The following is a 57671-nucleotide window of genomic DNA, read 5'->3' on the forward strand; positions in this document are numbered from 1 at the left end:
CAACGCAGTGGAATAGGGCGTTTGAGCAAGAATTGTTTCGCCATGATAGCGTTAATGGCTTTTCGATTAATTTTCAATATGATGAGCGTCAGCAGAACATGCTGCAACAAGCGTTGCTGGAACGAAACCTGGCGCGATACGACACTAACATTGAGCAGCGTGCTTCGACGCTGAACCAACAAAGCGAACAATTGCGGCTGCAACAGCGTGAATTTGAGCAGCAAAATCAAAAGCTGGCGGCAGATATTGCTGTATTTCAGCAGCAGGCCACGAATGCCAGGGAGCGGGACGTAGCCGGTTTGCAGCAGCAACAGCAGCGGTTACAACAGCGCCAGCAACAACTGCAGCAACAAGCAGAGCGTTTAAATGAGCAACAAGCTCAGCTGCAGCGTGAAAACCATTATCTGAATGAAACGGTGGCCGATCGCAATGCATTATTGGCAGATCAGCAGCCGCTTCGGGTATCTGAGGTTGGCTTAATGGAGGTAACGAACACGCAGCGGCGAATGACTATTTTCGCCTATAGCACCATGGCAGCGCTGCAGCTGACTATTACACACGAATTTGGCCATGCCCTGGGGCTTGGACACACCGACAGCGTTAATTCGGTAATGCATTTTGCCCTGAATCCGCAGCAACAAAACCTGACAGCGGAAGATATTGCTGCATTACAACAGCAATGTGGGTTTTAATAGCAATACCATCTGCTTGTTACCGTAGTCAGATATAAAAAAATAAGTACGTATCGGGTACAACAATCATTCTGGATGTGTGGTTAAAATATAAAAAAGAGGTGTAGCGGTCATGTTAGCGGGTAACCTTAAACAACTAGCCAGTCAACTTTTTGAGCAGGCAAGCAGCACGATTTCCCAGACGGATACTTATGTACAACTGGCTATGATTATAGCCATTTACGCCTTTGCATTTGGTCTTGCCAGCGTTGTCAGAAAACTCAGTCCGTGGGATGCTGGCGGTGCGTCAGGCGAGAGCAGTAAGCCTATTGCTTTAAAAAGGATGGCAGCCAGATTAACTGAGTTGGCGTTTCCGGTGTTCGCCATTATTATGCTGCGATTTGTGCTGGAAGTCAGTGAAGGTGTGCTAAAACAAGCCTGGCTGTTGCACACCGCACTCATTATTGCAATTTTGCTGCTGTGTCATTCTTTAATCCGTAATTTTATTGCCAATGAAGTTACCGCCCGGCTGTTCAGATGGGTGGGGTTACCGTTACTTTTCCTGCATTTAATGGGGCTGTTAAGTGGTTTAACCGCCATTTTACAATCAATATCGTTAAACCTTGGCCTGTTTGAAGTATCACTATACGCTGTTATCAGAGTGGTATTTTTAGGCTCTTTTTTATTCTGGCTGGGCCGGGTCAGCAGTAGAACAGGGCGTGAATATATTACTCATCAGGAAAACCTTGATGTTCGCACCCGTGAAGTGGTCGCGAAACTGTTTGAAATTGCAGTTTTCTTCGTTATCGCGCTGTTATTGTTGCAGATTATGGGCGTTAATCTTACCGCGCTGGCCGTTTTTGGTGGTGCTTTAGGTGTCGGGATCGGTCTGGGCTTGCAGGCTATTGCCTCCAATTTCATCTCGGGTATTATTATTTTGCTGGATAGATCAGTATCTATTGGCGACTATGTAGAACTTGAAGATGGCCGCACCGGTGTGGTCCGCGAACTTAATATGCGTTCAACCACCCTGGAGACATTTAACGGCACAGATATTGTGGTGCCAAACGAAAAATTTATTGCTGAAACCTTTACTAACTGGACTCACAAAGACAAGCGGCAACGTTACCGGGTCGACTTTTCAGTGGCCTACCACTCCGATGTCAGACAACTTGTTGAAATTATTAAAAAGGTTGTGGCTAGTCATCCGCAGGTTTTCAGTGGCGATGACATTCCGCGTGAAGAGCGACCCGACTGTGAAATAGACAGTTTTGGTGACTCTGGCATTAATATGTTTGTCGAGTTCTGGATGGAAGGCATTGATGACGGTAAAAACCGGGTTGGCGGAGATTTGCTGTTGATGATCCTCGAAGCCCTGCAGGAACATGGCTTCGAAATACCGTTTCCACAGCGCGAAGTGCGTATTTTAGATGGCAGCACGTTACGTAGTAACAACCTTAAAAAATAACAGCTTGCCAGCAGTGATCCGGGATGGAATTGTGTAATCTAAAGGTGTGAGAAAAGGTCAGTTTTGTCGCTGAAACGCAAATTTCTTTGCGTGCTAGTCTATGCCGTAAGGCGCTAAATAACGTTTAATTTCGCCAGTTTGATACAGGTTGATGACAAAGGGATCAATAATATCCATTAAATATCTCGCGATTTCCGGGTGCCTGGGGCTGTAAGCAACAACATGTTGTCCTCCTAATGACAACGTACCGGCGCTCATTACAGAAAAAGCATTATCTCCATCGTTTTGCTGGTTAAAACGGGCCAGTTCATATTGAATAAAGGCGTTGTCATCCAGTATGGCGTCAATTCTTTTGCTTAACAGTAACTTAATTAATCGCTTGTATGCCTGTTCACCGCCAATAAACACCACTTTACTGTTTTCGATGTTTTTCTGTTGTTTTAAGTAGTCATCAAACGCTTTATCTGCATAGGTGTAGCCATCAATAACGCCAATTACGATGTCGTTCCAGCTGGCGGGCGAGCTGTATCTCCAGTCAGAATCGTGTCTGACAAAAAACTGATTATTGCCAAGTCGGAGTATTGAGTTGCCGGTAATAAGATCAGGGGCGTCTGCTTTATAAATATCCGGCAACGCATGCGCTTCGCCGCTGCGCACCATACTTAATGCTCTTTTATAGGGCACGATAGTAAAATTCATCGTATGATTTCTGGTTGCTAGCGCATCCCGCAAGATGTCAATGACAAAGCCTTCTTTGCCTTCGACTGCTGGGTCACATATAAACGGGCAAAACGTGGAGTCAACAAACACAAATTCTTCAGAAAAAGTAAACTCGCTAAAAAATAATAGAAAATAAGTAATTAGCGCCGACGTTCTAAACATGCAGTGTCTCTCTCTATATTATAAAGTTAATGTTAGTTGGCGAATAAAATCTGGCAAGCTTCTGGGTAAACTGTTTGCATTTTGCGAGAGTGACTTTATTATCTTTTGATAGAAATGTCGCCTAAACACCGGATAGTGGCAATTCAAAATAAGGTAATCAGCAAAGTGTGGTTAAGAAGCAGAGTGTGGTAAAGAAGTATAATGATGTGTTTTCTTGCAAACGGTGCACCGGGTCATAGATTAAAAAAGCTATCCGCAAACGGATAGCTTTAACACGAGCGGTAAGATTACTTGGTTGCTTTGAATTTCCGGCGGCCAAAGGCTGCGCCAGCTAATACCAAACCAAAAAGTGCCAGGGTGGAAGGCTCTGGTACTGAAGTAATGCTGATACTTGCGTCAGAGATTAGTAACCGATGGCCACCGCCACCACCTACTGTGTAGTACAGGCGTAGTACGCTTCCAGCCGGAGCCGTAATATCCTGAATTGAAAAGGTTTCACTCGTCAAGTTGTGTTCTGCAAGGTCCAGATATACCGGGTCAAAATCATTTATTTGATAAAATACACGCCCTTTACGGTTTCCCCAACCCTGATCTCTCCAGGTCATCATTAACTCAAAAGCAACCATACGGCCCTGAAATTCATCAAGCATGTTCCACAGGATCAATCCGTCTGACGGTGTAGCGTCATTGATATTCGGCAGCTCAAAACTATTGATAATGCCTGCTTTAGCGTTAAACATTGTCAAACCAATCAATATTACTAGTACATTTATTATTTTTTTCATGTTCTTCCTTAACTACATGTCTAAATTAAAGCCCTTATTTAGGGCGCGCACTATTAAGCAAATATTGCACCATATTTATATGTTGTTGATGTGGCGTTGTTTTATTCCCTAAAAAGCAGACAGCTTTCGCAATGTGTAAAATAAAACAACAGTCAAAACAATTATTTATCAAATTTTATGGTTTTTTATTACAAACTTTGGGTGATACTCGAGATCCTCTATTAAACAGGTTTAACTTTCGTTGAGCATAATCGCTGACGTCAGGTCAATTAAGTGTTCATTTTATTATCCACTCGTTGCCTGGCAGAACAAATACGGGCTTACCATCAACATTTGATCGTAACAGCTGGCTATATACTTAAAGGGCGGTGCAACAACGCATTCTAACGACGCATTGTTGCAACCTCAGCTTTTATTGCTGCTTTCAGTTATAGGCACCGCTGGCGTAATGTAACTCATAGCTGTGGCTGTAAATCTCCAGAATATTACCGAACGGGTCTTCCATATAAATCATCCGGTACGGCTTTTCGCCAGGGTAATAATAGCGGGGCGCTTTCATCCGTTTTTTACCACCAGCAGCAACAATGCGCTCAGCTAGCCCTTCCACATCAGGGTCTTGCACGCAAAAGTGGAACACACCGGTTTTCCAGTATTCAAAGTTGTCTTCAGGATTCTGCTGATTTTTAAACTGAAATAACTCAACACCTATTCTGTCACCGGTAGACATATGGGCAATGCGAAAACGCTCCCACCCGGCTCCAAATACGTCAGTACACATTTCTCCAATCGGTGAGCTGTCTTCAACGACATCTGTTGGCGGCATAATTAAATACCAACCCAGCACTTCGGTATAAAATTTTACAGCGGCTTCTAAATCAGGTACCGAAATACCAATATGCGAAAAGGTTCTTGGGTAGGTCTTAGCATTATCTGTCATGGTTCAACTCCTGCGTGGGTAATAGGTTGCTATGGTAGCTGGACAGATCTTTAATAAAAAATTATGATTATTTATTAAATTGATAATATGAATTTATTGATGCTGAATCCATTGTGGTTGCAAACCTTTGTGAGTCTAGTTGAAACCGGTAGTTTTACCCGTACTGCACAATTACGTTTTATGACGCAGCCAGGGGTAAGCCAGCACTTAAAAAAGCTGGAACAAAGCTGCGATAGCACATTAGTGGTACGATTAGGCAAGGGCATTGAGCTCACTGAGCAAGGGCGTCAGGTATATCAATACGCACTGGCGCAGCAGCAACGGGAAGAGCAGCTGTTCGATAGCCTTAAATTTGATGCGCCTTTTGCAGGGCGATGCGTTATTGCCTGCTCGGGGGCATTGGCACAGCGCATTTATCCGGCGCTATTACTGCTGCAAAGCCAGCATCCGGCGTTGATTATTCAGCTTGAAGTGACGCCGCAGCGCAGTATTTTTCAGGGCATTAGCCAATCAACAATTGACCTTGGCATCAGCACGCAGCATCTAGATGAGGATAATTTTAGCTATCAGCAAGCCGGTTCCGAGCCATTGGCGTTAATGTTACCGGCAGGTATTAAGGATAATGGCGATATTATTACGACGCTGATGTCGCTGGGGCTGATCCAGCACCCTGATGCCAGCCATTATCTGAATTTGTATTTCAGTCATTGCGGCGATAACGCCTTAGTCGACTGCGATCCGGCCGTATTTCGTCAGTCAGGCCGGATTAACCAGCTATCACAAATTTTACTGCCGGTTAGCAAAGGCCTGGGCTTTACCGTATTGCCCAGCAGCACCCTGAAGCACTTTGCTGATGCTGCCAGGGTAAAGCAATACAAAGCACCCAATAGCGTGAGCGAACCACTTTACTTTGTTACCTCGCGCCATCGTCAGCTGGCGGCCCGCTATAACACGGTAAAAACGGCGCTGTTAGATATACTAAAAGCTTGACCAAGCTTGGCTTTTCGGCAAATGTAATCAGCAATTTAAGCATTAAAAGGAATAGTAATGAAATTTACGGTGTTAATCGTACTGGCAACCGCTTTACTACTGACAGGTTGTGCCCCGGAAGTAGGCTCGAAAAAATGGTGTGAGCAGTTAGAAAACAAACCGAAAGGCGACTGGAGCGCCAATGAAGCGAAAGACTTTGCCAAACATTGCATATTTCGTGCTGACGAGTAGTTATGGCATTGCTAACATAGCCCCCGGTAACAATTGGATCTGACCCCAATGGTTAACAATTGGATCTGACCCCAATGGTTAACCCCAATGGTTAAAGATTATTGTTGGTGCAATTGCTTAAATCACTATACGAGCTTATCATGTAACTACGTTTGTAATTACGGCGAGGTTGATGTAATGGGCACTATAAACATCCGAATTGACGACGAGTTAAAGCAACGCTCTTATGCTGTATTAGAGCAGTTAGGTGTTACACCCTCTGAGCTGTTACGTCAAACACTTGAGTATGTTGCAGAACAGCAAAAATTACCTTTTAAACCAGTTTTGCTAACTGATGAAGATCAAGAGCTGATTGAATTAGCTAAAGCCCGGTTGGCAAATCCTCAGCCTGGTATTAAAGTTACATTGGATTCGCTGTAATTAATGTCTTACCAGCTGGAGTTCGATCCAAGAGCTTATAAAGAGTGGCAAAAGCTTGGTGATACGCTGCGGCTGCAGTTTAAAAAGAAGCTGGCAGAAATACTAATCCAGCCGCATATCGAGGCTAATCGTTTAAGAGATTTGCCTGCTTGCTACAAGATAAAGTTGCGCAGCTCAGGCTATAGGCTTATCTATCAGGTAAAAGACGATATCGTTACCGTGTTTGTAGTAGCTATTGGTAAGCGAGAAGATGAAAAAGCCTATAAAACGGCTGATAAGCGAGTTGGCAAACCTAAAACATAGGGCGCATCTTTGCGCCCTTTGCTTTTGCAGCAAATAACCGGCTGGCCAAGTTCAGTTTTCGGTAAATACACACGGCAAACTTATATTGGTTCGTGTGTTTACTCCGCAGATATAAATAACTTCTTAATAACATTTCATATTCCTGTATTTTCAATATATAAACATATATGTTGCAATATTCGGCATTCTTCTTAAAATGCTCGCCATGGCTTGTGCCAGATTTTTAAAAATTGGAGCTCAAATGAAAACTGAAGCCAAACAAAAAGGCAGAAAAAGTCCTAATTTTATACCGCATGAGATCGCTATAGAGCGCGTAAAAAAAAGCTTCGAGCGCTCAAAGGCCGACACCAGCAAAAAGCCAATTGAGTTTGTAGAAGTTAAGTAAGGAGACGTCTGTTGAATAAGGATGTTAAGGTTTATGTTACACAAGCGCTAAGTCGGGAGCGGATGCATAATAAAGATCTCGACTTGCTTATCTCTGATTTTAAACGGCACAAACAAGGCGAACGAATTCCCTATTTCGGCAAAGAAGTGCCCTATCACAGGCCAGCACCAGCAGCAGAAAATGCTGGATTAATGCACGTCCATATTTTGGGTAAAGTAAAGTCAATCAAATTGGGCCATGGCACGACTAGTGATAGTGTTTTAATCTATACAGAAGGCGCTACCAGCTTAAATACCTACTATATAATTGATTTTTTAGTTGATAATGCGCACGAGCAAGCACGAAAGCCTGAGTATATGAGTTGGTTAATAGATAAGGCTGAAGCATTTAGGGATCAGAAATAATGGCTAAGCACAAAATAAATGTTAAGTGGAATGATGGCACTCCAACCGATACTGGCGTTTACCTCGTGGCCGTCCGACATATTACCGGCTTTGGCTCTTATGATTATTTGTACTGGGACGGCAGCCAGTGGCTGGACGATACTACTCCCAACGTAACAGGTTGGGCTGTTGCGACGGAAATACTTAATCAAATTGATGCAGATTGGCCAGAGAACGATAAAAAGGCCGATTTGGCGTTTGAAGAATACCGCAAAAAGCACAGTGGTAAAGCTAGCGAAGACGATTTTGTCGAGGCTGATTAGTCGAATTGACGTTTCTATCAGCCCAGCATAGTACTTTCTCAATGCTACTTCCGAATCAGTAAGGGCGCATTATTGCGCCCTTAGCTTTTACAGCCAATAAGGCCTTGACCTGGATTGGTTTTTCGGTGAATGTAAATCCTCAATCTCACCATTCGCCTTTCCCCGTTACTCCTTGTATAATACGCGCCCTTGCTTCACTCAGGTGCTTAATTTATGTCCACTGTTGCTACTCCCGTTTCCCGCAAATCTGCTCCTGTAGCGCGGATGGCACCTGAGCGTGATTTATTCTCTTATCCAAAATACTGGGCTGAGTGCTATGGCACGGCGCCGTTTTTACCGATGTCGCGTAAGGAAATGGATGTACTTGGCTGGGACAGCTGTGATGTGATTCTGGTCGTCGGCGATGCCTATGTTGATCACCCCAGCTTTGGCATGGCGGTAGTAGGGCGGATGTTAGAAGCGCAGGGTTACCGGGTTGGCTTGATTTGCCAGCCTGACTGGCACAGCAAAGATGACTTTATGCGTCTGGGTAAGCCGAACCTGTTTTATGGCGTGTCGGCCGGCAATATGGACTCGATGATTAACCGCTACACCGCCGATAAAAAGCTGCGCCATGACGATGCCTATACCGCCGGTGATATTGGCGGCAAGCGGCCGGACCGCGCCGTTACGGTATATACCCAGCGCTGCAAAGAAGCCTATAAAGATGTGCCGGTTATTATTGGTGGTATTGAGGCCAGTTTGCGCCGCATTGCCCACTATGATTACTGGTCGGAAAAAATTCGCCGCTCAGTCATATTTGACGCCAAGGCCGATATTTTAATTTATGGTAATGCCGAACGGCCGTTAATTGAAGTGGCGTACCGGATTGCCAGCGGCATACCAGTCAGTGAAATTCAGGATGTGCGCGGCACCGCGGTTATTCGTAAAGAGCCGTTACCGGGCTGGCGCGGGGTGGATTCCACCGCCATTGATAAAATTGGCAAAATTGATCCGATTTCTAACCCTTACGGCGCCGATGATGTTGGCTGTAGCAGCTATTCTGAATTTGCCAAAGCCGGCATTGATTTAAGCAAACCTGCTGAAGTAGAGGCTAAGCCGATAATGGTGCAGCCAGCGCGGCAAAAACCGTGGGAGCAAACCTACGTTAAGCTGCCGGCGTTTGAGCAGGTAAGCGTTAATAAGCCGTTATATGCCCATGCCTCACGTATTTTACACCAGGAAACCAATCCGGGTTGTGCCCGCGCCATTATGCAGCGCCATGGCGACCGCCATTTGTGGGTAAACCCACCGGCATTTCCGCTTAGCACCGAAGAGATGGACTTAGTGTTTGGCCTGCCTTATCAGCGGGTGCCACACCCGGTTTATGGCAAAGAAAAGATCCCGGCTTACGAGATGATTAAAACCTCGGTCAATATTATGCGCGGCTGCTTTGGTGGCTGCTCGTTCTGCTCGATTACCGAACACGAAGGCCGCGTTATTCAAAGCCGCTCGAAAGAGTCGATAATGCAGGAGATCAAGGATATTCGCGACAAAGTACCCGGTTTTACTGGCGTTATCTCCGATTTAGGAGGCCCAACCGCCAATATGTATCGCTTAAACTGTAAAAACCCAAAAGCCGAGCAAACCTGTCGCCGCCCTAGTTGTGTGTACCCGACTATATGCGAGCATATGGACACCGATCAAAGTCCGACGGTTGAGCTTTACCGTGAGGCCCGTAATTTACCCGGCATTAAAAAAGTACTGATTGCCTCAGGTGTGCGCTATGACTTAGCGGTAGAAGACCCGAACTACGTGCGGGAGCTGGTGCAGCATCATGTTGGTGGCTATTTAAAAATAGCGCCGGAGCATACCGAAGAAGGCCCGTTATCGAAGATGATGAAACCGGGCATGGGTGCTTATGACAAGTTTAAAGAAATGTTCGATCGCTTCAGTAAAGAAGCCGGCAAAGAGCAGTATTTAATTCCGTATTTTATTGCCGCCCATCCGGGTACCACCGATCTGGATATGGTGAATTTAGCGCTGTGGTTAAAAGAGCGTGATTTTAAACTGGATCAGGTGCAAAACTTTTACCCAAGCCCCATGGCCAATGCGACTACCATTTACCACACTGAAATGAACTCGCTGAAAAACATTAACAAAGCCAATGACGAAGTGGTTGCGGTGCCTAAGGGCGAGCGGCAGCGCCGGTTGCATAAGGCAATACTGCGCTATCATGACCCCAAAGGCTGGCCGCAAATTCGCGAAGCACTAATTAAAATGGGTCTGAGTCATTTAATTGGCCGCAGCAAAGGCTGCCTGGTGCCGGAAGAGGGCAAAGACGAGCAATTTAGAAAACCACTAAAAGGTGGCAAGCCGGCACTGAGTCGCCACACAGGTTTAAACCCGGCGGCTAAGGCCATTGCTAAAACTACCCAGCACGCCAATAAAGCGGGTAAAAAGCCTGTTGCAGTTAATTCTGACTGGGCTAATGCAGGCAAGGCAAACAGCAGCAATGCGAATGCCGTTAAGTCTAAGCCAGGCAAAACGCAGAGTAATAGTGTCAGAAAACCGCAGCGGTCGAAAGGCTGATGCAGCGGCTGTTTTTCAGCCTTAAATTTTCAAAAAAGCAGCAACAGCAGTTGCTGCTATCCCAGCAATCACATCGCATTTCATCACTATAACAACTCTTTACCAGCGGTTTATTCTGCGCTGTGCAGCAAACTGCTATAGTTCATCAGTGATTAATTTTAGCCGGTTATACTCGGTGTTCTCTGTAATTTTACTGGTGGTTTAAACGCCATGCTTTAACAAGGATTGGTTATGCCTGCTGTCGGCTCATCTGCTAAAAATGTTTTTCGGTCTGTATTCGGTGCGGTGCAGTGGTCAGCCCCTGAATGGTTGTTAAGATTAAAGCAGCTTGCGAGAACCCATCCCTGGCGGTTCTGGGGCATTACCCTGCTGGTTCTGGTACTGCTGACAGCCATAGTGGCGGGATATCATTACTATCAGCAATTACCCAAACCGTTGCAGGTAAAGGCAGAGGTGGTAACGCCCCAGATTGGCCATTCTCAGGATGATACAGAGCAGCCGACACCGCTACTGCTGAAATTTAGTTATGATTTAGCCAGTGCAGTAAATCCGGCGCAGGAGCAGGAGCATGAGCCCGAGCTGGAGCCTGTGCTGGGTTCAGAGCAGGACCCTTTGCTGAGCTCAGAGCAAGAGATGGCCAGAACATCAATGCCGGCACCCATGCTGTCGGCCGCCCGGCTGGACTTAATTGGTGAAGTATTGAGTGACGGTGTTGCTATCAGCCCAGCGGTACCGGGTAAATGGTTATGGCAGGATGACAATATCCTGAGCTTTACCCCAGAGCAGGCCTGGCCTGCTGACCAGCAGTATACGGTCAAGCTGGAAAAACGCATTTTTAATCCGGAAATTGAGTTAGCCCGCCAGCATTATAAGTTTACTACCGAGCCGTTATCAGCAGAAATTAACCGGCTGCGATTTTATCAGAACCCAACCGAGCCCACCCGGCGAAACGTGGTTGCCACCCTTAACTTCAGCCATCCGGTTAAGCTGGAAAGTGTTAAGCAACACCTGACGATGGTAATGCAAGCCGATGGCGAAGCGGCTACTGGCAGCCGGCCACAACCCCTGCCATTTAGCTTAAGTGCCGATGAAAGTGGCCGTGAGCTTTATCTGCAGTCTGACGATATCAACTTACCCGAGCGTGAGCAGTACTTAACCCTGCAACTGGATGCCGGTATTAACGCCGTGCGGGGCGTGGGTAAAACGGCGAATGCTGCTAAAGCTCAGCTGCTGGTGCCTGATCGCACTAGCTTTTTAAAAGTTAGTGATTTGAATACCGAGATTGTCAGAAACCCACAGCAGCAACCCGAGCAGGTGCTGTTGCTAAGTTTTACAGACCGGCTTAACCGCACGGAGCTGGCCACAAAATTACAGCTGTATGTATTGCCCAAACATCCACGGCGTAATTCAAATTATTGGGCGCCGGGCGAAGTGAACAGTACCGTTTTACAACAAGCCAGCCCGCTCAGTTTTGAACTGATGCCAACGGCACTGGCCCACGATAATGCCTTTAGTATTAAGCTTGATTTACCACCGGGCCAGCATGTTTTTGTCAGTGTGCCTGCCGGATTGCAGTCGGTTAGTGATTTTACCCTGGCCAATGAATACCGGGCCGTGGTGCGGGCGCCGGTTTATCCGAAAGAGGCGAAAATTGTCGGGGAGGGCGCCATGCTTACCTTAAGTGGTGAGCAGAAACTGCAACTGTTAAGTCGGGGCGTTAAGGGTGTCAGAGTAAAACTGCATAAGTTGTTACCTGAACAACTGAACCATTTAATTACCCAGACTGGCGGCGATATCAGTCAGCCTTATTTTCAGCATTATCAGTTTGACCAAAGCAATATCACCAGTTTGCAGCAGCATACTTATTCCGTAAACAATGCAGAGCCGAAACAGGCCAGCTACCAGGCATTGGCGTTAACGCCTTACCTTAAGCAAGCTGGAATGGGCCTGTTTTTTATTGAGTTAAGCGAATTTGATCCGGCCGAGCCTGATCGCGAAGGTCAGCAGCTGGATAAAAGGCTGGTACTGGTAACCGATTTAGGCCTGCTGGTCAAACATAACAGCGACAGTAGTCAGCAGCTGTTTGTCTTATCGCTGGCCGATGGCAAACCGGTAGCCGGTGCCGAGGTTGCATTGCTTGGCCGCAACGGCGTGCCATTATTTACTGCCAAAACTGACGGTCGTGGCACGGTCAGCTTTGGTAAAACCGACGGCTTTAATCGTGAGCGTCAGCCTGTGGTGTACCGGGTTAATCGCAACAGAAATGGCGTAGTGGATACCAGTTTTATTCCATTTGATCGTTACAGCCGTCAGCTTGATTACTCAAAATTCAATACCAGCGGCCAGTACCAAAGCCCGCAGGACAACAAAAGTTTAACTGCTTATCTGTTTAGCGACAGAGGCATATACCGGCCTGGCGAGCAGGTAAAACTGGCGGCGATTATCCGCCATGCCGATTTAACTGCCGGCGCAGCAGAGCTGCCATTAAAAGTTCAGGTTCAGGGGCCTCGTGGCAATACCTTTTGGCAGCAGAACTTTAACCTGAGTGATCGTGGCATTCACAGCTTTAGTCTGGACACCCTGGCGCATAGTGATACCGGTAACTATCATGCCAATGTCAGTTTGCTTGATAGTAAAGGCAATACCCAGCGCCATCTGGGCTCGGTAAGTTTCTCAGTAGAAGAGTTTCAGCCCGATACCATGAAGATCAGCAGCCGGTTTCAGCAAGGCACTGCCGCGATTAAAGAACAAGGCTGGTTAAAGCCCGCTGATTTAATGGTGCAGGTGCAGCTGGATAATTTATTTGGCACGCCTGCACAGCAAAGAAGCGTTGAGGCCCGGCTGGAACTGATCCCGCGCAGTTTCAGTTTTACCCAGTACCCCGATTATCAGGTGCTAAGCCCGCTACAAGCAAATGTGAAAGCAGAGCGGGTGCAACGCACCCTGGATGAACAGCAGACCGATGCCGACGGTCAGGCAACATTTGCGCTGGGGCTGGAGCAATATAGCGGCGGCACCTATCAGTTAGTGGTCAATACTGAGGGGTTTGATGCGGGCGGTGGCCGCAGTGTCCAGCACCGGCTAAGCACCTTACTATCGCCTTTAGATAAGGTGGTTGCGGTAAAAGCGGATGGCGATTTAAGTTATCTTAAAAAACAGCAACAGCGCAGCGTTAATTTTATCGCTATTGATAGCGCGCTCAGCCAGGTCACGTTAAACGATCTGAATTTGCAGTTAATTGAAAAACGTCCGGTCACCAGTCTGGTTAAAAAGGATGATGGCACCTATCAGTACCAGAGTATTGTGCAGGATATTGCGCTTAGTCAAACCCCGTTTAGCATCAGCGAGGACGGTACCGATTACCCTATACCAACTGATACCGCAGGTGATTTTGAACTGCAACTGAGTGATAGCAGTGGTAACGCGCTTGGCAGCCTGATCTTTAGCGTAGTGGGGGCCGGCAATATCGCTGCTATGCTGGAAAAAAATGCGGCGTTAACTGTCAAGCTGGACAAAGCCGATTATAAAGCCGGCCAGTGGATAGAACTGAATATTACGGCGCCTTATACCGGTAGTGGCCTAATCAGTATAGAGAGCGATAAAGTGCATGCGTTTAGCTGGTTTAGCACTGATAACACCAGCAGCATCCAGCGCATTCAATTGCCAGAAGGCTTAGAGGGCAATGCCTATATTAATGTCAGCTTTGTCCGCGCTGCGGATTCCGAGGCGTTGTTTGTCAGCCCGTTAAGTTACGCCGTGGTTCCTTTTAATATCGACCGTAGCAGTCGTCAGCTAAGCATTAGCCTGCAGGCGCCAGCCGAAGTGCGGCCAGGTAAACCATTTAGCGTTAGTTATCAGACCAATCAGCCTGCCGATATGCTGATTTATGGCGTGGACGAGGGAATTTTGCAGGTGGCTGATTATCAGCTGCCAGACCCGCTTGGCCATTTTTTACAGAAGCGGGCACTGCAGGTACGCAGCATGCAAATGCTGGACTTAGTTTTACCGGAGTTTAGCAAGTTACAACGCCACCTTGCCGGCATCGGAGGAGATGCCGAGAGGATTATGGTAACGGGCAGTAGGATGATGATGGATAAAAATCTGAATCCGTTTGCCCGGCGGGCCGAGCAACCGGGAGTATTCTGGTTAGGGTTAGTTAAAGCCGGGCCAAAGCTGCAACAGCAGCAGGTACAGGTACCAGCCAGCTTCAGCGGTAATTTAAAGCTAATGGCCGTAGCGGTCAGTGATACGGCGCTTGGCGCTGAAAGTGCGGATATTCAGGTGCGGGGTCCCTTTGTGTTAACGCCGGAAGTATTGCAAAGCGCCGCCCCTGGCGATGAATTTGAGGTCAACATTTCGGTGGCTAATGGCGTTAAAGGCTCAGGTGCTAATGCCGATATTAGGGTTAGCCTGGCCTTGCCTGAGGGCTTAACAGCGCTAAGCCCGCTTGTGCAACAACTGAATATTAGCGAAGGCAGTGAGCAAAGTGCCCGCTTCCGCTTAAAAGCGGGTAATACTCCGGGCACCGTTGAGCTTCGTTTCAGCGCCCGCTACCAGCAAGCTGAGCTGCTGGAAGAGTCAAGCCGTGAGGTGAGTTTAAGTATCCGCCCGGCCAGTCATTACCACACGACGCTAAATGCCGGTTATGCCCGTAAAACGCCGGTAACACTGGCCACCCGCTATCCGCTTTATAGTGAATTTGCCAGCCTTAACGTCGCCGCCTCGACTAACCCGCTGGTGCTGGCAGAAAGCTTTACAGATTATCTGGCAAATTATCCGCATGGGTGTACTGAGCAGGTGGTATCGCAGGTGTTCCCATGGCTGGGGCTGGTGCAGCAGCCTGGTTATCAGGCGCGCCTGCCAATGGTACAACAGCAGTTTGCGGTATTGATCCAGAAACTGTCAGAACGCCAGCAAAGCGATGGCGGCTTTAGTTTCTGGCCCGGTGGTTATAACAGCGCTGACTTCCCCAGTATTTATGTGATGCACTTTTTAATGGCCGCCCGTGAGCAGGGCTTAGCTGTACCAGATTATTTGTACCGCCAGGGGCTGGGCTATTTGCAGCAAGTGGCGCGGCAAAGTGGCGGTAATGTGTATCAGGCGAGACTTCGTGCCAATGCCATTTACCTGCTGACCCGCAGCGGTGAAATAACGACCAACTATCTGGTTGAACTGCATGAGCGTCTGAAAAAGCAACATCAGCAAGCCTGGCAAACTGATATTACGGCAATTTACATGGCGGCCAGCTATCAGTTGTTACAACAGCCCGAAGTAGCTCGCGGCTTAATAGGAGATTACCGTCTGGGTAAAGTGTCACCCATACAGCAGGCCTATTTGCAGCGCATTGCCAATCCGTTACCGCCTTTTGCTAATCCGGCGTTTCAGCCGCAGTTAAGTCTGGACGCGCAATATGTCTATTTGCTGGCCCGACATTTTCCTGAACAGGCTAAAGCACTTGATGGCGAGCAAATTATTAGTTTGCTGCAACCGGTGTTTGATAACCAGTACAATACCATTGGCTCAGCCTATGCGGTGCTGGCCCTGTCGGCCTATGCGCAGCTGGATAATGTCAGCAATACAGCCATGCCTGCGTTTTATCAGCAAACTGCTGACGGTAAGCGCACTCAATTAAATGCTGCAGATAACCGCAGTAGTCTGCCCCGACTGGCATTTGCTGCTGACGCTGAAAAACTGATCATTGAAAGTGACACGGCGCTGTTTTATGCCGTGAGTGAAAGCGGCTTTGCGAAAACACCGCCAAGCTCGAGTAAGGCTGAGCAGCTGGAAGTGGCGCGCGACTATCTTAATAGTAAAGGTGAGGTGGTAAGTCAGGCACAGCAAGGTGAAGAACTAACGGTCAGGCTGCGCCTGCGCAGCACCAACAACAGCTGGCACAATAATGTGGCAGTGGTTGATTTACTGCCAGCGGGTTTTAGTGTCGTGCGCAGCTCTGTTGCCAGAGAGCAAGGGCACTGGCGTGCCGATTACGTCGATATCAGGGAAGACAGGCTGGTTTATTATGCGACGTTCGGGCCACAAATGGTTGAACTGCGTTATCAGGTAAAAGTAACCGCAGCCGGTGATTTTATGGTGCCGGTGGTAGGGGCACAATCAATGTATGATCGCAGTGTTCATGCCCATACTTCAGCTGGTCGTTTTGTGGTGGAGCCGGCCCGCTAAGGCCGGTTCGCCATGCGTAGCATGATCAGCTTTCAGCTTTGGGCCAACAAATGCATCCGCTACCTTCGATGGCTGACTTTAGCGCTGCTTAGTTTGTTGGTAGCCGGATTGCTGGTCTTTACGCTGCTGCTTGTGCTATCAGCCAGGCCCGATTTATATGCGGGTTATCAGCAGGGTAGCGCTTACTTTGATAGCAATGGTCAGCTTTTGAGTTTACGGTTAGCACCCGATCAGCGCTACCGTTTAAAGCTGCCACTGGCTGAGATTGCGCCGGTACTGCAGCAAGCGACCATTTTGTACGAAGATCGCCGCTTTTATCAACATTATGGTCTTGATATAGCCGCAGTTGGCCGGGCATTCTGGCAAAGTGTGGTGTTAAATGGTCGCCGTCAGGGGGCGTCAACCCTGAGTATGCAATTAGCGCGACTGCGCTTTGGCCTGAATACCAGTAACATTGGTGGTAAATTGCACCAGTTAGCTTACGCGCTGTACCTTGAGCGTCATTTTACTAAAAGTGAACTGCTGGAAGCTTATTTTAACTACGCGCCTTATGGTGGCAATATTGAAGGTGTTGCCGCCGCCAGCCTGATTTATTTTGGCAAAGAGGCCAGTCAGCTGACATTAGCTGAAGCGCTGGCATTAAGCGTTATTCCGCAAAATCCTACTAAACGTAGCCCGTTAAGTATTGAAGGTCAGCAGCAACTGGAGCTGGCCCGGCAGCGACTTATTACAATCTGGCACCAGCAGCCGTTTCTGCACGCAGCCAATGACACAGCCGTACAACTGCCGCCGTTAGATTTACCGCTGCGCTATTTAAACCGGGCAGAGATACCACAATACGCGCCGCACTTTATTAATCAGTTGCGGGCACAGGGCTTGCAGCGGGGGCGCTTTTACAGCAGTTTACAGTTACCTCTGCAGCAACGCTTTGAACAGCAGCTAAACCAGTATTTAATACGCCGGCAAGACAAAGGCATTAATAACGGCAGTGTGTTACTGATCAAGCGCAGTACCCTGCAGGTGCAAGCGTGGCTGGGCTCGGCAGATTTTAATAATGAGGTTATTGCTGGCCAGGTTGATGGTGTTAGCGCCCCCCGCTCGCCAGGCTCCGCCTTAAAACCCTTTGTGTATGCGCTGGCGCTGCAGCAGGGACTTATTCACCCGAAAACCTTACTGACAGATTTACCACGGCGTTATGGCAGCTTTAACCCGGAAAACTTTGACCGTCAGTTTGCCGGACCGCTGCCGGCTACCGAGGCGCTGATTAACAGCCGCAATCTGCCTGCGGTACAATTACAGGCAGAGCTGCAGCAGCCCGATTTTTATCAGTGGCTGCAGACGGCAGGAGTGCCGCTGGAGCAACCCGCCAGCCATTATGGTTTAGCACTGGTACTCGGTGGCATGGAGCTTAGCATGGCACAGCTGGTGCAGTTATATGCCATGCTGGGTAATGGTGGGGACTGGCAAGCCCTGGCCTGGCAACAGCAACCTGCGCGTGAACGGTTAGCACAGCCTATATTAAGAGAAAAAGTGTTAAGCGCCGAGGCAGCCTTCTTAACCCTGGATATGTTGCGCCAGCACCCCAGGGTACAAAACGGTTTACTAAGCAAGTTGACGGCGCAAAGGCCTGTTGCCTGGAAAACCGGTACATCGTATGCGTTTCGTGATGCCTGGGCCATTGCCCTTAGCGGTGATTATGTGCTGGCAGTGTGGTTGGGTAATTTTGATGGCAGCAGTAACTCTAATTTAGTCGGGCGCACGGCAGCCGGGCCACTATTGTTTGAGTTGCTGGCGTTATTGCCGGAGAACCCGCAGCATAACCAGCAATTATTCAGCCCGGCAATACATTTAAACCTGAAAAAAGTAGAGCTGTGCAGTGTTAGTGGCGATTTGCCTAATAAGTATTGTCCGCAAACCGAGTCAGGCTGGTTTATTCCGGGCGTATCACCGATTAGGGTCTCTGACATACACCGGGCCGTACCCATTAATATGGCCAGTGGCCTCAGAGCTTGTGTTCACCAGCCCGGCATTACCGAGCTGAAGGTTTTTGAGTTCTGGCCATCGGAGATCAGTATGGCTATGCAGCAATCTGGCATTGTCCTGGCGCAGCCACCGCGTTACCTGCAAGCGTGTTCCGGTAAGCAGATGTTAAACCATCAGGCGCCACAAATTCGCTCACCCCAGGCCCGGCTAAGTTACGTGATAAAACAACAAGATTTGCAGCAACACACCTCAGATATAGACTCGGCGACACGCCTTAGCCAAATTGCCCTGCAAGCCAGCTTTGATGGCACCGTAACCCGGGCGCACTGGTTTGCCAATAGTCGTTACCTTGGCGCAGTAACCCCTGGCGAGACCTTATTCTGGCAAGGGCAGCCAGGCAAGGTGCAACTAACCGTGGTGGATGACTTAGGTGGTGCTGCCAGTGTCACCATCAACGTTAGCGAGGCCAGCCTTTAATTGTGGTTTCGCAGCAGGTACGTAGCGAATAAATCCTTTTCTGCCAGCCAGGTCTGCTCTACGTGCCAGCCGGCACTTGTGGCCAGCTGGCAAAATTCGTCAGGGGTATATTTGTAAGAATTTTCGGTATGAATACTTTCACCCGCTGCGAACGATACCGCTGTACCAAACACATCAACCACATGTTCAGCAGTGCTGACCAGATGCATTTCTACCCGGCCCTGTCCGGCATTATAAAAGGCGTAATGCTCGAAGTTCTCCGGCACAAAGTTGGCGCCAAGTTCACGGTTAATCCTGCTTAAAATATTGCGGTTAAATTTGGCAGTAATGCCATTGGCATCATTGTATGCGCGGTGCAGATAGTACGGGGATTTTTTAGTATCAACACCGATCAGCAAATGGCTGTCTGGCCCCAGCGTGCAGCGGGCATTTTCTAAAAAGCTGGCAGCCTGGGCAGGACAAAAGTTGCCAATAGTAGACCCCGGAAAAAAGCCTATTTTTTGTTGATTGTGAAGCGCCGGCAGTTCAACCGGAAAGCAAAAATCACCTACCACGGGCTTAACGGTTAAATCGGGATAATCAGATTGTAACTGCTGACAGGCCAACTCCAGATGGATGCCACTGATATCAATCGGGATAAATTGCCGAATACCGGGCATGGCGCTTAGTAATGGTTTAATTTTAATTAGCGAACCGGCACCGAATTCGACGATGGTACAGTCTGTGGGGAAAGTGTTGGCTAAATCTGAGGCAACCTTCGGCAGTAAGTTGAGCTCAGTTTGATAAGGATAGTACTCTTCAAGCTGACAAATCTGGTCAAAAAAATCGGAGCCTTGCTGATCATAAAAGTATTTGGCATGCAGTTGTTTCTGAGGCAATGCCAGACCACTGATCACATCATCAGCGAAATTGCGATCCACAGCCGGGATAAACGGGGTGATGTTTAAATCTGAGGCTGGATAAAACGAGAGTGCTGTTGTCATTATTGATCCTCCGCCAATCTCAGGCCGCTAAATTGCCAGCGCTGATGTGGATAAAAAAAGTTGCGGTAACTACTGCGTAATTGCTGGCGGGGTGATGCACAGGACCCTCCGCGCAGCACAAACTGATTTGCCATAAATTTGCCATTATATTCGGCCAGCTCGCCCTGGGCTGCCGTAAAGCCGGGGTAGCCAGTGTAAGGGCTTTGCGTCCACTCCCAAACATCACCAAACAGTTTGTCAAAGCCGGTCTTACTGGTGCACGCTGTGGGCTGCCAGATATGTTGTTCCAGAAAATTAGCGCTGTGCAGGTTTTGTGGCTGCTTGGCAGCAACGACTTCCCATTCCTGCTCCCGCGGTAAGCGTTTCCCGGCCCAGCGGGCATAAGCATCGGCTTCGTAATAACTGATATGGCATACCGGCGCAGCGGGGTTTAGCGGTTGCAAACCATTTAAGCCAAAGCTGAACCAGCGTTGTTGCTGCTGTTGCCAGTAAAGTGGTGCATGCCAGCCTTGCTGCTGGGCACAATGCCAGCCGTCGGAAAGCCACAATAACGGATTTTGATAACCACCATCATCGATAAACTGTTGCCACTCGCCATTGGTTACCGGCTGGCTGGCCAGTTTAAACGGCTGCAAATAAACCTGGTGGCGCGGGTTTTCACAATCATAACTAAAGCCTTCATTACTGGCACCTATCTGCAGCAAGCCGCCCTGATGGCTTAGCATTAGCGGTGCTGGTGCTTGGCCGTCAGAAAAAGCTGCGGTTTGCTGCTGCAGTGCCGGCGCCAGCGGGTTAGCTGACAATAAATGCAGTATGTCGGTTAGCATTAATTCCTGGTGCTGCATTTCATGGTGTAAACCCAGGGTAAGTAATGCTGCAACCTCAGGCAACTGGCGCTCAAGTAAAGCAACCATATGCGTTTCAATATGCTGGCGGTAAGCCAGAATATCTTTTAGCGGTGGCCGGGTCAGTAAACCCCGGGCGGGGCGGGCATGTCTGGGGCCGACGGCATCATAATAAGAATTGAATAAATACTGATAGTCTGGATTAAACAGCTGATATTCATCATGGTGTTGCTGCAAAATAAAATGCTCGTAGAACCAGCTGGTGTGGGCCAGGTGCCACTTTAACGGACTGGCATCTGGCATAGATTGCACCACCATATCTTCAGCGGTTAACCCCTCGGTTAACGCCAGGGTCTGACGGCGCACCCGCTGAAATTGATTAATGGCGCTGTGTTGCGGATCAGTGCTACTAAAATCCATTTTGTTCCTCGCGTCACGCAGTTATTTTTAAGTTTAGCAGGCATATTGTGTTAATGCAGGGTTGCAATTTTAATTGCCAGACCAATACGCGGTTTTATCAGTTAAAACGATTGGTCTAATCGCAGTAATGCAGCTAAGTTGAAACAGAACTTACTAAAAAAATAAACTGAGAGATTTGATGATGCGGTTAATAATTATAACGATAAGTTTATGGCTGATGGTCTGTGATGTCATGGCCGCAAATACAGCCTTAGTTGGAGGTCGGCTGATTGACGGCTATGGTAATCCTCCTTTGGCCAACAGCGTTATTTTGATAAAAGACGATACGATCGTTCAGGTTGGTACGGTAGCAACTTTGCCAATACCTGAAGGCTATCTGGTTATTTCAACTGAGGGGATGGATGTATTACCCGGTTTGTGGGAAAGCCATGCCCACCTGATGTTAAATGGTCATGCCGATTATGTACATTGGGATAAAACCTATATAAACCGGCTGTCAGATGAAATTATGCCAGCCAGCGCCTTACAGTTATTATTAGCGGGGGTTACCAGTGCCCGGGACTTAGGGGCTCCGCTTGAAGATTCGATCAATATTAAACAACGAATAGCGTCAGGTAAAATACCCGGCCCTCGTTTGTTTGTGTCAGGGCCTTTTTTGCAGCATAAAGCTTATCCTGGTACTGAGGCATTTCGCTGGAGTATTAATAGCGTTAAGGATGCCCGGCAAAAAGTAGACAAACTGGCCGAGGCGGGTGTTGATATAATCAAGCTTATCGATCAGGACAAAATGAGCCTGCAGGAAGCTCAGGCAATTGTCGAGCAAGCACACAAACACGGCTTAAAAGTGGTAGCCCATGCACACCGGCCGGATGAGATACGGCGTGGGCTGGCTATTGGCGTGGATAACTTTGAACATACCGGCCTGACAACCGCTCCGGGATTCCCGGAAGATGTACTCACCCAGCTTAAAGAGCGCACTGCCACCGGTCGTGTGGCAGGGGGGCCCTTGTTCTGGACACCGACAGTAGAAGGTTTATGGAACTATGATGCTATGGTGGCGAACCCGGAACATCTGGATGCAGATTGCTGGCAGCGTGGCCTTAAGCCCGATACGATCGCTGATATTAAGCAGTCTTTACAACAGCCAGGCAAGTTGAGTTACATGCAACTAACGCCACTGAGAAAGCCGACATTAAAAAATAAAATTACTCAGTTAAAAGAAGCTGGTGTGGTATTTTTGGTTGGAACAGACAGTGGTATACCTACTAAATTTCATTGCCAGAGTACCTGGAATGAGCTGGCAGTATGGGTTGAAGTGATGGAGATATCCGCTATGGATAGCTTACGGGCAGCAACATACTGGCCTGCTGTAATGATGGGGGTATCAGATAAGTTAGGCACGGTCAGTGAAGGTAAGTATGCAGATATTATTGCCGTAAAAGGCGATGTGTTGCGTTATATTAACCGGCTGTCAGATGTCAGCCTGGTCATGAAAAACGGGGTGATTTATAAAAAAGACGGCCAGGTAGTGGAAAGTGCTTTGTGAATTAACTTCCGCTGTTAATGCTTGGTGGCAACACAATCTGTCGTTAAACTATCTCAATTCGATTTGAGGTTAGTTATGCATTGCCACCACTTTCATGCTAAACGTTGTCAATCCTGCCAGTGGCTGGCAAAACCTTATTCACAGCAACTGGCCGATAAGCAGCAGCAGCTTGTAACCTTGCTGGAGTCTTTTCAGTCAGCACAAGTGCTGGACCCGGTGGCCAGTGAGCAGCAGGGCTTTCGTTATAAAGCGAAAATGGTGGTGCTTGGCAGTGTTGCAGCACCAACTCTGGGTATTACTAATCCACAGGGTGAGCAGGTCGATTTGGCTGATTGCCCGTTATATCCGGCCAGTTTTGCGCCGGTATTTAGCTTGTGCAAAGCCTTTATCAGCCGCGCTGGCCTTACCCCTTATGATATTGCCAGCCGCCGTGGTGAGCTGAAATATATTCTGCTTAGCCAGAGCTTGCACAGCGGCCGCTTTATGCTGCGCTTTGTACTGCGTTCTAAAAACTGTTTGGCAGCGATTATCAAGCATTTACCTTGGTTATCGCAGCAATTGCCTGAACTTGAGCTTTGTTCGGTGAATTTGCAGCCGGCTGCCGCAGCTATTCTGGAAGGTGCTGAGGAGATAGTCTTAACCGGGCAAACGGTGCTGGCAGAGCAGCTGAATCAGGTGCCGTTGTACCTGCAGCCGCAAAGTTTTTTTCAGACTCAGCCAGTAGTAGCGGCCAGCCTGTATCGCACAGCAGCACAATGGGCTGAGGAATTGCAGCAACAGCAAGGACCATTTAGCCAGATCTGGGATTTATTTTGCGGGGTCGGTGGCTTTGGCCTGCATATGGTAAAACCCGGCCAAAGTCTGATGGGAATTGAGATTGCGCCGGCAGCCATTGCCAGTGCTAAACGTTCAGCGGCTGAACTGGGCTTGCTCAATGTCAGCTTTCAGGCGCTGGATGCGACGGCTTTTGCTAAAGCAGCCGCAGTCGCACCCGATTTACTGGTAGTAAACCCACCCCGGCGCGGTCTGGGGCAAAAGCTATGTCAGGATATTGAGCGGCTTTCACCACAGTGGTTAATGTACTCCAGTTGTAATGCGCAGAGCCTGACTCAGGATCTGAAACACCTGACCGGTTATCAAGTGCTGAAAGTACAGCTGTTTGATATGTTCGCCCACAGCAGCCATTCTGAAGTTCTGACCCTGTTACATAGAAAGTGTTAGCGCTTACCTTCCAAAATTCGGACGATTTCCCGGCTGTGTTCAAATAGCTCAATGACTGTGCCTTCAATCTGCACGGTAATAATACCATCGGCATTAGGCTTTCTCAGTACCGTGCTACGACGATAGTAATCATCAGCAAGAAACTGACCAGCAGAGAGTTTCTTCTGCCAGCCTGGTGGCAGGGGTTTACCGCTTTCCACTTTTTTTGCCAGGCCTGGTGGCAGTGATTTATCGTGATCGGGTTTAGCCATAAGCGGCTGACTTAACACTAAAGCAAAACTGCAAATAACAAAAATAGTACTTTTCATGGTGACACTCCTGTTCGGTTATAACCAAGTTGTAGCCCCCTTGAGCTTAATGCCAGCTTAATTCTCTGGCTTATCATATTTGCATCTGCCATTTCATTAGATATACTGTATTAATATACAGTATTTTGGTGGTGGTTTATGTCAGCGCTTCTAGATCAACTAAGCCGACGTCAGTTGGTATGGCATGACGATAGCCAGCAACTTGCTTATCAGGCGGTTAGCTCAGGCTATCCTGAACTGGATCAGCAGTTAGCTGGCGGCTTGCCGGCAACCGGCCTGATTGATATCCAAACCGAAGCCGGTATAGGCGAGCTGCGCCTACTGTTACCTTATTTACAACAGCAACAACAGCAGAGCCAGCGTTTGCTGGTATTCATTGGCACACCGGCTGAGTTAAGTGCAGATATGCTGGCAGGTGCCGGGCTTGATCTCAGCCAGGTGCTGATTATCACGCCAATGAAGCAGCCGGCGGCAAACCAAAAGAACAACCAAAAGCAAAACAACCAAAAGCAAAACAACCAGCAGCAACAAGCGTTATGGGCGGCTGAGCAGTGTCTGCAAAGTGGCTGTTGCGCCAGTGTGTTGCTATGGCCTGCGGCCATCAGCTTAGCTCAGGCCCGGCGGTTACAACTGGCGGCAGAGCAGGGCGCTGCCAGCATGATTGTGTTCAGACACTGCAGCCAAACCTTAAGCCTGCCGGTGAATTTAAGTATCAGCCTGCAGCCAGATCCGTTCGGGCTGCAGTTAACGGTACTTAAACGTAAAGGGAGTTGGCCGGCGGCACCGTTTCGGGTCAGTATGCAACAGCAATGGCCAGCGTTGTGTTTAGCCGACACGACTGCACAGCCGATGCGACAGGCTGGCTGAGATGGCGTTGTTTTTATATTTGCATTTTCCGGCGCTGCAGTTAGATCATCTGCAACTTAGTGCCCAAAGCAGCAAGTTGCCGGTCGCACTGGTTGATCAGCAGCATCAGCTATTACAAATAAATGCTGCTGCAATTAATGCCGGTCTGAAACTGAAAATGGGCCTGGCCAGTGCGGCTGCGCTGTGCCCGGACTTGCAGCTGCTGCCCTATCAGCCAGAGCAGCAAGCTAAAGTACTGCATAGCGTTGCCCAGCAGCTGTATCAGGTAAGCAGTGATATAGCTTTAGATAAACCCGCCGGGCTTATTCTGCGTCTTGATGGCATGTTGCAGCTTTATGGCGGGCTTGAACCTTACTGGCAGGCACTTAGCGCAAAACTTACTGCACTGACTTACCGCTATCAGTACAGCTGTGGTGCAACGCCTTATGCAGCTAAATGCCTGGCTTATCAGCAGGCGGGGTTAATTACTGCCGATAACCGGTTGTTTAATAACGCGCTTAACAGCAGCCCGCTTAGTGCAACAGAGCTCATCCCAGCAATGCAGCTGCAAATGACCCGGCTGGGTATCCATACCCTGGGCCAGTTACAGGCTTTGCCACCGGCAGAACTGGCCCGGCGCTTCGACAGTCAGTTGCTTAGCTATCTGGGACGATTACGGGGCGATTACTATCATGCGCTGGAGTATTTGCAACCCGAGCCTGGTTTCAGCCGATATCTGGAACTGCTGTATGACATTAGCGACAGCACTGTGCTGGTTAAACCGTTAGCAACACTGCTACAACAACTGGAGCAGCAACTCAGCCAGGCCAACTGTCAGTGCTATCAGTTGCTGCTTAGCTTGTTTTTCCGGGATAATCCTCCGCTTAAGCTGAGTATCGGTTCGGCCCAGGGCGAATATAAAGCGCAGGCCTGGCTGGCATTATGTCAGCTGCAACTAGAGAACCTGCCTTTGCCCGAACCGGTGTATGGTCTGCAGTTGGATGTTAATCACTTTGCCGGCCAGCAGCATTCGACTGCAGCATTATTTAATCAGCATCAGGCCAGAATGTCGGCATTACAGCTGATATCGCTGTTGCAGGCCCGCTTAGGCCGCGCTGCCGTTACCGGTTTAACGATTCTAAACCAGCATTTACCTGAGCATGCCAGCCTGAGGAGCCTGCCGCTGCTAAAAGGCGATTTGGTTGACAACCAGACTAAAGCACAAGTTCAAGCTCAGGTATTAGCGCTTCGCCCGGCGTTTTTATTCAATAAACCCCAGCCACTGACCGAAGCAGTGACCATTAATCAGGGACCGGAACGGCTGTGTCCCGATGGCTGGCAACTAGCGGCGCAGCGTGACTATTTTATTGGCCGCAACCAGCAGGGCCAGTGGTTATGGTTATACCGCACCGCCAACCAACAATGGTTTGTGCATGGTTTATTTAGTTAAGCGCGGAAGAAGCCATGAATTACGCTGAATTGTTTTGCCAGAGCCATTTTAGTTTTTTGCAGGGCGCGTCTTCTCCAGCTGAATTGGTTACCCAGGCAGCGGCGCTCGGTTATCAGGCGCTGGCTATTACCGATGAGTGCTCGGTAGCCGGGGTAGTGCGGGCTTATCGTTGTATTAACGAGCAACAACTGGCGCTGAAGTTAATTGTCGGCAGTATGTTTAAACTGGATAAGTTGCAACTGGTGCTGCTATGTCCCGACAAGAACGCTTATAGTGAACTTTGCCGGGTCATTACCAATGCCAGGCGGCGCAGCAGCAAAGGCGACTACCAGCTAACCGAATGGGATCTGATGTCGGTTAAGCATTGTTTTATTTTATGGTTTCCCAGTGCTGATGACGACAGTGATCAATACTGGGCAAAGTGGCTGCAAAAGTATCAAACCGGTCGGCTATGGCTGGCGATGCGCCGGCACTTAAGCCATAACGAACAGGAGTTCAGTGATTATTGTCAGCAGTTGGCTTTGCAATACCAACTGCCGCTGATTTGCTGCGGTGCTGTGCTTATGCATGTGCCAGAGCGCCTGGCACTACAGCACTGTGTTAGTGCTATCAGGGTTGGTAAACCTATCCGGGAGCTTGGCCGTGAACTGCTCAGTAATGCTGAGCGCGCGCTTAGGCCCTTAGCCAAGCTGGCAAAATTATTTCCGCAAAATTGGCTTACCGAAACCAGCGCTATTGCTAAGCGCTGCAGTTTTAACCTGAGTGAACTGAAATACCAGTATCCGGCTGAGCTGGTGCCTGAGGGCGAAACGGCCAGCAGTTATCTGCAGAAATTAGTGCAAGAGGGCAGTAAAAAACGTTTTGCCGATGGAGTTCCACCACGAGTACAGGCATTAATTGATAAAGAGCTGACCCTGATCCGTGAGCTTAACTATGAATATTTTTTTCTGACCATTCACGATGTGGTGCAGTTTGCCCAAAGCCGCCAAATTTTATATCAGGGCCGTGGTTCTGCGGCTAATTCGGTGGTGTGCTATTGCCTGCAGATCACCGCGGTTGATCCCCGCCAGATACAAGTATTATTTGAGCGTTTCTTATCAAAAGAGCGACAAGAGCCGCCGGATATTGACGTTGACTTTGAGCATGAGCGGCGCGAAGAAGTGATCCAGTATTTGTATCAGAAATATGGCCGGGAACGGGCAGCTCTGGCAGCAACGGTAATCAGCTATCGGTTTAAAAGTGCCTTACGTGATGTCGGTAAAGCTCTGGGTTTACCGGTTAGTCAGCTGGATTTTCTGATTAAAAATATTCAGCGGCGTGATTCGGCTACCAGCTGGCAGCAGCAGTTGGGCGCCCTTGGGTTGGACAGTAATAGCCAGACGACCTGTCAGCTGGTGCAGTTAGTGGAAGAGCTACGTGGTTTTCCAAGGCATTTATCGCAGCATGTAGGCGGCTTCGTTATCTCCGAAGGGCCGCTGTATGAACTGGTGCCGGTAGAAAATGCCGCCATGGCCGATCGCACCGTGATCCAATGGGATAAAGATGATTTAGAAACGCTGGAATTGTTAAAAGTCGACATACTGGCACTGGGAATGCTCACTGCCATTCGTAAGTGTTTCAGTCTGGTGCAGCAACATTATCAGCGGTCGCTCAGTATTGCCGGTATTAATGCACTGGGCGATGATCCGGCGGTGTTTCAAATGATCCAACATGCCGATACCGTCGGTTTATTTCAAATTGAATCGCGGGCGCAAATGAGTATGTTACCGCGCTTAAAGCCAGCGTGTTATTACGACTTAGTGGTGCAGATTGCCATTGTCCGGCCCGGGCCTATTCAGGGTGATATGGTACATCCGTATTTAAAACGGCGAAATGGCATCGAGCCGGTTAGCTATCCATCACCGGAAGTGGAGCAGGTATTAAGCCGTACCATGGGCGTTCCTATTTTTCAGGAGCAGGTAATAGCGCTGGCGATGGTAGCTGCCGGTTTTACTGGCGGCGAAGCTGATCAGTTACGCCGGGCGATGGCCAGCTGGAAAAAAACAGGTGAGTTGTTGCAGTTTAAAGATAAGCTGATTAACGGCATGCTAAACCGCGGCTATCAGCTGGAATTTGCCGAGCGAATTTATCAGCAAATTTGTGGCTTTGGTGAATATGGTTTTCCGGAGTCGCATTCGGCCAGCTTTGCGGTGCTGGCGTATATTTCTGCCTGGTTAAAGCATTATTACCCGGCAGCGTTTTATACCGCATTGCTCAACAGCTTACCCATGGGTTTTTACAGCCCTTCGCAACTGTTACAGGATGCAAAAAGGCACAATGTCGCGGTGTTGCCGGTATGTGTTAATGGCTCATTTTGGGATTATGATTTACAGCCGCAGTCGCAGGAATATGCTATCCGGCTGGGGTTACGCCAGGTTAAAGGGCTAAGTGCGGCTGGTGCTGCTTTATTGCTTAAACACCGGCCGGCAGCAGGGTACAGCCAGCTTAGTCAGGTACGTCAGGCGGGTTTAAACAGGGCTGATTTACAGGCGCTGGCCAGTGCTAATGCTTTGATCGCAATAAGTGGCGACAGGTACAATAGTCGCTGGCAACTATTGGATAAACAGCACAGCCTGCCGCTGTTTGCGGATGAAACAGAATGTAACCCAATCGCTATAGCTGACGAAACTTTTAATACAAAAGCTCATCCGGCGTTAGCAGAAACATCGTCAGGCTATAACCTATCGACGCTGCAACGTGGCCAGTTAGCCGCACCTACCGCGATAGAAGAAGTACTGGAAGATTATGCCGCTACCGGCCTGAGCTTGCAGCAACACCCGATAGCGTTATTGCGCCAGGCAGGTAAATTGCCGCGCTCGGTTCCTGCTGCAGCATTAACTGAAGTGCGACATAAAAGTCCGGTGCGGATTAGCGGCTTGGTTACTCTGCGTCAGCGCCCGGGTACTGCTGCTGGCGTGACCTTTTTATCGTTGGAAGATGAAACCGGTACTGCCAATGTGGTGGTCTGGCTTGCTACCGCACAGGCCCAGCAGCAGGCGTTTTTAACCGCGCAAATACTGCAGGTTGATGGCATTTTAGAGCGGGAGGGCGAAGTGACTCATGTCATTGCCGGCCGCCTTACCGATTTAAGCGCTGAGCTGGCCGCATTTGCCACTAAGTCGCGGGACTTTCATTAGCGGCTATTTGGCTATCACATTATTAACTTAGCCAGATAATCTGCTACAGTGCCGGCGTTATATTGTATCCGGGTGCATCATATCAGTGTTAATTCCTTATCTATCGCTTTTTGCCAGCGGCTTTATTGCCGCTACCTTATTACCTGCTTCGTCAGAATTGGTATTACTGGCATTGCAGCAGCAGGGCTATGCCGTTTTCGGTCTCTGGCTGGCAGCGACCAGCGGCAATACCCTGGGCTCATGTGTTAACTGGTATCTGGGTAAAGAGTTATTGCGTTTCCAGCATAAACGATGGTTTCCGGTTAGCCCGGCGCAGTTAGCCAAAGCCGAAACTCAGTTTAAGCGTTACGGCAGCTGGAGCCTGCTACTGGCCTGGTTACCCATAGTCGGCGACCCGCTAACTCTGGTAGCCGGCACGTTAAGGGTTCGTTTTGGTTTATTTCTACTGCTGGTTACCCTTGGTAAAGGCGCTCGCTACGCGCTGCTGTTATTTCTGGCTAGCCAACTGGGGTAAATGGTTTTTCTGTTGGCTTTATACGGGCAGATCCGTCATCATTAGCACACTTTTTTATATTTGCGGGAAACCATTATGGAATATCAATTAAGCCCTGAAGAATTAAACCGGATTGTGGCGCTGGATGCCGAGCAACGATACGACTACTTTATCCAGGCCGTGGCCGATTTAGAAGAAATCTGGATTTTAACTGATGAAGAAGGTTTTGTGCTGGTCAGCGCCGAAGAAGAGCGCTGCATTCCGGTATGGCCCCATGCTGAACTTGCACAGCAATGGATTGAAGGGGAGTGGCAACACTGCACTGCCAAGTCGATTGATGTAAAAACCTGGCTGGATAAATGGACTTCAGGTTTAATTGGTGATGATTTAGCCATTGCTGTATTGCCAGACGCCGATGGCCCGGGCGTAGTTGTCATGCCAGATGAATTGTCTGAAACCTTAATTGATGAAATGAGCGACGACGCCTGAAGCTAAGGCGCTCGCTTCTGAAACATTAATTATTGTATCAATTCGTTGCCGGTGGTATTACCGCCGGCAAATGCCATTAAATTGTCACTGGTAATACTGCTAATTTGCTGTAACGCCTCTTTGGTAAAGAAGGCCTGATGGCTGGTGATCAGCACATTAGGAAAGGTGAGTAGCCGCTTAAATACCTCATCATCTATAACTTTTTCAGATAAATTTTCAAAAAAGATATCGGCTTCCTGCTCATAAACATCTAGCCCCAAATAACCAATTTTCCGACTTTTTAAACCTTCAATTACGGTTTTAGTATTGACCAGGCCGCCGCGGCTGGTGTTAATCAGCATGACGCCATCGCGCATTTTTGCCAGCGAGTCACTATTGATCAGGTGCTTAGTGGCCGGGTTTAACGGACAGTGCAGACTAATAATATCACTCTGGGCATACAGCTCATTCAGGCTGACATAATGTCCTGCCAGCTCTGCTGCAGGCTCAATGTCATAACATAATAGTTTGCAGCCAAAGCCTTTTAAAATATGGCTGGTGGCCAGTCCAATCCGACCGGTGCCAATTATGCCAACGGTTTTGCCATGCATATTAAAACCCAGCAGGCCGTCGATAGCGAAGTTATCATCTCGTACCCGGTTAAACGCTTTATGCAGTTTGCGGTTTAGTGTTAGCATCATTGCTACGGTGTGCTCCGCTACCGCTTCAGGTGAATAGGCGGGCACTCTGGCAATCCGGATACCTAACGCTTTGGCCGTATCCAGATCCACATTGTTAAAACCGGCACAGCGCAGAGCGACCATTTCAATGCCCATTTCTGACATCTGCTGCAATACCTCTGCTGATAATTCATCGTTTACAAAGGCACAGATAGCATGACAACCCTGAGCTAACTTCACATTCAACGAGTTTAAGCGACTATCAAAATAACTGAATTGCAGGCTCGGATCCGCCCACTGCGCAAAGCCGTCCTGATCGTATTTTTTGGCACTGAACACCGCAACTTTCATCTGTCACTCCCTGCATGCAACCCTTTTAGTTAGGCTAAGTGTAGATCAGCTACCGTTTTGATAATTAGCGCCAGATCAAAGTTACAGTAAATCTTCTACTGCCTGAGCAATGCTGGCCGGTTTAGTGCGAGGGGCATAGCGTTTTACGACATCGCCTTGTTTATTAATTAAAAACTTGGTGAAATTCCACTTAATCGCACGGGTTTTTAACAGTCCGCGGGCACTGTCTTTTAAATGCTCGAACAGGGGCGCCGCTTTTACACCATTGACATTAATTTTAGCCATAACCGGAAAGCTTAAACCGTAATTTAACTGGCAAAACTGCTGAATATCGCTATTGTCGCCGGGCTCCTGGCTGCCAAACTGGTTACAAGGAAAGGCTAAAATTTCAAAGTTACGATCTTTATACTGTTGATACAATGCTTCTAATTGCTGGTACTGTGGGGTAAACCCACATTGACTGGCGGTGTTAACAATAAGTACTACTTTGCCGCGGTACGATGCCAGATCCACTTCCTGTCCCTGGCCATTTTTAACTGTAAACTGATGAATATTGGTCATTCTGCTCCCCGATTATGTTTTAAATTCTGTTATACGTTCCGATTGCTGGATCCGTCTTTCTTTTCCCTGACTAAGTTTGTAAGCTAACAACCTATCATTTCATAGCTATAAGTCATTTTTATGTCAATTAAAAGCAAAGCTAAAGTCGCCTTTATTGGTTTAGGGGTAATGGGCTACCCGATGGCCGGGTATTTACAGCAAAAAGGCTATCAGGTGTGTGTCTATAACCGCACTGCAACTAAGGCAGCATCGTGGGTTAAACAATACGGTGGCAGTCATGCGGCTACTCCGGCACAGGCTGCAGCAGACGCTGAACTGGTGTTTTTATGTGTAGGTAATGATGATGATGTTCGTTCGGTGGTCTATGGCGATGACGGTGTGCTGGCGACCATGCAGAGGCAAAGCGTGTTAACCGATCATACAACGGCCTCAGCAGAATTAGCCCGTGAGCTGCACGCGGCCTGTTTAGCGAAAGAAGTTGGTTTTTTAGATGCGCCGGTATCCGGTGGTCAGGCTGGTGCGCAGAACGGTGCTCTAACCGTTATGCTGGGCGGCAATGCCAGCGATATGGCTAAGGCAGAAGCTGCCATTATGAGTTACTCCCGCTGTGCCAAATTACTGGGGCCGGCTGGCTCTGGTCAGTTAGCGAAAATGGTTAACCAGATTTGCATCGCCGGCGTGGTACAAGGCCTGGCTGAAGCGCTGAATTTTGCCCAGAATGCCGGCTTAGATGGTGCGGCGGTAGTCGAAGTCATTTCACAGGGCGCAGCACAGTCATGGCAAATGCAAAACCGCTCTAACACCATGCTCAATGGCAAATACGATTTTGGCTTTGCGGTAGATTGGATGCGCAAAGACCTGGGCATCGCCTTAAACGAAGCGCGCAAAAATGGCAGCCACTTGCCACTGACCGCCTTAGTTGATCAGTTTTACAGCGAAGTACAACAACTGGGCGGCGGCCGCTGGGATACTTCCAGTTTGCTGGCCAGGTTAAAGCGCTGAATTTATTGTAAATAACTAAGCTTTTTCTTGCTAATTTTTGTGGCATTCGCCAAGATGTCAGCGTTTTTATTTTCGGTAAGATATAATTTTTGACTCAAAGTAACATTATTGACAACAAAATTGGTATTCAATTGCCAGAGGGCGTTAGTCTTACCCTGGTGCCTGCGGGCATTGCGGTAAGAACGGCGGCTTTTATTATTGATTTTATTTACCGGGCCTTACTTTTTACCGCTGCGGCGCTGATATTAGGTCAGGTTGGTCAGGCCGGTGAAGGTATCTTGCTGGTAATATTATTTGTCCTTAACTGGTGCTACTACATTTTTTTCGAATATCGTACCGGCAGCTCTCCCGGTAAACGAAAAATGAAGCTTAAAGTAGTGGCCGATAATGGGTTACCCGCCGGGTTTTCCGCTATTGTCCTACGTAATTTACTGCGCCCGGTCGATATGCTGCCGCTTGGCTATGCACTGGGTTTAGTATCGATGGTACTAAGCCAGAACTTCAAAAGACTGGGAGACTGGGCCGGTGGCACTATGGTGGTTTATCAGCAGCAGGTGCTACCCCTGCCAAAGATCACGGGACAGGCATTAACTCAGGCACCGCAACCGCTTGCCAGTTCAGAGCAGGCAGCAGTGTTAGATTTCTGGCTACGTCACGCCAGCTTATCTGAACAGCGACAACAAGAGCTGGCCGAGTTACTGATCAGCGCACTGGATATAGAAACGGATGACAAGGTGGCTTATCTCTGTGCCCTGGGCGCCTATTATGCGGGTGAGAAAGCATGAAACAGTCTCAGTTTGTTAAACAGCGCGAGCCACTGTGGCTGCAGCTGGAACAGGAGCTGAACGCCGGCAGTTTTACCCGGCCTGAGTTATTTCCCGCGTCGTATCGGCAACTTTGCAGCGATTTAAGCCTCGCTCGTAGTCGCCAGTATAGCCCTTTACTGATTGACCGGCTGAATCAGCTGGTTGCCGCAGGCCAGCATTATTTATATCAGAATAATCAACCGGTCTGGTTTGAACTACGCCAGCTTATCGGTATTCGTGCGCTTGAAGCTTGTTATCAGTTTCGCCGCTGGATATGGCTGAACTTAGCATTATTTTATGGCTTGGGACTGGCAGCAGCTTTATTTGTTTGCAGTTCTGCGGACAATATTAATTATTTTATGTCGGCTGCCGATCTGGAAAAGTTTACTGAGATGTATGATCCCGCCAGCAGCGGAACCGGACGCAAAGCGCAGTCAGATGTTCTGATGTTTGGCTTTTATATTTACAACAATATTGGAATTGCCTTTCAAACTTTCGCTGGTGGCATGTTGTTATGCGTTGGTGCGCTATTTTTTATTGTCTATAACGGTCTTTATCTTGGTGCTGTTGCCGGCCACATGATTAATATGGGCTTTAATGAACCGTTTTTCTCGTTTGTCATTGGCCATGGTTCAGTTGAACTGACCGCCATTGTACTGAGCGGTGCAGCAGGTTGCCGGCTCGGGTTCAGCCTGCTGGCGCCCGGTATTTATAATCGCTTTACTTCGTTAAAGCTGGTGGCCCATCAGGTTATGCCAATCGTGGTTGTCGCTTTTGTTATGTTGGTGCTGGCTGCAGGCATTGAAGCGTTCTGGTCACCCCGTCTGCTTGCTGCTGAAGTAAAGTACACGGTGGGTGCGTTTTGCTGGGCGGCAGTGTGTTACTGGTTGTACCGGGGGACCGTGCTTGGACGTTAAGCAGTTAATTATTGAGCCTCAGGTTCGTAGCCCATGGCAGGTTTTCGATCTTGCTGTGCGTTGCTATCGGCTAATGTGGTGGCCGCTTTGTATATTGTGGTTAACCACGGCAATTCCGCTGGCACTGCTGCTGGCGGTTGTTGTTGATCCTTGGCTGGCGGGTTCAATTGTCTGGCTGGCTAAACCCTTACTGGAGAGACCTTTGCTGCATTATATCAGCAGGGCGGTATTCTCCGAGCAACCCGCCATCAGGTCCTGCTTTAGCGCACTTCGAACCGGCGGTTGGTGGCAGGCGTTACTCAGTGTTACCTGGTATCGCTTTGCCTGGCGGCGGGCATTTCTGGCACCGGTGTTATTGCTGGAGCAGCAAAGAGGAGACGCCCGTCAGCAAAGATGCAGAACATTAACGCGTCTTTATAACGACCGCCAGGGGTTCTGGCTGGCTTTTTGTGTTCATCTTGAACTATTAATTTTGGTTATGATGCTGTTGCTTGGTTACAATTTTCTACCTGCAGCTCTGGTACCTGACTGGTTGAGTAGTTTGAGTTTATTAGAGAGCCATGTTGGCGGTTATATCGTGCTGAGTGCGACGCTGGTAGCATACAGCTTAGTGGCTCCGCTTTTTGTCCTGGGTGGCTTTTTGATGTACATCAATCGCCGCATTGTCCTTGAAGCATGGGATCTGGAGTTAACCTTCCGTAAAATAGCGTTGCGCCTGCAAGCGTTGACCACCGTTGCTGTCATGCTGTTGTGTTTAACCCTTGGTACGTTTCCCGAACCGTTACTGGCAGAACCGCAGCAACTTATTCCAAACATCAAGCAAGCAACTGATACAGAAAACAGCGCCGAAGCTACGTTAAATCAGAGCAGCGATAGCAACCCGGAAGCTGTAGCAACCCCGCTGTACAGTGCAGAATATAAAGCTGAGATAGAACAACAGGTTGAACAGATATATCAGCAGCACGAGTTGCTGGATTATCGTACTCGCTGGGTGACTGAAACTACCGAAGAAGTACAGACCGACAGCAGCGACTGGCTTGGTATTTTCAGCGTTATTGCTGATAGCCTTGGGGTGATTGGTTGGGTGTGTATTATCGCGCTGACCCTAGGCCTGCTGTATTGGTTATTCCAGAATTATCATCGGTTGATCCAGCCTTTTAGCAAAAAAGTGCCGTTGGCAGCACCAACCATTCCGATGATGTTCGCTGATTTACCTGCCGATATCGATAATGATGATTTACTGCTACAGGCAGCGAAATTTCAGCAGACCGGTAACGCCCGGTTAATGGCGGCGTGTTTACTGCGTTTTGCCCTGCATTATATACAACAGCATTATTCGGTAAAGCTGGCGGCAACGATGACTGAGCAAGAGTGTTTGCGGGCGATTAGCCAGGATACACCCGAGCATATAAGCCTTACCATGGCCCGGCTTATTGATTTATGGATAGCGATTGCCTGGGGGCATCAGCAGTTGACGCTTGATAATCTCGGTGTCATTTTGCAGCAGCTTAGTGTCTGGCCACAGGAGCAAAGCCCTCGATGAAAAAATGGGTTCTGGCTGGTGCTGCTGCCTTGCTGGTGTTTATTATCTGGCGTGTTAGTCAGGGGCAATGGCAACAGATTACTGAAGAGAGTGGCCTGAGCAGAGAGGCTGTCAGTCAACCTTGGTTTGCCACTGCACAGCTATTACAACAATACGAAGGTTCCTTGGCTGAGATTTCTGATAGCACTCAGTTGCGACACCTGCTGAAGTCGGCGCCGGCATCTGAACGTATCATCGTTATCAACGAAAATCTGCTGCGTTTTGAGCCCGAGTTAGCCGAACCTTTGCTGGCATGGACCCGCTCTGGTGGACATCTTGTGTATCAGTTATCTGCCCAAAACCGTAAACAGCTTGCCAATAACCGCCTGCTTGCTGCTTTTGCTATTGAGATTTCACTGGCAGAAAGTGAGGTGCAACAGTACTGGCACCGTTTCGTCAGATCGACATTCGTTGAGGCCACCGCTGAGTTTGTGCAAGGTGTGCTGAACGTGGCAGTGATGCCAGATTACCGCATTGAACACTGTGACAATCCGCTGATGACTATTATCGGCCAGGAGCAGGGGCAGCACGATGGTTATGTCGCGTGCCAGTTTGCTTCAGACAGTGGCAAAGTCACGTTCACCAGCCAGACGGTATTTATGCAAAATAGCTTGTTGGATAAAGCTGATAATGCCTTGCTTACTCTCTCGCTGATTGGCAACGCCAGCCAGATGCATGTGATGCGGGATCCCGGTACATTACTGTGGTTTCAGCGGCTGTGGTATTGGAACTGGCCGGCTTGGTTATTATTGTTGCTGACATTCTCTTTGTTAATCTGGCGAGTTGTTCAGCGTCTTTCACCCCCTGAGCAGTTACTCACTACCCGGGATAATGTTTTTGAACATCATCTTTATGCCTGTGGTAATTTTCTGGATAAACGAATGCCAGATGAATGGCTTAAGCAGCTATTGATGCAGGATATTCTGACGATTTGTGATCGGCGTTATCCCGGGTTTTCACGGTTAGCACAGCACGATCAGCAGCAGTTAATCGCAAACTGGTGTGGGCTGTCATCGGCGCAACTTAATCATTTTTTTACTCAGCCCTGGCCGGCCAGAGCCGTCGATCTTGCTGAGTATATCGGGTTCTGGCAAAAAATAAGGAAAGCAATATGACAGAGTTAGGTGTGCAGCAGACTGAGCAAATTCGTCAAACCATCTCGGCAATAAGACAGAATATTCAGCAAGTTCTGGTAGGGCAGCATGAGATTGTAGACGATGTGATTGCTGTACTGCTCGCGGGTGGTCACGTACTACTTGAAGGGGTGCCTGGCCTTGGCAAAACCTTATTGGTAAGGGCCTTAGCACGTTCTGTGGATGTTGAATTCAGCAGGATCCAATTTACACCCGATTTGATGCCATCCGATGTGGTAGGGCATAGCCTCTATAATATGGGCAAGGGCGAATTTGAACTGAAAAAAGGACCAGCCTATACCAATATTCTGCTGGCCGACGAAATTAACCGTGCACCGGCAAAAACACAGTCAGCTTTGCTGGAAGTGATGCAGGAGCTGCAAATTACCATTGATGGCACCAGCATGAAGCTGCAGGGCCCATTTATGGTAATGGCTACCCAGAACCCGCTTGATCAGGAGGGGACTTATCCACTGCCTGAAGCCGAGTTAGACCGTTTTATGGTGAAACTAAAGTTGGGATACCCCAGTCTTGAACATGAATTGCATTTGCTGCTACTGAATACTGCCGGTGAATCTAATGAATCACAGGTTAGTGGATTAAAAACCGTGATTACCCGCGACCAGCTAATGACAATGCGCAACCAGGCCACTCAGGTTCTGGTGGATGAAAAGCTCTACATGTACGCGCTGGATATCGTCAGAAAAACCAGAAGCTGGCCTGGTGTGCTCCATGGGGCAGGGGTCAGGGCCAGTATCAATATGATCAAACTGGCCAAGGTCAGAGCGCTGATGAATGGACGGGAGTTTGTAATACCGGATGACTTAAAACTGTCTGCAAAACCTATTTTACGTCATCGGATCATTTTATCTGCAGAAGCAGAGTTAGAAGGCACCAATGAAGACGATATTATCAGCGCTATCCTGATGAAGACTGAAGTACCCCGCGAATGAAACCGTTAACTATACGTCCGTCAAACCGACTTTTGCTGGCGTTGGCAGCTTTGGTTGTGCTGAGTATTGTGCTAAAAATACTTCAGAGTAGCCAGGCGGTACAGCTGGCTACGATAGGCGGACTTTTCGGGTTAATTCTTCTTAAGGGGCGTAGCGACTTTACCCGGCTCAAACGTTTACCGCCATTAACCGTGCAGCGGGAGTTACCCGACAATCTTAATCTTAACTGCGAATTTACTTATCAGCTGATTATCGAAAACCATACTGAGCAAACCCTGTTACTCAGTGCTGCCGAGAGAATGCCAGCGCATTGGTTGCGAGAGCAGCGTCAGTTTAGCAGCCGTTTGGCGGCAAAAGAAAAACTGAAGTTTACTTATCAGGTGAAACCCAGCCGGCGCGGTCTGGTTGAGCTCTCAGGTACCGATTTTCGCTTACAGCTTCCCGGTGGCTTTTGGCAGAGCAGATACCATGTTTCGGCACAACACCAGGTAAAGGTGTATCCTGATTTTTCGGTACTAATGAAATCCCCGGGACTCAGTGGTGTTGGTAATTTACCGGTGCCTGGGATTAAAGTGTTTAATAAGCGGGGTAGCGGCACCGAATTCAGGCATCTGCGCGAGTATCGACTGGGAGACAGTCAGAACCAGATTGATTGGCAGGCTTCCAGCCGGCGTCTGAAACTGATTGCCAGGGAGTTCCAGGAAGAACAAAGTCAGCAGGTTATCGTGATGCTCGACAGTGGCCGCAGAATGCATGTGGAAACGGAGATTGGCACCCACTTTGATGCCGCGTTAAGTGCTATTTTGCTATTGGCGCATTCGGTACTGAAAAATGGTGACTGGTTTAGCATGCAGTCTTTTGGCGCGACTGAGCGCTGGTTACCTAATGTCAGAAGTGTCCGGGATATCTCTAAAGTAATGCAGCATTTTTATGATTTATATCCGTCAGATATCAGCCCTGATTATCTGGTTGCTGCCAGACAACTTATTTCTAAAAAGCCAAAGCGCGCCTTGGTGTTAATAGTCACCACCTTACAGGATGAAGATTTTTCTGATTTATTACCAGCAGTTCGCTTGTTGCAGCAACATCATCTGATAGGGGTAATTCATATTGAGAACGAAGCTATTCGCCAACAGTTATCTCATAACATAACAGACAGCATTCAGGCTAAAAGTTATCTGGGTGCTGTGCAGCTTAACCAACTGTTTCAGCAGAACTGGCAACGACTGCAAAAAGAACATGTGCTTTGTATCAGCAGCAGAGCGAAGGATTTATTACCACAAAGCCTGAACGCTTACTTACGGGTGAAGCGTTCAGGCATGCTTTAAGACTAACGGTTACTGGTGGTATCTATCGCTTCATTAATTTTGTATTGCAAATAAATGCTGCTAAAAAAGAACGTCAGGATAGGGCCGGTACGAACATGGTGGCCTTCTTCAATAAAGACATCATGCAGTCGGTTTCTGATGGTAAACGCAGTAATCAGATATAAAACCCAGTAAGCAATACTAAGGCTATTTTCAATAACGGCATATTCTTCGCCAGAAAACCCGGCGACAAAACCCAGCGCAAAACTGCCCAGTAATACTGCCACCAGCACATAAATTAATTCCAGGGCAATGGGTCTGCTTTGGATCTGATTTAAGGTGCTGGCACGAGAGTAGAGCCACCATAACGGGTAAATACCCAGTGTAACGATATTAAGTAAAAATACCCACCAGGCCGAGAATCGGGGAAGTTGCTTTAACTTGCCATTGTTTAACGGCGCATTCAAATTTGCCGTTGGCGCGGTATAAGGGTTGGAAACTGCATCACTCATTTAACATCCTTTTATTTTTTTGTTAAGAATGAGGATTTTAATGATAACGAAGAAAAAGTAAATGCTAAATTTAGAGTAAAAAGGAACAATATTGGCGGAGGAAATAAAAAAAACTACCAGCCTCAATGTGGCATAAGGCGGGTAGTGCTATAGGTGGAAATAAGCTTTAGTTAAATACCATCTCTGGTATGTCGCCATTAACCACCAGCTTGCCGGCTGTTTTCTGCTGAATTTCTTCAACAGTTATTCCCGGCGCGCGCTCTAACAGGTGGAAAGCGCCGTTGCGCACCTCCAGTACGGCTAAATCGGTAACGATTTTTTTTACACAGCCAACGCCGGTTAACGGCAGCGTGCAGCCTTCCAGCAGTTTACTGTTGCCGTATTTATCGGCGTGGGTCATGGTAACCACGATATTCATGGCACCGGCGACTAAATCCATAGCACCGCCCATGCCTTTAACCAGTTTTCCGGGGATCATCCAGCTGGCGATATTACCGTTCTGGTCCACTTCAAAGGCGCCCAGTACGGTTAAATCAACATGACCGCCACGGATCATGGCAAAGCTTTCTGCTGAGCTGAATATAGCCGCGCCTTTAATAGCGGTGACCGTTTCTTTGCCGGCGTTAATCATATCGGCGTCAAGCTCTGCTTCAGTCGGGTAGGGGCCCATACCCAGCAAGCCGTTTTCAGACTGCAGCATCACTTCAATGCCCTCTGGCACATAATTGGCTACCAGAGTCGGAATACCAATACCCAGGTTAACGTAGTAACCGTCTTGCAGCTCTTGCGCTACGCGCATTGCTACCTGTTCACGAGATAAAGCCATGGTTGCCTCCTTAACCTTGCCGCACCATACGACGTTCGATGCGTTTTTCAAAGCTGCCTTTGATTACGCGCTGCACGTAAATACCTGGGGTATGAATTTGCGACGGTTCCAGCTCACCCGGCTCAACAATTTCTTCCACTTCGGCCACGGTAATTTTACCAGCGGTAGCCGCCATCGGATTGAAGTTCATCGAGGTGTGACGGAACATCAGGTTACCGTAGCGGTCGGCTTTCCAGGCGCGCACTATGGCAAAATCACCGGTAATGGCAGGTTCTAATACGTAATGCCGACCATCAATTTCGCGGGTTTCTTTGCCTTCAGCAACGGGGGTGCCATAACCGGTAGCGGTGAAAAAGGCCGGAATACCGGCGCCGCCAGCACGCATTTTTTCTGCCAGGGTACCCTGCGGAGTAAGCTCTACTTCGAGCTCGCCACTTAGCAGTTGTTTTTCAAACAGGGCGTTTTCACCAACATAAGAGGCGACCATTTTTTTGATTTGGCGGTCTTCCAGTAAAATACCCAAACCAAAACCATCGACACCACAGTTATTGGATACCACGGTTAAATCGGTGGTAGCCATTTTTTTAATCTGGGCAATTAATCCTTCCGGAATACCGCATAAGCCAAAGCCACCGGCAATAACGGTCATGCCGTCTTGCAAGCCGGCCATGGCGTCTTCGTAACTATGTACGACTTTATTAAACCCTGCCATTTGTTGTCCTCTGTTCTTTGCTGAACTTTATTTTAGAGCCGTTCTTCGATTCCGCTGCTGCTACGTGTATTTTTGTCTGCGACACGCCGTGAACCCCTCCCTGGGGGCTCGTTTCCGCCCGTCCAGGGCTTCAACGGTCTCAGAAAAAATCACATCCGCATCAGCTTACTTCAAAGTAAAGGGAAGCGCGCTGTACACTTTGGCCGGAACCGTGTTTTTCATGGATGAAAAACAGGAGCCCCCATGGATGGGTTTACGGCGTGTTTCGGCAAAGTTGTACGGAGTGCTTACCGTGTCCGAAGAACCTTATTTGCTGCTGTTAACTAATCACCAGTTTGCGTGCACTTCGCCTTAAGTGCCAATCCTACTTTAGAACTAGGTTGCTTCCCAAGCTTGCCAGTAATAAACCAGCCGGCTTCTGCCAGCGCCGCTAAATCAATGCCGTGCTCAATACCCAGGCCATTTAATAAGTACACCACATCTTCGGTGGCCACATTGCCCGAAGCACCAGCAGCATAAGGGCAGCCGCCTAAACCGGCCACAGCGCTATCAATAATGCTAATGCCACGATTAAGCGCCACGTAAATATTAGTCAGGGCCTGGCCGTAGGTGTCATGAAAATGTACAGCTAATTTTTCAGCAGGTACCATCGATAGCACCGCATCCAGCATGGCGTTCACTTTTGTCGGGGTGCCAACACCAATAGTATCGCCCAGAGATATCTCATAGCAGCCCATTTCCAGCAGGGCTTTAGCAACCAGGGCAACCTCGGTCGGTGCCACATCGCCCTGATACGGACAACCGACCACACAAGACACATAACCACGTACTTTAATGCCATCAGCTTTCGCCGCCTCAACGACCGGCGCAAAGCGCTCCAGGCTTTCACTGATAGAGCAGTTAATGTTTTTCTGGCTAAACGCTTCTGATGCTGCGCCAAAAATAGCGACTTCGGTGGCACCTGCGGCTTTTGCTGCTTCATAGCCTTTTAAATTAGGGGTCAGCGCCGCATAAGTCACGCCAGCTTTGCGGGTAATACCGGCAAATACCTCTGCAGAGTCGGCCATTTGCGGTACCCACTTAGGTGAAACAAAAGCGCCACTTTCAATGTAACTGTGCCCAGCGGCGCTTAGCATGTCGATTAAAGCAATCTTATCGGTGCTGCTAACACTTTGCTCGTTTTGCAGGCCATCACGCGGGCCTACTTCCACTATACGGACACGTGCTGGTAAGCTCATGCTTCCTCCGGACTAAAATCGACCAGTTCGGCACCATCTTTTACCAGGTCGCCAGCTGCATAAAACACCTCATTTACCACGCCGTCTTTGGGGGCTTTAATGCTGTATTCCATTTTCATCGCTTCCATAATAACCAGCGTATCACCGGCTTTTACATTAGCGCCGGCTTTGGTCATTATCGCCACAATAGTACCGTTCATTGGCGCAGTTAAACTGCCGGCATGCTCGCTGCCATCCAGCTCCGGAGTGACTTCAGTGCGATAAATAAAGTCATATCGATGATGTTTAATAAAGACACTGATGGTGTCCTGATAACGGCTGACCCGCACCTTGGTTTTATGATCGCCCAAGGTCGCGCTTAACTCATCGCCATTTAGATCCGCCAGACAGCAAATTTGCTGGCCTTGCAGTTCAATTACATAATGCTGTTGTTGCTCGCGTATCGTCAATTGCTCAGCGTTATCACCGTGCAGTAAATTAAGAATAACGGTCGGTGTTTCATTTAAACGCCAGCCATGGCTGTATTGCCAGGGACTCGGGCTGGTGTTACTGGGCCGTGGTGCTTTTTGCTGCTCCATAATAAATAGCGCGGCTAGCACGAGTGCCTGATTATTCTCGCTGTTGGCCGGGGCGAATAAGGTTGCCTGATGCTGGTTGATAAAGTTGGTATCTAACTCGGCTGCTTTAAAGGCCGGGTGCTCTGTTAAGCTGGTTAAAAAGCTTAAATTGGTGGTCACGCCGGCGATCCGGTAATCGTCCAGCGCACGCAGCATTCTGGCGATAGCGCGGTCACGGCTTTCGTCCCAGACAATAAGCTTGGCAATCATTGGGTCATAAAAAGGCGATACTTCGTCATTCTCTACTACGCCGGTATCCACCCGCACATTGCGGCTCTGTTCTGGCTGACGTAAATAAGTCAGCTTGCCGGTGGCAGGCATAAAATCGTTATCCGGATCTTCGGCATAGACCCGCACTTCAATGGCATGGCCATCAATTTGTACTTCGTGCTGACTAAGGGGCAATTTTTCGCCAGCCGCCACTAACAGCTGCCATTTAACCAAGTCCTGGCCGGTGATCATTTCCGTAACCGGGTGTTCTACCTGCAGTCGGGTGTTCATTTCCATAAAATAGAACGAGCCGTCTTCGTCAAATAAGAACTCTACTGTTCCTGCACCACGATAATCTATGGCTTTTGCGGCTTTTACTGCAGCTTCACCCATCGCTTTACGCTGTTCTGCGCTGAAATTTGGTGCCGGGGCTTCTTCAATGACTTTCTGATGCCGGCGCTGAATAGAGCAATCGCGCTCGGCTAAATACACTGCGTTGCCGTGATTATCACAAAACACCTGAATTTCGATATGACGCGGCTTGGTTAAATAGCGCTCAACCAGCATTTTGTCATTACCAAAACCAGCTTTCGCTTCGCGCCGGGCACTGGCTAAGGCATCGGCAAACTCTTCTTTTGTCCAGACCACCCGCATGCCTTTGCCACCACCACCATAGGCGGCTTTTAACAGCTGCGGATAACCAATATTGGCAGACTCTTTTGCCAGCAGGTCGTCTGATTGATCATCACCATGGTAGCCCGGCACTAACGGCACGCCGGCGTCAGCCATAATTTTTTTGGCGGCGCTTTTTGAGCCCATGGCGGTAATCGCACCAACTGGTGGGCCGATAAACACCACACCAGCATCCGAACAGGCTTTGGCGAAATCTTCATTTTCCGATAAAAACCCATAGCCCGGATGAATGGCCTCAGCACCACTTTGCTTGGCAATGTCGATTATTTTATCGCTACGCAAGTAAGAGTCTTTACTGGGCGCCGGGCCAAGCAAATAGGCTTCGTCTGCCATGCGGACATGGCGGGCATTGGCATCGGCTTCGGAATATACTGCCACGCAGCGAATGCCCAGCTTATGAGCCGTGTCGATAACCCGACAGGCAATTTCGCCACGGTTAGCGATTAATATTTTGCGAAACATAGTTAATTATCCTGTGGCTTAGGCGGTAACCAGTTAGGGCGGCGCTTTTCAAGAAACGCACTCAGGCCTTCCTGGCCTTCATCAGATACCCGAATTTCAGCAATTGCCTGAGTAGTATGTGCTACCACATTGTTGCTGATTTTGCGGTTATAAATATTGTGGATCAGTGATTTAGCGGCGCTCATGGCGGCCGGGCTGTTTTGTAGCAGCTGCTCTGCTAACGCATCAGCTTTTTGCGGCAGCTCAGCTGCACTGACGATTTCGTGCAATAACCCCAGAGATCTGGCAGTGTCGGCGGTAAAGCGTTCGGCGGTTAAAAAATAACGCCGGCTTTGCCGCTCGCCCAAGGCGCGCATCACGTAGGGGCTGATCACGGCCGGGATCAGGCCAATTTTCACTTCACTTAAACAGAAGCTGGCGGTATCGCTGGCAATAGCGATATCGCAACACGCTACCAGGCCAACAGCGCCACCAAAAGCGGCACCTTGCACTAAAGCGAGGGTAGGCTTAGGGAACTTGTCCAGCTTATACATGAGGGTTGCCAACTCGTTGGCGTCGTCCAGATTTTGCGCATAGTCTTTTTCGGCCATCGAGCGCATCCAGTTAATATCGGCGCCGGCAGAGAAGTTTTTGCCGTTCGCACTTAGCATAAGCACTTTTACCTGTTCATTGGCTGCGAGGTTGTCCAGCACCTGGATCAGCTCGGCAATCATCAGATCGTCAAAGGCGTTATGCACCTCTGGCCGGTTGAGTACCAGGTTGGCCACGCCACGCTGGTCGATAGTTACTTGGGTGTAAACCTGGTTCATTTTCTCTCCAAAAAGTGTTGCTGCAAGCTAGGATGTTATAAACCGGCAATCCTATGTCTTCGACATCGCGGTCGCTGCGTGAATTTTTGTCTGCGACACGCCGTGAACCCATCCATGGGGGCTCGATTCGCCCATCCTGGGCTGCAACGGTCGCCGAAAAAATCACATCCGCACCCGCTTGATCCACTTAGCAGCAAGCGCACAGTGCACTTTGCTCAGAACCGTGTTTTTCATGGATGAAAAACAGACAAATTCGTCAGGAACGAATTTGAACAGCGTTCTTTGCTGCCCAAGGGGCAAACTTCACGGATGAAGTTTGTAACCCTACATGGATGTATTTACGGCGTGTTCTGACAAAGTTGTACGGCGCGATTGCTGCGTCTTTGCCCGAAGCGACTGACCGATAGCCACATCACATTCTAAATACACCAAACTTTGTCTCTTCAATTGGCGCATTCAGTGCTGCGGCCAACGCCAGACCGACAGTCATCCGGGTTTGTGCCGGGTCAATAATGCCGTCATCCCACAAACGCCCGCTGGCGTAATAAGGGTGACCCTGCTTTTCATACTGCTCAATAATCGGTTTTTTCAGTGCTTTTTCGGCATCTGCTGACAAGGTTTCGCCTTTACGGGCTAAGCCGTCTTTGGTTACCTGCGCCATAACGCCTGCTGCCTGCTCGCCACCCATTACTGATATGCGCGCGTTAGGCCACATCCACATCATGGTTGGGTCATAGGCACGGCCACACATACCGTAGTTGCCGGCGCCATAGCTGCCACCAATTAACACGGTAAACTTCGGTACCTTGGCACAGCTTACCGCCATCACCATTTTGGCACCGTGCTTGGCAATACCTTCAGCTTCATATTTTTTGCCGACCATAAAGCCGGTAATATTCTGCAGGAATAACAACGGAATTTTGCGCTGAGCACACAATTCAATAAAGTGCGCGCCTTTTTGTGCAGACTCTGAGAAAAGTATCCCGTTATTGGCGATAATGCCTACCGGATAGCCGAAGATGCGTGCAAAACCGCACACCAGGGTCGCACCGTACAGCTGTTTAAACTCATCAAAATCAGAGTTATCGACAAGGCGGGCAATCACTTCTTTGACATCAAAAGGTTTGCGTAAATCGGTACCGACAATGCCGTATAACTCTTTGGCATCGTATAAAGGCTCTTGCGGCGCTTTAACATCCAGTTGCTCTGGTGCCTGGCGGTTTAAGCGCGATACGGCATTACGCGCCAGTTGCAGCGCATGCTCGTCATTGAGTGCATAGTGATCCGCCACACCGGAGATTTTACAGTGCACATCGGCACCGCCAAGCTCTTCTGCGGAGACTTCTTCACCGGTGGCGGCTTTAACCAACGGTGGGCCGGCTAAGAAAATAGTGCCTTGCTCTTTAACAATAATGCTCTCATCTGCCATGGCCGGCACATAAGCACCGCCGGCGGTACACAGGCCCATTACTACAGCAATTTGCGGAATACCTTTGGCAGACATATTGGCCTGATTAAAGAAAATTCGGCCAAAGTGCAATTTATCCGGGAACACATCGTCTTGCCGCGGCAAGTTAGCCCCGCCAGAATCGACCAGATAAATACAAGGCAGGTGACAGCGCTCGGCGATTTCCTGCGCTCGCAGGTGTTTTTTTACGGTAAGCGGATAGTAGGTGCCGCCTTTAACGGTGGCATCGTTAGCGACAATCATGCACTCAACACCACTGACCCGGCCAACACCGGCGACCACGCCTGCGCAGGGCACATAATCTTCATAGCATTCCCAGCCGGCAAATTGGCCCACTTCTAAAAAGGGCGAACCCGGGTCAAGCAGCTTTTGAATACGCTCACGCACAAACAACTTACCGCGGGCGGTATGACGGGCAATTAATGCTTCGCCGCCACCGAGCTTAATTTGCTGCACCTTAGCGTTCAGATCGTCGACCACGGCCTGCATGGCATCCGCGTTTTTCAGAAACTCGTCGCTACGGGGGTTAATTTTACTTACGATCTTGGTCATATCAGTTCGACTCTGTAAATAACTCGCGGCCGATTAACATGCGGCGGATTTCAGAGGTGCCCGCACCAATTTCATACAGTTTGGCATCGCGCAGTAAGCGGCCGGTAGGGTACTCATTAATGTAGCCATTACCGCCTAATAACTGAATGGCATCCAGTGCCATTTTGGTGGCTAGCTCAGCGGAATATAAAATAACCGCTGCGGCGTCTTTACGGGTGGTTTCGCCACGGTCACAGGCTTTCGCTACTGTGTAAACATAGGATTTGGCGGCATTCATCTGAGTGTACATATCGGCCAGTTTGCCCTGGACCAGCTGGAATTCACCAATGGCCTGGCCAAACTGTTTACGGTCGTGAATATAAGGTACTACCACGTCCATACAGGCCTGCATAATGCCCAGCGGGCCGGCTGCCAATACCACGCGCTCGTAGTCCAGGCCGCTCATTAATACTTTAACGCCACCGCCAATCTGGCCAAGGATATTTTCGGCCGGTACTTCGCAATCTTCAAATACCAGCTCACAGGTATTAGAGCCTCGCATGCCAAGCTTATCCAGCTTCTGAGCAGTGCTAAAACCTTTAGTGCCGCGTTCAACAATAAAAGCGGTAATGCCTTTGCTGCCGGCATTAATATCGGTTTTGGCATAAATAACATAGGTGTGTGCATCCGGGCCGTTGGTGATCCACATTTTATTGCCATTTAAAATGTACATATCGCCTTTTTTCTCGGCGCGCAATTTCATACTCACCACGTCAGAGCCGGCATTGGGCTCACTCATTGCCAGCGCACCAATATGCTCGCCAGAGCAAAGTTTTGGCAGGTACTTCATTTTTTGCGCTTCAGTACCGTTTCGGAAAATCTGGTTAACACACAGATTAGAGTGGGCACCGTATGACAGGCCAACAGAAGCGGAAGCACGACTGATTTCTTCCAGTGCCACCACATGTTCTAAATAGCCGAGGCCTGAGCCGCCGTATTTTTCATCAACGGTAATGCCGAGCAGACCTAAGTCACCAAATTTGCGCCATAATTCATTTGGGAATTCGTTTACCTGATCAATGTGTTCAGCCCGTGGGGCTATTTCTTCGCGCGAGAAAGCATTAACCTGCTCGCGGATCATATCGACGGTTTCGCCTAAATCGAAGTTAAGGCCTTTGTAACTGCTTATCATGGTAAATCCCCGTTTGCTAAATGCTGAAAACCGCCTAAGCGGTTTTGGATTGTTTGGCGTCTGCTAAGGTGTCGAGGCAACGTTTTTCAACGGTAACCAGTTCCATTAGCACTACTTTAATGTCGTCCAGTTGCTGATGCAGTTCGCTTTTCTTCTGCTCGATTAGTCTCAGCATGGTATTTAATTGGGTAACACTGCTTTTATCAGCGTCGTACAGTTCAAACAGTTGACCGGTTTCTGCCAGACTAAAGCCCAGCCGTTTTCCGCGCAAAATCAACTTCAGGCGAACCCGATCACGTTTGCTGTAAATGCGGGTCTGGCCGTTTCGCAGGGGCGTAAGCAGCCGCTGATCTTCGTAAAACCGAATGCTGCGGGTAGTAATGTCGAACTCTTTTGCCAGCTCGCTGATACTGTAGGTTTTTTCTTCTTTTTCTGTCATAACCGCCTTCCCAAAAACGCCATCAACTATAAGTGAAGTTTACGTAAAGGTAAAGCTAGTGGCTGGGGGTTAAAATCAATAGAAGAGCGTTTTGGCAGGCTTTGTAAAGCAAAAATGCCAGATTTTTCTGCTCAGACTGTACAGTTTACTGCACCATTTTCCGAACTATAAACAGTAGTCACTACCATAGTGTTAGATAGTTGACGTTGGCGTAAACGTAAATTTGGTGTAGGCTCTTGGGCATCTTTTCAGGCCAACCTTGATAGGAGAGTAAAATGGATTCTGACAATACCGGACACAATATTGTAATTGTTGCAGCAAAACGCACCGCGATGGGCGGCTTTATGGGCGGTTTAACCGAAGTTGACGCCACTGTGCTGGGTGCTACTGCGATTAAAGCGGCGCTAGAGCAAGCCGGTGTTAGCGGCGATAAGGTTAGTGAAGTGATAATGGGTAATGTGCTGCCTGCCGGTATAGGTCAGGCCCCGGCGCGCCAGGCTACTTTAAAAGCTGGATTGCCCCTAAGTGCTGGGGCAACCACCATTAATAAGGTGTGTGGTTCGGGCTTAAAAGCGGTAATGCTTGCCAGTGATTTACTGAAAGCCGGCAGTGCTGATCTGGTGGTTGCCGGTGGTATGGAGTCAATGAGCAACGCACCGTACTTGTTGCCAAAAGCGCGGGCAGGCTATCGGATGGGTCATGGTGAGATTAAAGACCACATGATGTTAGACGGTCTGGAGAACGCTTACGATGGCAAAGCCATGGGCTGTTTTGCTCAGGGTACCGCCGATGAAAAAGGCATTACCCGCGAGCAGATGGATGCTTTCGCGGTGCAGTCAACTACCCGCGCTCAGCAAGCCATAAGCAGTGGTGCTTTTGAGTCAGAAATTGCCCCGGTAAGCTTTCAAACCCGCAAAGGCGAAGTAACCTTCAAGGTAGATGAGCAGCCAGGCAATGCCAAACTGGATAAAATCCCAAGCTTACGGCCGGCCTTTGCTAAAGACGGCACCATTACCGCGGCCAACTCCAGCTCTATTTCAGATGGTGCAGCAGCCCTGATATTAATGCGCGAGTCAGATGCCAAAGCTCAGGGCTTAACACCACTTGCAAAAGTGGTAGCCCACAGCACCAACTCAATGGAGCCGGCATTGTTTACTGTGGCCCCGGTTGGCGCTATGCAAAAAGTACTGCAAAAAGCCGGCTGGGATAAAGAGCAGGTCGATCTTTGGGAAATTAACGAAGCCTTTGCCATGGTCACCATGCTGGCGATAAATGAATTGGGTCTTGATGCAGCCAAAGTTAACGTAAACGGCGGTGCCTGTGCCTTAGGTCACCCGATAGGTGCTTCAGGCGCCCGTATTCTGGTGACCCTGATTCATGCCCTGCGAAACCGTGGCCTGAGCAAAGGCGTTGCCTCGCTGTGTATAGGTGGCGGTGAAGCCGTTGCCTTGGCAGTTGAAGTTCTGTAACTGCGTTAAAAACAAGAACAAGTGTGAGGTTGGAATCCCGTTAGCGCAGCCACAGAGTGTCTGAGTGAGCGAAAGCAAGCGAGTTGCTGTGGCGAGCACAACGGGAGTTGCAACCGGTAACGTTGCACTGAATGAACAAGCTTTAAATTACAGTGTGCCAGCTTATTTTAATAATTAAATCTATTTGCGCTGGCAACACCCCCTAACAACCGGGAGAAGCAATATGACACAACAGGTTAAACATTTTATCGACGGCGAGTTCGTCAGCTCAAACAGCGACAAACTGATCCCCGTCACCAACCCGGCTACCCAGGAAGTGATTGCCCAGGTTCCTTGCGCTACCCAGGAAGAAATGACCCGGGCAGTAGAGTCGGCCAAAGCCGCTTTTTTAACCTGGAAAGAAGTTCCGGTATCAGAGCGCGCCCGTTTAATGATGCGTTTTGCTCACTTATTAAAAGAACACCAGGGCGAAATTGCGGAGATTATCTGTCAGGAACTGGGTAAAACCGTTGAAGACGCTAAAGGCGATGTCTGGCGTGGTATCGAAGTTGTTGAGCAGGCGGCCAATATTCCGTCATTAATGATGGGCGAAACGGTAGAGAACGTAGCGCGCAGCATTGATACCTACAGCTACATTCAGCCGTTGGGTGTCTGTGCCGGCATTACCCCGTTTAACTTCCCGGCGATGATCCCATTGTGGATGTTCCCGATGGCCATTGCCTGCGGCAATACCTTTATCTTAAAACCGTCTGAGCAAGACCCGATGACGGTTAACAAAATTGCCGAGTTATTTGTTAAAGCCGGCGCGCCAAAAGGCGTGTTGCAAGTAGTGCATGGCGCCAAAGAGCAGGTAGATGCCATATTGCATCACCCGGATATTAAGGCGATTTCATTTGTTGGCTCGGTCAATGTGGGCCAGTACATCTACAAAACCGGTACCGACAACCTAAAACGCGTACAGGCCTTCGCCGGTGCCAAAAACCATATGGTTATTATGCCTGATGCCAATAAACAACAGGTGGTTAACGCTCTGGTGGGTGCTTCAGTCGGCGCTGCCGGTCAGCGCTGTATGGCAATTTCTGTTGCAGTGTTTGTGGGTGCCGCTGCAGAGTGGATCCCGGAAGTGGCAGCCGCCATTGGTAAAGTACGCCCGGGCGTTTATACCGACCCGAATGCTGCTTATGGCCCGCAAATTAGCCCGCAAGCCCGTGCCCGTGTACTGTCACTGATTGAGCAGGGTAAAAAAGAAGGCGCAACCTGTGTGCTGGATGGCTCGGACTGCAAAGTTGAAGGCTATCCGGACGGTAACTGGGTAGGCCCAACGGTATTTAGTAATGTTAAAACCGATATGGAAATCTATAAGCAAGAAATCTTTGGCCCGGTATTAACCACTATGCATGTTGATTCACTGGCTGAAGCATTAAAAGTGGTTAACGACAGCCCCTACGGGAACGGTACCTCTATATTTACTGCCAGTGGTGCGGCTGCCCGTAAGTATCAACATGAAGTGGAAGTGGGTCAGGTAGGTATCAACATTCCTATTCCAGTACCACTGCCGTTTTTCTCGTTTACTGGCTGGAAAGGTTCGTTCTATGGCGACCAGCATGCCTATGGTAAACAGGCAGTACGTTTCTATACTGAGACCAAAACCATTACTGCCCGCTGGTTTGATGACGATATTCCGGTATCTGGCCCGAATATGTCGATTAACTTGCGTTAAGCGCGGGGCTTAGAATAACAAGGCGGGTGGGAGACTTTACTTAGCCGACCGTTGTAGGCCATGGATGGCCGGAAACGAGTCCCAGGGAAGTTTATAGCGTGTCGGCTTGTAAAGTGTGCCACCCAGCCCATCATAAGTTTTAACTACATTTAGTAGCAGGGTGTCAAACACCAGAACCTGTAAAGGTGTATCAATGAATTTCAATTTAACAGAAGACCAACAAGCCTTTGTCGATGTGGCCAAACAGTTTGCCGAACAGGAACTGGCGCCACATGCCGCGCAGTGGGATCGCGATCACCACTTCCCGAAAGACGTCATTCAAAAAGCCGGTGAGCTGGGTTTTTGCTCGCTGTATACCGCTGAAGATGACGGTGGTATGGGCTTATCACGCTTAGACTCATCTATTATTTTCGAGCAACTGGCCATGGGCTGTACTGCCACCACGGCCATGTTAACCATTCATAATATGGCCACCTGGATGATTGCCACCTGGGGTACCAGTGATGCGAAAGCCGAATGGGTAGAGCATTTGGTCACCGGCCAGAAACTGGCGTCGTACTGCTTAACTGAGCCGGGCTCAGGCTCGGACGCTGCCGGCCTTCGAACCAGTGCCAAAAAAGACGGCAGTGACTACATTCTAAACGGCTCGAAGATGTTTATCTCTGGTGCCGGTTCTACCGAAGTACTGGTAGTCATGGCCCGTACCGGTGAAGCTGGTCCTAAGGGCATTTCTGCCTTTATCGTGCCAGCCGATGCTAAAGGCGTTATATACGGCAAAGCGGAAGAGAAAATGGGCTGGAATGCTCAGCCAACCCGCCTTATTACTTTTGAAGATGTTCGTGTTCCTGCCCATTACTTATTGGGTAACGAAGGTGAAGGTTTTGGCTTTGCCATGAAAGGCCTGGACGGCGGTCGGATTAATATTGCTACCTGTTCAATTGGTACCGCCCAGCAGGCACTAAATACTGCCCGCAATTATATGCTGGAGCGGCAGCAGTTTGGTAAGCCACTGGCGGCGTTTCAGGCGCTGCAGTTTAAACTTGCTGATATGGCAACTGAGTTAGTTGCTGCCAGGCAGTTAGTGCGCTTAGCCGCCTTTAAACTGGACCAGAAAGACGGTGAAGCGACTGCTTACTGCGCGATGGCCAAACGTTTCGCGACTGATGTCGGCTTTCAGGTGTGCGACCAGGCACTGCAGCTGCATGGTGGTTATGGCTACATTAAGGAATATCCGCTGGAGCGGCATTTCCGTGATGTGCGGGTGCATCAGATTTTGGAAGGCACCAACGAGATTATGCGGCTGATTATCGGCCGGCGGTTACTGGATGAAGCTGCTGGCGATATTCTGTAACTTAATCAACGGATAATGTTCGTGGTTTAGCGAAAAGGTGAACCAGGTTTGTTCACGCCGACACGCCGTAAACCCCTCCCTGGGGGCTCGTTTCCGCCCGTCCAGGGCTTCAACGGTCGGCTTAGAACAAACCTTATTCACCTCATTCAACTTCCGAGTATTGCCAACAAAGGAGACATTAATGGCTCAACTAAAACTGGAAAAGCGCGGTCACACAGCGCTTATCACCATGGCAAACCCGCCAGCCAACACCTGGACCCACGCCAGCTTAACCGAGCTGCGCGATACGGTTCAAAGCCTTAGCAACGATAAAAATATTTATGCGTTAGTCATCACCGGCGAAGGCGAAAAATTCTTCTCGGCCGGTGCAGATTTAAAAGTGTTTGCCGATGGTGACAAAGGTGTTGCCAGCGATATGGCGCGGATTTTTGGCGAAGCATTTGAAACCCTGAGTGCGTTTCGCGGTGTGTCTATTGCAGCGATTAATGGTTATGCCATGGGCGGCGGTTTAGAAGTCGCATTAGCGTGTGATATCCGCATTGCCGAGCAACAAGCACAGATGGCTTTGCCTGAAGCGAAAGTAGGTTTATTACCCTGTGCCGGTGGCACGCAGAATCTGGCGTGGCTGGTCGGTGAAGGCTGGGCAAAACGGATGATTTTATGTGGCGAGCGGCTTAGTGCCGAAAAAGCACTGCAAATTGGTCTGGTAGAAGAAGTGGTACCTACCGGTAGCGTATTAGAAGCCGCGTTGGCGCTGGCCGATAAAGTTGCCGGGCAAAGTCCGGTAGCGGTAGCCGCGTGTAAGAAACTGATCCAACAAGGTCGCAGTGGCAGCATCAATGCCGCATTACCGTTAGAGCGCGAGTTATTTGTTGGGTTGTTTGATAGTAAAGATCAGGTCGAAGGGGTGCAGGCCTTTTTAGAGAAGCGTCAGGCTAAGTGGATTAACGGGTGAGCAATATGAGTACAGACGTAGTGTTATATCAGGAACTGACGGCTGACAATGGTAAAAAAATTGCGGTTGCCACTCTTAATTCAGAGAAGTCATTAAATGCGCTGAGTTTACCGATGGTGGAGTCGTTACTGCCAAAACTACAGGCTTGGAAAAACGACCCGGCTATTGCCATGGTGCTATTGCAAGGCGCTGGCGATAAAGCATTTTGTGCCGGTGGTGATATACGTGACTTATATCAGGCAATGAAAGAAAGCCCGGATTACTATCACCCCTATGTTGAAGAGTTTTTTACCAAAGAATATACCCTGGATTACCTGATCCATACCTTCGATAAACCTTTGCTGGTATGGGGCAACGGTATTGTAATGGGTGGCGGTTTAGGCCTGATGGCGGGCGCGTCACACCGTGTGGTTACCGCAACCAGCCGGATCGCGATGCCGGAAATGGCGATTGGTTTATACCCGGATGTTGGCGCTAGTTGGTTTTTAAACCGAATGCCGCCGGGCTGTGGTATTTTCTTAGGGTTAACCGGCGCTTCTATCAATGCAGCTGATGCCAAATTTATTCATTTAGCGGATCATTTTATCGAACACGAAAGCAAAGCCGCCTTGGTTGATAAACTAATGACGGTGAAGTGGGGCGAAACCATTGCCCTTAATCATCAGAAATTATCCGATGTGTTACGAAGTGCAGAAGAGCAGTGCCGTACCAAAATGCCGCTAAGCCAGATCCGGCCGCATCAGAGTGCTATCACTGCCCTTAACGACATCAGCAGCCTGCCGCAGGTTATTAGTGCTATCAACGCAATCGAAGGCGATGACAAATGGCTGATTAAAGCCAAACAGTCGCTTGCCTACGGCAGCCCGATTACTGCGCATATTGTGTTTAAGCTGTTGCAACTGGGCCAGAGCAAAATACTGGCTGACAGCTTCCGGCTGGAGCTGGGTATTAGTGTCCAGTGTGGACAGCTGGGCGAGTTTCAGGAAGGCGTGCGGGCACTGCTGATTGATAAAGACTTAAAACCAGACTGGAAATATAAGCAGGTGGATGAAGTACCTGCAGATGTTATTGAGCTGCTGTTCAGTTCACCATGGCAGGATAACGAGCATCCATTAAAAGATCTGGGCTTGTTAGATAGTTAATTTACCAGGACAACTGCAAGGAATTTATTATGGCTAAAGTTGCGTTTATCGGTTTAGGAAACATGGGTGGCCCAATGGCTACTAACTTATTAAAAGCCGGCCACGATGTTATCGCCTTTGATTTATCAAAAGATGCGCTGGCACAGATAGCAGCAGAAGGCGCTAAGGTAGCGAGCTCTGCCAGAGAGGCGGTAGGTCACACTGATTATGTTATTTCTATGCTGCCGGCAGGCAAGCATGTGATTGACCTGTATCTGGGCGAGCAGGGCATTGCCAGTGCGATCAGCAAGCAGGCGTTGGTCATTGACTGCTCTACCATTGATGCTGAAAGTGCCCGCACGGTAGGTACTGGCCTTGCTCAGCAGGGTATCGCTTTTATCGATGCACCGGTATCTGGTGGGGTAGGCGGTGCTAAAGCTGGCACTTTGACCTTTATTGTTGGCGGTGCAGCGCAGGATTTTGAAAATGCCCACACTGTGCTGAGCAATATGGGTAAAAACCTGTTTCATGCCGGAGCCATTGGCGCAGGGCAGGTCGCAAAAATCTGTAACAATATGCTGTTAAGTATTTTAATGGCAGGTACCTCTGAAGCGCTGCAAATGGGCATCAATAATGGGCTGGATCCGAAAGTGTTATCAGACATTATGCTGAAAAGCTCAGGTCGCAACTGGACGCTGGAGCTGTATAACCCTTGCCCGGGTGTGATGGACAATGTGCCGGCTTCGAATAACTATCAGGGCGGCTTTATGGTTGATTTAATGGCCAAAGATTTAGGGCTGGCGCTGGAGTCTGCTAAGCAAAGTGGCAGCAACACGCCTTTGGGTGAACTGGCGCATAAATTATATGTACAGCACCAGCAGGACGGTAATGGCAAACTGGATTTCTCCAGCATTTTTAAGATGTTGGCTAAAGACGCCTAAGTCTTAATAGATATGCAAGTACTCCGAATGTTTTGGTTAAGTATTTGTTCAGGTAGTAGGTAATCGCTGCTACTGCGTACATTTTTGTCTGTGACACGCCATAAACCGTCCCTGGGGCTCGGTTCCGGCCATCCATGGCCTACAACGGTCTCAGAAAAAAGTACATCCGTATCCGCTGCTTCGGTGTTCTTTGCGATCTCGATGTTACACTCGAGACAGACGCGGATGTACTTTTTGGCGGACCGTGTTTTTCATGGATGAAAAACAGGAGTCTACAGGGAAGTATTTACGACGTGTCCGACGAAAAATGTACGCAGCGGCTGGCGGGTTGCCAGGTCACTGCCAAATTAGAATTAAGCAATAACAAA

The 57671-nt window shown here is 48.9% G+C and carries 49 protein-coding genes (1 of these 49 only partly in view); 32 read left to right on the top strand and 17 right to left on the bottom strand.

The window, feature by feature from the left end; translation table 11 throughout:
- Both B2X65_RS07065 and B2X65_RS07070 read left to right on the top strand, forming a co-directional pair.
- On the top strand, nt 1–692 hold the 3' portion of the coding sequence (locus tag B2X65_RS07065) for a matrixin family metalloprotease (RefSeq protein ID WP_290611548.1). Its footprint begins 226 nt before the window's first position; the window shows 692 of its 918 coding nt (coding positions 227–918); its start codon lies beyond the left edge, outside the window; its stop codon occupies nt 690–692.
- 112 nt (nt 693–804) lie between these two features.
- Nucleotides 805–2139: a mechanosensitive ion channel family protein gene (locus B2X65_RS07070; protein WP_290611550.1), complete on the top strand. Its 1335-nt coding sequence runs from the start codon at nt 805–807 to the stop codon at nt 2137–2139.
- Between the two features lie 93 nt (nt 2140–2232).
- Here B2X65_RS07070 and B2X65_RS07075 read toward each other — a convergent pair whose 3' ends face one another.
- The 3 genes from B2X65_RS07075 to B2X65_RS07085 form a co-directional block, all read right to left on the bottom strand.
- Nucleotides 2233–3021 (bottom strand): substrate-binding periplasmic protein, encoded by a 789-nt coding sequence (locus tag B2X65_RS07075; protein ID WP_290611551.1) that lies wholly within the window; start codon nt 3019–3021, stop codon nt 2233–2235.
- Nucleotides 3022–3308: 287 nt separating this feature from the next.
- Nucleotides 3309–3806: a PEP-CTERM sorting domain-containing protein gene (locus B2X65_RS07080; protein ID WP_290611552.1), complete on the bottom strand. Its 498-nt coding sequence runs from the start codon at nt 3804–3806 to the stop codon at nt 3309–3311.
- A 424-nt stretch (nt 3807–4230) separates the two neighbouring features.
- Nucleotides 4231–4743, bottom strand: coding sequence for a lactoylglutathione lyase family protein (locus B2X65_RS07085; protein ID WP_290611554.1), 513 nt, complete (start codon nt 4741–4743; stop codon nt 4231–4233).
- A gap of 87 nt (nt 4744–4830) precedes the next feature.
- Between B2X65_RS07085 and B2X65_RS07090 the strand changes: the two genes are divergently transcribed.
- The 10 genes from B2X65_RS07090 (at nt 4831) to pbpC (ending at nt 18989) form a co-directional block, all read left to right on the top strand.
- Nucleotides 4831–5733, top strand: a complete 903-nt coding sequence (locus tag B2X65_RS07090; protein ID WP_290611555.1) for a LysR family transcriptional regulator — start codon at nt 4831–4833, stop codon at nt 5731–5733.
- 57 nt (nt 5734–5790) lie between these two features.
- A complete protein-coding gene (locus tag B2X65_RS07095) occupies nt 5791–5964 on the top strand; it encodes a DUF3012 domain-containing protein (protein ID WP_290611556.1) in 174 nt (57 codons plus the stop codon).
- Nucleotides 5965–6141: 177 nt separating this feature from the next.
- Nucleotides 6142–6384: a type II toxin-antitoxin system RelB/DinJ family antitoxin gene (locus tag B2X65_RS07100; RefSeq protein ID WP_290611557.1), complete on the top strand. Its 243-nt coding sequence runs from the start codon at nt 6142–6144 to the stop codon at nt 6382–6384.
- 3 nt (nt 6385–6387) lie between these two features.
- Nucleotides 6388–6687 carry a type II toxin-antitoxin system RelE family toxin gene (locus B2X65_RS07105; RefSeq protein WP_290611559.1) on the top strand — a complete coding sequence of 100 codons (300 nt, stop codon included), beginning with the start codon at nt 6388–6390 and terminating at the stop codon, nt 6685–6687.
- Between the two features lie 241 nt (nt 6688–6928).
- On the top strand, nt 6929–7072 hold the full coding sequence (locus B2X65_RS07110; protein WP_290611560.1) for a hypothetical protein: 144 nt from the start codon (nt 6929–6931) through the stop codon (nt 7070–7072).
- Nucleotides 7073–7083: 11 nt separating this feature from the next.
- Entirely contained in the window at nt 7084–7476 is a 393-nt protein-coding gene (locus tag B2X65_RS07115; protein ID WP_290611561.1) for a type II toxin-antitoxin system YafO family toxin, read from the top strand.
- A complete protein-coding gene (locus B2X65_RS07120; protein ID WP_290611562.1) occupies nt 7476–7778 on the top strand; it encodes a hypothetical protein in 303 nt (100 codons plus the stop codon). The genes B2X65_RS07115 and B2X65_RS07120 overlap by 1 nt, the downstream gene beginning before the upstream one ends.
- 264 nt (nt 7779–8042) lie before the next feature.
- Complete coding sequence (locus B2X65_RS07125; RefSeq protein ID WP_290611684.1) at nt 8043–10349, top strand: YgiQ family radical SAM protein; 2307 nt, start codon at nt 8043–8045, stop codon at nt 10347–10349.
- A gap of 231 nt (nt 10350–10580) precedes the next feature.
- On the top strand, nt 10581–16529 hold the full coding sequence (locus tag B2X65_RS07130; RefSeq protein ID WP_290611563.1) for an alpha-2-macroglobulin family protein: 5949 nt from the start codon (nt 10581–10583) through the stop codon (nt 16527–16529).
- A gap of 12 nt (nt 16530–16541) precedes the next feature.
- Nucleotides 16542–18989, top strand: coding sequence for a penicillin-binding protein 1C (pbpC, locus tag B2X65_RS07135; protein WP_290611564.1), 2448 nt, complete (start codon nt 16542–16544; stop codon nt 18987–18989).
- Here the strand turns inward: pbpC and egtD are convergent.
- Complete coding sequence (gene egtD, locus B2X65_RS07140; protein WP_290611566.1) at nt 18986–19972, bottom strand: L-histidine N(alpha)-methyltransferase; 987 nt, start codon at nt 19970–19972, stop codon at nt 18986–18988. The two genes, pbpC and egtD, sit on opposite strands and share 4 nt — an antisense overlap.
- A complete protein-coding gene (egtB, locus tag B2X65_RS07145) occupies nt 19972–21237 on the bottom strand; it encodes an ergothioneine biosynthesis protein EgtB (RefSeq protein WP_290611567.1) in 1266 nt (421 codons plus the stop codon). The genes egtD and egtB overlap by 1 nt, the downstream gene beginning before the upstream one ends.
- A 178-nt stretch (nt 21238–21415) precedes the next feature.
- On the opposite strand from egtB, the gene B2X65_RS07150 reads away from it, so the two are divergent.
- Together B2X65_RS07150 and rlmC are read left to right on the top strand one after the other, a co-directional pair.
- The gene (locus B2X65_RS07150; protein ID WP_290611569.1) at nt 21416–22783 is read left to right on the top strand and encodes an amidohydrolase family protein; all 1368 of its coding nucleotides are present in this window, start codon (nt 21416–21418) and stop codon (nt 22781–22783) included.
- Between the two features lie 75 nt (nt 22784–22858).
- Nucleotides 22859–24004 carry a 23S rRNA (uracil(747)-C(5))-methyltransferase RlmC gene (gene rlmC, locus B2X65_RS07155; RefSeq protein ID WP_290611571.1) on the top strand — a complete coding sequence of 382 codons (1146 nt, stop codon included), beginning with the start codon at nt 22859–22861 and terminating at the stop codon, nt 24002–24004.
- Here rlmC and B2X65_RS07160 read toward each other — a convergent pair.
- A complete protein-coding gene (locus B2X65_RS07160) occupies nt 24001–24312 on the bottom strand; it encodes a hypothetical protein (protein WP_290611572.1) in 312 nt (103 codons plus the stop codon). The two genes, rlmC and B2X65_RS07160, sit on opposite strands and share 4 nt — an antisense overlap.
- A gap of 138 nt (nt 24313–24450) precedes the next feature.
- Here B2X65_RS07160 and imuA point away from each other — a divergent pair, with 138 nt between their 5' ends.
- The 5 genes from imuA to B2X65_RS07185 all read left to right on the top strand — a co-directional run bounded on the left by imuA (nt 24451) and on the right by B2X65_RS07185 (nt 30766).
- The gene (gene imuA, locus B2X65_RS07165; RefSeq protein ID WP_290611573.1) at nt 24451–25179 is read left to right on the top strand and encodes a translesion DNA synthesis-associated protein ImuA; all 729 of its coding nucleotides are present in this window, start codon (nt 24451–24453) and stop codon (nt 25177–25179) included.
- A 1-nt stretch (nt 25180) separates the two neighbouring features.
- Nucleotides 25181–26608, top strand: a complete 1428-nt coding sequence (locus B2X65_RS07170; RefSeq protein ID WP_290611574.1) for a Y-family DNA polymerase — start codon at nt 25181–25183, stop codon at nt 26606–26608.
- 14 nt (nt 26609–26622) lie between these two features.
- On the top strand, nt 26623–29784 hold the full coding sequence (locus tag B2X65_RS07175) for an error-prone DNA polymerase (protein ID WP_290611575.1): 3162 nt from the start codon (nt 26623–26625) through the stop codon (nt 29782–29784).
- 85 nt (nt 29785–29869) lie between these two features.
- Entirely contained in the window at nt 29870–30298 is a 429-nt protein-coding gene (locus B2X65_RS07180) for a YqaA family protein (protein WP_290611577.1), read from the top strand.
- A gap of 75 nt (nt 30299–30373) precedes the next feature.
- Nucleotides 30374–30766: a DUF2750 domain-containing protein gene (locus B2X65_RS07185; RefSeq protein ID WP_290611578.1), complete on the top strand. Its 393-nt coding sequence runs from the start codon at nt 30374–30376 to the stop codon at nt 30764–30766.
- A gap of 29 nt (nt 30767–30795) precedes the next feature.
- On the opposite strand, the gene B2X65_RS07190 is transcribed toward B2X65_RS07185, so the two are convergent.
- Complete coding sequence (locus B2X65_RS07190; protein ID WP_290611579.1) at nt 30796–31776, bottom strand: 2-hydroxyacid dehydrogenase; 981 nt, start codon at nt 31774–31776, stop codon at nt 30796–30798.
- Nucleotides 31777–31857: 81 nt separating this feature from the next.
- Nucleotides 31858–32337 carry a glutathione peroxidase gene (locus B2X65_RS07195; RefSeq protein ID WP_290611580.1) on the bottom strand — a complete coding sequence of 160 codons (480 nt, stop codon included), beginning with the start codon at nt 32335–32337 and terminating at the stop codon, nt 31858–31860.
- 120 nt (nt 32338–32457) lie between these two features.
- Here B2X65_RS07195 and B2X65_RS07200 point away from each other — a divergent pair, with 120 nt between their 5' ends.
- The 7 genes from B2X65_RS07200 to B2X65_RS07230 all read left to right on the top strand — a co-directional run bounded on the left by B2X65_RS07200 (nt 32458) and on the right by B2X65_RS07230 (nt 40058).
- Nucleotides 32458–33339 carry an NAD(P)-dependent oxidoreductase gene (locus B2X65_RS07200; RefSeq protein WP_290611581.1) on the top strand — a complete coding sequence of 294 codons (882 nt, stop codon included), beginning with the start codon at nt 32458–32460 and terminating at the stop codon, nt 33337–33339.
- Nucleotides 33340–33428: 89 nt separating this feature from the next.
- Nucleotides 33429–34124, top strand: coding sequence for an RDD family protein (locus tag B2X65_RS07205; protein WP_290611583.1), 696 nt, complete (start codon nt 33429–33431; stop codon nt 34122–34124).
- Nucleotides 34121–35062 (top strand): stage II sporulation protein M, encoded by a 942-nt coding sequence (locus B2X65_RS07210; RefSeq protein WP_290611584.1) that lies wholly within the window; start codon nt 34121–34123, stop codon nt 35060–35062. Before B2X65_RS07205 ends, B2X65_RS07210 begins: the two co-directional genes overlap by 4 nt.
- Nucleotides 35052–36605: a hypothetical protein gene (locus B2X65_RS07215; RefSeq protein WP_290611585.1), complete on the top strand. Its 1554-nt coding sequence runs from the start codon at nt 35052–35054 to the stop codon at nt 36603–36605. Before B2X65_RS07210 ends, B2X65_RS07215 begins: the two co-directional genes overlap by 11 nt.
- The gene (locus tag B2X65_RS07220) at nt 36602–37759 is read left to right on the top strand and encodes a hypothetical protein (protein WP_290611586.1); all 1158 of its coding nucleotides are present in this window, start codon (nt 36602–36604) and stop codon (nt 37757–37759) included. The genes B2X65_RS07215 and B2X65_RS07220 overlap by 4 nt, the downstream gene beginning before the upstream one ends.
- Nucleotides 37756–38730: an AAA family ATPase gene (locus B2X65_RS07225; RefSeq protein ID WP_290611588.1), complete on the top strand. Its 975-nt coding sequence runs from the start codon at nt 37756–37758 to the stop codon at nt 38728–38730. The genes B2X65_RS07220 and B2X65_RS07225 overlap by 4 nt, the downstream gene beginning before the upstream one ends.
- On the top strand, nt 38727–40058 hold the full coding sequence (locus tag B2X65_RS07230) for a DUF58 domain-containing protein (protein WP_290611590.1): 1332 nt from the start codon (nt 38727–38729) through the stop codon (nt 40056–40058). Before B2X65_RS07225 ends, B2X65_RS07230 begins: the two co-directional genes overlap by 4 nt.
- Before the next feature lie 2 nt (nt 40059–40060).
- Here the strand turns inward: B2X65_RS07230 and B2X65_RS07235 are convergent, their stop codons facing one another.
- The 9 genes from B2X65_RS07235 to B2X65_RS07275 all read right to left on the bottom strand — a co-directional run bounded on the left by B2X65_RS07235 (nt 40061) and on the right by B2X65_RS07275 (nt 49746).
- Nucleotides 40061–40549, bottom strand: coding sequence for a DUF4234 domain-containing protein (locus B2X65_RS07235; protein WP_290611591.1), 489 nt, complete (start codon nt 40547–40549; stop codon nt 40061–40063).
- A 166-nt stretch (nt 40550–40715) separates the two neighbouring features.
- Nucleotides 40716–41375 carry a CoA transferase subunit B gene (locus tag B2X65_RS07240; RefSeq protein WP_290611593.1) on the bottom strand — a complete coding sequence of 220 codons (660 nt, stop codon included), beginning with the start codon at nt 41373–41375 and terminating at the stop codon, nt 40716–40718.
- A 10-nt stretch (nt 41376–41385) separates the two neighbouring features.
- The gene (locus B2X65_RS07245; protein ID WP_290611594.1) at nt 41386–42087 is read right to left on the bottom strand and encodes a CoA transferase subunit A; all 702 of its coding nucleotides are present in this window, start codon (nt 42085–42087) and stop codon (nt 41386–41388) included.
- 323 nt (nt 42088–42410) lie between these two features.
- A complete protein-coding gene (locus B2X65_RS07250; RefSeq protein WP_290611595.1) occupies nt 42411–43325 on the bottom strand; it encodes a hydroxymethylglutaryl-CoA lyase in 915 nt (304 codons plus the stop codon).
- Entirely contained in the window at nt 43322–45307 is a 1986-nt protein-coding gene (locus B2X65_RS07255; protein WP_290611596.1) for an acetyl/propionyl/methylcrotonyl-CoA carboxylase subunit alpha, read from the bottom strand. Before B2X65_RS07255 ends, B2X65_RS07250 begins: the two co-directional genes overlap by 4 nt.
- 2 nt (nt 45308–45309) lie before the next feature.
- Nucleotides 45310–46116 (bottom strand): enoyl-CoA hydratase/isomerase family protein, encoded by an 807-nt coding sequence (locus tag B2X65_RS07260; RefSeq protein WP_290611598.1) that lies wholly within the window; start codon nt 46114–46116, stop codon nt 45310–45312.
- Between the two features lie 412 nt (nt 46117–46528).
- Nucleotides 46529–48136: a carboxyl transferase domain-containing protein gene (locus tag B2X65_RS07265; protein WP_290611600.1), complete on the bottom strand. Its 1608-nt coding sequence runs from the start codon at nt 48134–48136 to the stop codon at nt 46529–46531.
- Between the two features lies 1 nt (nt 48137).
- Complete coding sequence (locus tag B2X65_RS07270; protein WP_290611601.1) at nt 48138–49307, bottom strand: isovaleryl-CoA dehydrogenase; 1170 nt, start codon at nt 49305–49307, stop codon at nt 48138–48140.
- A 34-nt stretch (nt 49308–49341) separates the two neighbouring features.
- The gene (locus B2X65_RS07275; protein ID WP_290611603.1) at nt 49342–49746 is read right to left on the bottom strand and encodes a MerR family transcriptional regulator; all 405 of its coding nucleotides are present in this window, start codon (nt 49744–49746) and stop codon (nt 49342–49344) included.
- Nucleotides 49747–50021: 275 nt separating this feature from the next.
- Here B2X65_RS07275 and B2X65_RS07280 point away from each other — a divergent pair, with 275 nt between their 5' ends.
- From B2X65_RS07280 to mmsB, 6 genes are all read left to right on the top strand, one after another.
- Nucleotides 50022–51215 carry a thiolase family protein gene (locus tag B2X65_RS07280; protein ID WP_290611604.1) on the top strand — a complete coding sequence of 398 codons (1194 nt, stop codon included), beginning with the start codon at nt 50022–50024 and terminating at the stop codon, nt 51213–51215.
- Nucleotides 51216–51438: 223 nt separating this feature from the next.
- Nucleotides 51439–52935, top strand: a complete 1497-nt coding sequence (locus tag B2X65_RS07285) for a CoA-acylating methylmalonate-semialdehyde dehydrogenase (RefSeq protein ID WP_290611606.1) — start codon at nt 51439–51441, stop codon at nt 52933–52935.
- Nucleotides 52936–53128: 193 nt separating this feature from the next.
- The gene (locus tag B2X65_RS07290) at nt 53129–54286 is read left to right on the top strand and encodes an acyl-CoA dehydrogenase family protein (protein ID WP_290611608.1); all 1158 of its coding nucleotides are present in this window, start codon (nt 53129–53131) and stop codon (nt 54284–54286) included.
- A gap of 181 nt (nt 54287–54467) precedes the next feature.
- On the top strand, nt 54468–55241 hold the full coding sequence (locus B2X65_RS07295) for an enoyl-CoA hydratase (protein ID WP_290611609.1): 774 nt from the start codon (nt 54468–54470) through the stop codon (nt 55239–55241).
- A 5-nt stretch (nt 55242–55246) separates the two neighbouring features.
- Complete coding sequence (locus tag B2X65_RS07300) at nt 55247–56383, top strand: enoyl-CoA hydratase/isomerase family protein (RefSeq protein WP_290611611.1); 1137 nt, start codon at nt 55247–55249, stop codon at nt 56381–56383.
- A 29-nt stretch (nt 56384–56412) separates the two neighbouring features.
- Nucleotides 56413–57303, top strand: coding sequence for a 3-hydroxyisobutyrate dehydrogenase (gene mmsB / locus B2X65_RS07305; protein ID WP_290611613.1), 891 nt, complete (start codon nt 56413–56415; stop codon nt 57301–57303).
- Nucleotides 57304–57671: the final 368 nt, after the last annotated feature.

This window comes from Arsukibacterium sp. UBA3155 (genome assembly GCA_002364615.1).
Taxonomy (GTDB): domain Bacteria; phylum Pseudomonadota; class Gammaproteobacteria; order Enterobacterales; family Alteromonadaceae; genus Alishewanella.

What these genes read in the sequence shown, in the direction of transcription:
- B2X65_RS07075 (WP_290611551.1), bottom strand. Translation starts at nt 3,021, where the DNA reads ATGTTTAGAACGTCGGCGCTAATTACTTATTTTCTATTATTTTTTAGC.
- B2X65_RS07225 (WP_290611588.1), top strand. Translation starts at nt 37,756, where the DNA reads ATGACAGAGTTAGGTGTGCAGCAGACTGAGCAAATTCGTCAAACCATC.
- B2X65_RS07170 (WP_290611574.1), top strand. Translation starts at nt 25,181, where the DNA reads ATGGCGTTGTTTTTATATTTGCATTTTCCGGCGCTGCAGTTAGATCAT.
- B2X65_RS07105 (WP_290611559.1), top strand. Translation starts at nt 6,388, where the DNA reads ATGTCTTACCAGCTGGAGTTCGATCCAAGAGCTTATAAAGAGTGGCAA.
- B2X65_RS07120 (WP_290611562.1), top strand. Translation starts at nt 7,476, where the DNA reads ATGGCTAAGCACAAAATAAATGTTAAGTGGAATGATGGCACTCCAACC.
- B2X65_RS07280 (WP_290611604.1), top strand. Translation starts at nt 50,022, where the DNA reads ATGGATTCTGACAATACCGGACACAATATTGTAATTGTTGCAGCAAAA.
- B2X65_RS07090 (WP_290611555.1), top strand. Translation starts at nt 4,831, where the DNA reads ATGAATTTATTGATGCTGAATCCATTGTGGTTGCAAACCTTTGTGAGT.
- B2X65_RS07220 (WP_290611586.1), top strand. Translation starts at nt 36,602, where the DNA reads ATGAAAAAATGGGTTCTGGCTGGTGCTGCTGCCTTGCTGGTGTTTATT.
- B2X65_RS07230 (WP_290611590.1), top strand. Translation starts at nt 38,727, where the DNA reads ATGAAACCGTTAACTATACGTCCGTCAAACCGACTTTTGCTGGCGTTG.
- rlmC (WP_290611571.1), top strand. Translation starts at nt 22,859, where the DNA reads ATGCATTGCCACCACTTTCATGCTAAACGTTGTCAATCCTGCCAGTGG.
- B2X65_RS07085 (WP_290611554.1), bottom strand. Translation starts at nt 4,743, where the DNA reads ATGACAGATAATGCTAAGACCTACCCAAGAACCTTTTCGCATATTGGT.
- pbpC (WP_290611564.1), top strand. Translation starts at nt 16,542, where the DNA reads ATGCGTAGCATGATCAGCTTTCAGCTTTGGGCCAACAAATGCATCCGC.
- egtD (WP_290611566.1), bottom strand. Translation starts at nt 19,972, where the DNA reads ATGACAACAGCACTCTCGTTTTATCCAGCCTCAGATTTAAACATCACC.
- egtB (WP_290611567.1), bottom strand. Translation starts at nt 21,237, where the DNA reads ATGGATTTTAGTAGCACTGATCCGCAACACAGCGCCATTAATCAATTT.
- B2X65_RS07275 (WP_290611603.1), bottom strand. Translation starts at nt 49,746, where the DNA reads ATGACAGAAAAAGAAGAAAAAACCTACAGTATCAGCGAGCTGGCAAAA.
- B2X65_RS07185 (WP_290611578.1), top strand. Translation starts at nt 30,374, where the DNA reads ATGGAATATCAATTAAGCCCTGAAGAATTAAACCGGATTGTGGCGCTG.
- B2X65_RS07095 (WP_290611556.1), top strand. Translation starts at nt 5,791, where the DNA reads ATGAAATTTACGGTGTTAATCGTACTGGCAACCGCTTTACTACTGACA.
- B2X65_RS07270 (WP_290611601.1), bottom strand. Translation starts at nt 49,307, where the DNA reads ATGATAAGCAGTTACAAAGGCCTTAACTTCGATTTAGGCGAAACCGTC.
- B2X65_RS07265 (WP_290611600.1), bottom strand. Translation starts at nt 48,136, where the DNA reads ATGACCAAGATCGTAAGTAAAATTAACCCCCGTAGCGACGAGTTTCTG.
- B2X65_RS07130 (WP_290611563.1), top strand. Translation starts at nt 10,581, where the DNA reads ATGCCTGCTGTCGGCTCATCTGCTAAAAATGTTTTTCGGTCTGTATTC.
- B2X65_RS07100 (WP_290611557.1), top strand. Translation starts at nt 6,142, where the DNA reads ATGGGCACTATAAACATCCGAATTGACGACGAGTTAAAGCAACGCTCT.
- B2X65_RS07200 (WP_290611581.1), top strand. Translation starts at nt 32,458, where the DNA reads ATGTCAATTAAAAGCAAAGCTAAAGTCGCCTTTATTGGTTTAGGGGTA.
- B2X65_RS07235 (WP_290611591.1), bottom strand. Translation starts at nt 40,549, where the DNA reads ATGAGTGATGCAGTTTCCAACCCTTATACCGCGCCAACGGCAAATTTG.
- B2X65_RS07195 (WP_290611580.1), bottom strand. Translation starts at nt 32,337, where the DNA reads ATGACCAATATTCATCAGTTTACAGTTAAAAATGGCCAGGGACAGGAA.
- B2X65_RS07210 (WP_290611584.1), top strand. Translation starts at nt 34,121, where the DNA reads ATGAAACAGTCTCAGTTTGTTAAACAGCGCGAGCCACTGTGGCTGCAG.
- B2X65_RS07295 (WP_290611609.1), top strand. Translation starts at nt 54,468, where the DNA reads ATGGCTCAACTAAAACTGGAAAAGCGCGGTCACACAGCGCTTATCACC.
- imuA (WP_290611573.1), top strand. Translation starts at nt 24,451, where the DNA reads ATGTCAGCGCTTCTAGATCAACTAAGCCGACGTCAGTTGGTATGGCAT.
- B2X65_RS07125 (WP_290611684.1), top strand. Translation starts at nt 8,043, where the DNA reads ATGGCACCTGAGCGTGATTTATTCTCTTATCCAAAATACTGGGCTGAG.
- B2X65_RS07190 (WP_290611579.1), bottom strand. Translation starts at nt 31,776, where the DNA reads ATGAAAGTTGCGGTGTTCAGTGCCAAAAAATACGATCAGGACGGCTTT.
- B2X65_RS07160 (WP_290611572.1), bottom strand. Translation starts at nt 24,312, where the DNA reads ATGAAAAGTACTATTTTTGTTATTTGCAGTTTTGCTTTAGTGTTAAGT.
- B2X65_RS07250 (WP_290611595.1), bottom strand. Translation starts at nt 43,325, where the DNA reads ATGAGCTTACCAGCACGTGTCCGTATAGTGGAAGTAGGCCCGCGTGAT.
- B2X65_RS07175 (WP_290611575.1), top strand. Translation starts at nt 26,623, where the DNA reads ATGAATTACGCTGAATTGTTTTGCCAGAGCCATTTTAGTTTTTTGCAG.
- B2X65_RS07070 (WP_290611550.1), top strand. Translation starts at nt 805, where the DNA reads ATGTTAGCGGGTAACCTTAAACAACTAGCCAGTCAACTTTTTGAGCAG.
- B2X65_RS07245 (WP_290611594.1), bottom strand. Translation starts at nt 42,087, where the DNA reads ATGGCAGGGTTTAATAAAGTCGTACATAGTTACGAAGACGCCATGGCC.
- B2X65_RS07080 (WP_290611552.1), bottom strand. Translation starts at nt 3,806, where the DNA reads ATGAAAAAAATAATAAATGTACTAGTAATATTGATTGGTTTGACAATG.
- B2X65_RS07285 (WP_290611606.1), top strand. Translation starts at nt 51,439, where the DNA reads ATGACACAACAGGTTAAACATTTTATCGACGGCGAGTTCGTCAGCTCA.
- B2X65_RS07255 (WP_290611596.1), bottom strand. Translation starts at nt 45,307, where the DNA reads ATGTTTCGCAAAATATTAATCGCTAACCGTGGCGAAATTGCCTGTCGG.
- B2X65_RS07110 (WP_290611560.1), top strand. Translation starts at nt 6,929, where the DNA reads ATGAAAACTGAAGCCAAACAAAAAGGCAGAAAAAGTCCTAATTTTATA.
- B2X65_RS07290 (WP_290611608.1), top strand. Translation starts at nt 53,129, where the DNA reads ATGAATTTCAATTTAACAGAAGACCAACAAGCCTTTGTCGATGTGGCC.
- B2X65_RS07240 (WP_290611593.1), bottom strand. Translation starts at nt 41,375, where the DNA reads ATGGCTTTATCTCGTGAACAGGTAGCAATGCGCGTAGCGCAAGAGCTG.
- B2X65_RS07260 (WP_290611598.1), bottom strand. Translation starts at nt 46,116, where the DNA reads ATGAACCAGGTTTACACCCAAGTAACTATCGACCAGCGTGGCGTGGCC.
- B2X65_RS07300 (WP_290611611.1), top strand. Translation starts at nt 55,247, where the DNA reads ATGAGTACAGACGTAGTGTTATATCAGGAACTGACGGCTGACAATGGT.
- B2X65_RS07150 (WP_290611569.1), top strand. Translation starts at nt 21,416, where the DNA reads ATGATGCGGTTAATAATTATAACGATAAGTTTATGGCTGATGGTCTGT.
- mmsB (WP_290611613.1), top strand. Translation starts at nt 56,413, where the DNA reads ATGGCTAAAGTTGCGTTTATCGGTTTAGGAAACATGGGTGGCCCAATG.